Origin of the sequence: Nocardia rhamnosiphila NBRC 108938, from assembly GCF_000720425.1 — a bacterium.
Taxonomy (GTDB): Bacteria; Actinomycetota; Actinomycetes; order Mycobacteriales; family Mycobacteriaceae; genus Nocardia; species Nocardia rhamnosiphila.
Genome location: NZ_JOAJ01000010.1, coordinates 283,180 through 330,921, shown reverse-complemented (window position 1 = coordinate 330,921; position 47,742 = coordinate 283,180). Strand labels below are relative to the sequence as shown.

Annotated in this window: 41 protein-coding genes (1 of these 41 only partly in view); 22 read left to right on the top strand and 19 right to left on the bottom strand. The window is 69.1% G+C overall.

Annotated features, from left to right (window positions below):
• Nucleotides 1-223: 223 nt before the first annotated feature.
• A complete protein-coding gene (locus IG75_RS0131030; protein ID WP_030524903.1) occupies nt 224-730 on the bottom strand; it encodes a hypothetical protein in 507 nt (168 codons plus the stop codon).
• A gap of 212 nt (nt 731-942) precedes the next feature.
• Between IG75_RS0131030 and IG75_RS0131025 the strand changes: the two genes are divergently transcribed.
• From IG75_RS0131025 to IG75_RS0131015, 3 genes are all read left to right on the top strand, one after another.
• A complete protein-coding gene (locus tag IG75_RS0131025) occupies nt 943-1,455 on the top strand; it encodes an EXLDI protein (RefSeq protein ID WP_030524902.1) in 513 nt (170 codons plus the stop codon).
• 121 nt (nt 1,456-1,576) lie between these two features.
• On the top strand, nt 1,577-2,539 hold the full coding sequence (locus IG75_RS0131020) for a daunorubicin resistance protein DrrA family ABC transporter ATP-binding protein (protein ID WP_030524901.1): 963 nt from the start codon (nt 1,577-1,579) through the stop codon (nt 2,537-2,539).
• Nucleotides 2,536-3,345, top strand: a complete 810-nt coding sequence (locus tag IG75_RS0131015) for an ABC transporter permease (protein ID WP_030524900.1) — start codon at nt 2,536-2,538, stop codon at nt 3,343-3,345. The genes IG75_RS0131020 and IG75_RS0131015 overlap by 4 nt, the downstream gene beginning before the upstream one ends.
• Nucleotides 3,346-3,394: 49 nt before the next feature.
• Here the strand turns inward: IG75_RS0131015 and IG75_RS0131010 are convergent, their stop codons facing one another.
• Nucleotides 3,395-4,054, bottom strand: a complete 660-nt coding sequence (locus tag IG75_RS0131010) for a YqgE/AlgH family protein (protein ID WP_030524899.1) — start codon at nt 4,052-4,054, stop codon at nt 3,395-3,397.
• Between the two features lie 127 nt (nt 4,055-4,181).
• Between IG75_RS0131010 and IG75_RS0131005 the strand changes: the two genes are divergently transcribed.
• Nucleotides 4,182-4,943, top strand: a complete 762-nt coding sequence (locus tag IG75_RS0131005) for a lysophospholipid acyltransferase family protein (RefSeq protein WP_030524898.1) — start codon at nt 4,182-4,184, stop codon at nt 4,941-4,943.
• Nucleotides 4,944-4,983: 40 nt separating this feature from the next.
• Here the strand turns inward: IG75_RS0131005 and IG75_RS0131000 are convergent, their stop codons facing one another.
• On the bottom strand, nt 4,984-5,295 hold the full coding sequence (locus IG75_RS0131000) for a GNAT family N-acetyltransferase (protein ID WP_030524897.1): 312 nt from the start codon (nt 5,293-5,295) through the stop codon (nt 4,984-4,986).
• Nucleotides 5,296-5,348: 53 nt separating this feature from the next.
• Entirely contained in the window at nt 5,349-6,446 is a 1,098-nt protein-coding gene (locus IG75_RS0130995; protein ID WP_030524896.1) for a zinc-binding dehydrogenase, read from the bottom strand.
• A 267-nt stretch (nt 6,447-6,713) separates the two neighbouring features.
• On the opposite strand from IG75_RS0130995, the gene IG75_RS0130990 reads away from it, so the two are divergent.
• On the top strand, nt 6,714-7,169 hold the full coding sequence (locus tag IG75_RS0130990) for a nitroreductase family deazaflavin-dependent oxidoreductase (protein ID WP_030524895.1): 456 nt from the start codon (nt 6,714-6,716) through the stop codon (nt 7,167-7,169).
• A 22-nt stretch (nt 7,170-7,191) separates the two neighbouring features.
• Here the strand turns inward: IG75_RS0130990 and aroQ are convergent, their stop codons facing one another.
• The gene (aroQ, locus tag IG75_RS0130985) at nt 7,192-7,656 is read right to left on the bottom strand and encodes a type II 3-dehydroquinate dehydratase (protein ID WP_030524894.1); all 465 of its coding nucleotides are present in this window, start codon (nt 7,654-7,656) and stop codon (nt 7,192-7,194) included.
• A 388-nt stretch (nt 7,657-8,044) separates the two neighbouring features.
• On the opposite strand from aroQ, the gene IG75_RS0130980 reads away from it, so the two are divergent.
• A complete protein-coding gene (locus tag IG75_RS0130980; protein ID WP_081877247.1) occupies nt 8,045-9,640 on the top strand; it encodes an NTF2-like N-terminal transpeptidase domain-containing protein in 1,596 nt (531 codons plus the stop codon).
• Nucleotides 9,641-9,655: 15 nt separating this feature from the next.
• Here the strand turns inward: IG75_RS0130980 and IG75_RS0130975 are convergent, their stop codons facing one another.
• The 3 genes from IG75_RS0130975 to IG75_RS0130965 all read right to left on the bottom strand — a co-directional run bounded on the left by IG75_RS0130975 (nt 9,656) and on the right by IG75_RS0130965 (nt 12,842).
• The gene (locus IG75_RS0130975; protein ID WP_030524892.1) at nt 9,656-10,024 is read right to left on the bottom strand and encodes a DUF3054 domain-containing protein; all 369 of its coding nucleotides are present in this window, start codon (nt 10,022-10,024) and stop codon (nt 9,656-9,658) included.
• 54 nt (nt 10,025-10,078) lie between these two features.
• Nucleotides 10,079-11,182, bottom strand: coding sequence for a lysylphosphatidylglycerol synthase transmembrane domain-containing protein (locus tag IG75_RS0130970; RefSeq protein ID WP_030524891.1), 1,104 nt, complete (start codon nt 11,180-11,182; stop codon nt 10,079-10,081).
• Nucleotides 11,183-11,363: 181 nt separating this feature from the next.
• A complete protein-coding gene (locus IG75_RS0130965) occupies nt 11,364-12,842 on the bottom strand; it encodes an adenylate/guanylate cyclase domain-containing protein (protein WP_030524890.1) in 1,479 nt (492 codons plus the stop codon).
• A 168-nt stretch (nt 12,843-13,010) separates the two neighbouring features.
• On the opposite strand from IG75_RS0130965, the gene IG75_RS0130960 reads away from it, so the two are divergent.
• Both IG75_RS0130960 and IG75_RS0130955 read left to right on the top strand, forming a co-directional pair.
• Nucleotides 13,011-14,327: an AI-2E family transporter gene (locus IG75_RS0130960; RefSeq protein ID WP_051715178.1), complete on the top strand. Its 1,317-nt coding sequence runs from the start codon at nt 13,011-13,013 to the stop codon at nt 14,325-14,327.
• Between the two features lie 122 nt (nt 14,328-14,449).
• Nucleotides 14,450-15,100, top strand: a complete 651-nt coding sequence (locus IG75_RS0130955; protein ID WP_030524888.1) for a DUF1707 SHOCT-like domain-containing protein — start codon at nt 14,450-14,452, stop codon at nt 15,098-15,100.
• A gap of 18 nt (nt 15,101-15,118) precedes the next feature.
• Here IG75_RS0130955 and IG75_RS0130950 read toward each other — a convergent pair whose 3' ends face one another.
• The 3 genes from IG75_RS0130950 to trmB are packed head-to-tail and all read right to left on the bottom strand — an operon-like array spanning nt 15,119 to nt 20,337.
• A complete protein-coding gene (locus IG75_RS0130950) occupies nt 15,119-18,790 on the bottom strand; it encodes an MMPL family transporter (protein ID WP_030524887.1) in 3,672 nt (1,223 codons plus the stop codon).
• Complete coding sequence (locus IG75_RS0130945) at nt 18,791-19,519, bottom strand: NYN domain-containing protein (protein ID WP_030524886.1); 729 nt, start codon at nt 19,517-19,519, stop codon at nt 18,791-18,793. It lies immediately after the preceding gene.
• A complete protein-coding gene (gene trmB, locus IG75_RS0130940; protein WP_030524885.1) occupies nt 19,519-20,337 on the bottom strand; it encodes a tRNA (guanosine(46)-N7)-methyltransferase TrmB in 819 nt (272 codons plus the stop codon). Before trmB ends, IG75_RS0130945 begins: the two co-directional genes overlap by 1 nt.
• 124 nt (nt 20,338-20,461) lie before the next feature.
• On the opposite strand from trmB, the gene IG75_RS0130935 reads away from it, so the two are divergent.
• The 5 genes from IG75_RS0130935 (at nt 20,462) to IG75_RS0130915 (ending at nt 26,304) form a co-directional block, all read left to right on the top strand.
• The gene (locus IG75_RS0130935; protein ID WP_030524884.1) at nt 20,462-21,586 is read left to right on the top strand and encodes a hypothetical protein; all 1,125 of its coding nucleotides are present in this window, start codon (nt 20,462-20,464) and stop codon (nt 21,584-21,586) included.
• Nucleotides 21,573-23,123, top strand: a complete 1,551-nt coding sequence (locus IG75_RS0130930) for a hypothetical protein (RefSeq protein WP_030524883.1) — start codon at nt 21,573-21,575, stop codon at nt 23,121-23,123. The genes IG75_RS0130935 and IG75_RS0130930 overlap by 14 nt, the downstream gene beginning before the upstream one ends.
• Before the next feature lie 242 nt (nt 23,124-23,365).
• A complete protein-coding gene (locus IG75_RS0130925; RefSeq protein ID WP_030524882.1) occupies nt 23,366-25,198 on the top strand; it encodes a phosphoenolpyruvate carboxykinase (GTP) in 1,833 nt (610 codons plus the stop codon).
• A gap of 273 nt (nt 25,199-25,471) precedes the next feature.
• Nucleotides 25,472-25,654, top strand: coding sequence for a hypothetical protein (locus IG75_RS0130920; protein ID WP_030524881.1), 183 nt, complete (start codon nt 25,472-25,474; stop codon nt 25,652-25,654).
• Between the two features lie 335 nt (nt 25,655-25,989).
• Complete coding sequence (locus IG75_RS0130915; RefSeq protein ID WP_030524880.1) at nt 25,990-26,304, top strand: hypothetical protein; 315 nt, start codon at nt 25,990-25,992, stop codon at nt 26,302-26,304.
• Between the two features lie 3 nt (nt 26,305-26,307).
• On the opposite strand, the gene IG75_RS0130910 is transcribed toward IG75_RS0130915, so the two are convergent.
• Nucleotides 26,308-27,108 (bottom strand): class I SAM-dependent methyltransferase, encoded by an 801-nt coding sequence (locus IG75_RS0130910; RefSeq protein WP_030524879.1) that lies wholly within the window; start codon nt 27,106-27,108, stop codon nt 26,308-26,310.
• 247 nt (nt 27,109-27,355) lie between these two features.
• Here IG75_RS0130910 and IG75_RS0130905 point away from each other — a divergent pair, with 247 nt between their 5' ends.
• Nucleotides 27,356-28,564 carry a glycosyltransferase family 4 protein gene (locus IG75_RS0130905; RefSeq protein WP_030524878.1) on the top strand — a complete coding sequence of 403 codons (1,209 nt, stop codon included), beginning with the start codon at nt 27,356-27,358 and terminating at the stop codon, nt 28,562-28,564.
• Nucleotides 28,565-28,678: 114 nt separating this feature from the next.
• On the opposite strand, the gene IG75_RS0130900 is transcribed toward IG75_RS0130905, so the two are convergent.
• Nucleotides 28,679-30,469, bottom strand: coding sequence for an MmpA family trehalose lipid delivery protein (locus IG75_RS0130900; protein WP_036515591.1), 1,791 nt, complete (start codon nt 30,467-30,469; stop codon nt 28,679-28,681).
• 137 nt (nt 30,470-30,606) lie between these two features.
• Between IG75_RS0130900 and IG75_RS0130895 the strand changes: the two genes are divergently transcribed.
• A complete protein-coding gene (locus tag IG75_RS0130895) occupies nt 30,607-31,800 on the top strand; it encodes a polysaccharide biosynthesis protein (RefSeq protein ID WP_245713372.1) in 1,194 nt (397 codons plus the stop codon).
• Here IG75_RS0130895 and IG75_RS0130890 read toward each other — a convergent pair.
• The 4 genes from IG75_RS0130890 to IG75_RS0130875 form a co-directional block, all read right to left on the bottom strand.
• Nucleotides 31,760-35,974 carry an alpha-(1->3)-arabinofuranosyltransferase gene (locus tag IG75_RS0130890; protein WP_245713370.1) on the bottom strand — a complete coding sequence of 1,405 codons (4,215 nt, stop codon included), beginning with the start codon at nt 35,972-35,974 and terminating at the stop codon, nt 31,760-31,762. The two genes, IG75_RS0130895 and IG75_RS0130890, sit on opposite strands and share 41 nt — an antisense overlap.
• A 131-nt stretch (nt 35,975-36,105) precedes the next feature.
• Complete coding sequence (locus IG75_RS38605; RefSeq protein ID WP_081877246.1) at nt 36,106-36,276, bottom strand: DUF2613 domain-containing protein; 171 nt, start codon at nt 36,274-36,276, stop codon at nt 36,106-36,108.
• Nucleotides 36,277-36,442: 166 nt separating this feature from the next.
• Complete coding sequence (locus IG75_RS0130880; protein WP_030524874.1) at nt 36,443-37,543, bottom strand: isochorismate synthase; 1,101 nt, start codon at nt 37,541-37,543, stop codon at nt 36,443-36,445.
• Nucleotides 37,544-37,573: 30 nt separating this feature from the next.
• Complete coding sequence (locus IG75_RS0130875; RefSeq protein ID WP_036515589.1) at nt 37,574-38,086, bottom strand: universal stress protein; 513 nt, start codon at nt 38,084-38,086, stop codon at nt 37,574-37,576.
• Nucleotides 38,087-38,190: 104 nt separating this feature from the next.
• On the opposite strand from IG75_RS0130875, the gene IG75_RS0130870 reads away from it, so the two are divergent.
• From IG75_RS0130870 to IG75_RS0130860, 3 genes are all read left to right on the top strand, one after another.
• On the top strand, nt 38,191-39,366 hold the full coding sequence (locus IG75_RS0130870; RefSeq protein WP_030524872.1) for a glycoside hydrolase family 3 N-terminal domain-containing protein: 1,176 nt from the start codon (nt 38,191-38,193) through the stop codon (nt 39,364-39,366).
• 160 nt (nt 39,367-39,526) lie between these two features.
• Nucleotides 39,527-40,159 carry a TetR/AcrR family transcriptional regulator gene (locus IG75_RS0130865; RefSeq protein WP_036515587.1) on the top strand — a complete coding sequence of 211 codons (633 nt, stop codon included), beginning with the start codon at nt 39,527-39,529 and terminating at the stop codon, nt 40,157-40,159.
• Nucleotides 40,160-40,222: 63 nt separating this feature from the next.
• Nucleotides 40,223-41,467, top strand: coding sequence for a DUF5685 family protein (locus tag IG75_RS0130860; RefSeq protein ID WP_245713369.1), 1,245 nt, complete (start codon nt 40,223-40,225; stop codon nt 41,465-41,467).
• A 9-nt stretch (nt 41,468-41,476) separates the two neighbouring features.
• Here IG75_RS0130860 and IG75_RS0130855 read toward each other — a convergent pair whose 3' ends face one another.
• The gene (locus IG75_RS0130855) at nt 41,477-42,562 is read right to left on the bottom strand and encodes an acyltransferase family protein (RefSeq protein ID WP_168165650.1); all 1,086 of its coding nucleotides are present in this window, start codon (nt 42,560-42,562) and stop codon (nt 41,477-41,479) included.
• 352 nt (nt 42,563-42,914) lie between these two features.
• On the opposite strand from IG75_RS0130855, the gene pgfA reads away from it, so the two are divergent.
• Both pgfA and IG75_RS37615 read left to right on the top strand, forming a co-directional pair.
• Nucleotides 42,915-44,090, top strand: coding sequence for a cell envelope lipid trafficking protein PgfA (gene pgfA / locus IG75_RS0130850; RefSeq protein ID WP_030524868.1), 1,176 nt, complete (start codon nt 42,915-42,917; stop codon nt 44,088-44,090).
• Nucleotides 44,091-44,364: 274 nt separating this feature from the next.
• Nucleotides 44,365-44,589 (top strand): hypothetical protein, encoded by a 225-nt coding sequence (locus IG75_RS37615; protein WP_030524867.1) that lies wholly within the window; start codon nt 44,365-44,367, stop codon nt 44,587-44,589.
• Here the strand turns inward: IG75_RS37615 and IG75_RS0130840 are convergent.
• Nucleotides 44,579-45,223 carry a class I SAM-dependent methyltransferase gene (locus IG75_RS0130840; protein WP_174561216.1) on the bottom strand — a complete coding sequence of 215 codons (645 nt, stop codon included), beginning with the start codon at nt 45,221-45,223 and terminating at the stop codon, nt 44,579-44,581. The genes IG75_RS37615 and IG75_RS0130840 overlap by 11 nt on opposite strands.
• 663 nt (nt 45,224-45,886) lie before the next feature.
• Here IG75_RS0130840 and IG75_RS0130835 point away from each other — a divergent pair.
• Together IG75_RS0130835 and IG75_RS39390 are read left to right on the top strand one after the other, a co-directional pair.
• Complete coding sequence (locus IG75_RS0130835) at nt 45,887-46,876, top strand: DUF6414 family protein (RefSeq protein WP_030524865.1); 990 nt, start codon at nt 45,887-45,889, stop codon at nt 46,874-46,876.
• Nucleotides 46,877-47,197: 321 nt separating this feature from the next.
• Nucleotides 47,198-47,742, top strand: partial view of a hypothetical protein gene (locus IG75_RS39390; RefSeq protein WP_156059262.1) — the 5' portion only. The gene runs 364 nt beyond the window's last position; only the first 545 of its 909 coding nucleotides appear in the window; its start codon is at nt 47,198-47,200; its stop codon lies beyond the right edge, outside the window.

Below are 47,742 nucleotides of genomic sequence, written 5' to 3'. Positions count from 1 at the left end.
GGCCGGGGACGTCGGCGAGGGCCACTTGGGGGGCGAGGGTGGCGGGGATCGCGGCGAGGGCTCCGGCCAGCACGGTGGCGGCGGCGATTCTCTTCACGAATCCGAAGGTGCGGGCGATGGTCATGATGTGCTCCGTTCTGTTCCGGCCTTGCTGTAACGATTCACCAGGTAATGCGCCGTCATGTAACGGCAACGTAATGGCGTAGCCATCGGTACTGCCCGCTCAGGGGAGGGGCGGCAGGCCGGGAAGCGCGAACGGCAGCTGCGGCAGGCCCGGCAGGTGAATCGCCGGCAGCAGGCTCGGTGCCGGCGCGGGGATGTAGGGGTTGGGCGTGTTCCAGGCGGCCGGGCTCGGGGAGCCGCCGCCGTGATCCGCCCGATCCCAATCCGCCGGCTGGTCGTAGCCGCTGTTGTCGTTGTGCGAATCGCGGTCGGGGTACTGGTTGCCGCCGCTGTTGAGGTGATCTTCGTATCCGTCGTAGTTCTGCCGGTTGTGATCGACGTAGCCGTACTGGCCGTTGTCGTCCCAGCCGAAATCCCCGTTGCCGTTCCAGCTGTCGCTATCGCCGAAGCTGTCGCCGGAATCGTGGGAATCGCTGATCTGGGTCGCCTGGCCGGCATCGGCGAGGGCGGAGCCGGCGGTGACGGCCAGCGGTGTGAGGGCGATGACCGCGATCGCGGCGATTCGCGCGGCGAGGCGGCGGGTGCGCTGTGCGGGGTTGGTGTTCATCGGAGGGTCCTCACTCGGTCGCGCCCCGGCGTGGGATCTGGGGCGGTCGCACTCGCTGGAGCGCTTTATCGGAACATCACCTACCGTACCGCTAAATAACGGCACGTTCAATAGATAGCCGTCAATTGGGGTGATCGGCCCCACTCTGGGGGGTGTGAACCGCGGGCGCGCCTGCTGTTGCGTGTACGTATATGTCTACGTATAGTTGGCTCATGCCGAACAAGACCATCTACGTCGCCGACGACGACCTGCCGCTGTTCCAGCGCGCGCAGGAGTTGGTCGGCGGCAATCTGTCCGGCGCGGTGGTCACCGCGCTCAAACGCTTCATCGAATTGGAGGAGGGCAAGGTCGAGGGGTACGAGGAAATCGTGCTCCGGGTCGGCCACAACGGTGTCCGGCAGGTGCGCTTCCAGGGTGCCCTGCTCGGTGAACACCGGGACGTGGGGGATGAGCGGATGGAGCACATCCGGGTGTTCCGCGGCCGCAAAGGGAAATACGCGCTGCACGAGCAGTATTCGAATTGGTCGGACTATCCCGAATCGGCGAACTGGGTGCGCGACCTGAAGAACTGGCGCCGCATGCTCGGTATCGAGCACGACTGGGGCGACTACGTTTTCACGGTTGTGGACACTCTGGAGGAATTACGGGACAAGATTCCGGACCAGCTCTACCGGCGGATCTCCGGGATCGCCGATCGTCCACCCGTGGAAGAACTCGATATCTGATCCGTTCCGGCCGCACGCGGCCGTGACCGCGTATTGAAAACACCGCACCGCGACCAGGGGAGCGGTGTCGATGAAACATGCTCACATTCGCATTAAATTATTGATTTTCGAAAGGAAGACCATGAACAACGGACGCAGCCCGGCCATCCGCGCGGCCGGTCTCCGCAAGTCCTACGGAGACAAGGTGGTGCTCGACGGTGTCGACATCGCCGTCCCCGAGGGCACCATCTACTCCCTGCTCGGCCCCAACGGCGCCGGTAAGACCACCACCGTGCAGATCCTGAGCACCCTGATCGCCGCCGACGACGGCGATATCCGGGTCGGCGGACACGACCCGGCCACCGATCCGAACGCTGTGCGTTCGGCGATCGGTGTCACCGGGCAGTTCGTCGCGGTGGACGAACTGCTCACCGGGCGGGAAAACCTCCAGCTCATGGGGGACCTGCACCATATCCCGCGCAAGCGTGGCCGCGAACTCGCCCAGGAACTGCTGGAACGCTTCGATCTGGTGGAGGCGGGCGACAAGTCCGCCGGCACCTACTCCGGGGGTATGACCCGCCGCCTGGACCTGGCCATGACCCTGGTCGGTGATCCGCGCATCATCTTCCTGGACGAGCCCACCACCGGCCTCGACCCGCGCAGCCGCCGCACCATGTGGGAGATCATCGGCGGCCTGGTCCAGGATTACGGGGTCACCGTCTTCCTCACCACCCAGTACCTGGAGGAGGCCGACCAGCTGGCCGACCGGATCGCGGTACTCGACCACGGCCGGATCGTGGCCGAGGGCACCTCGGCCGAACTGAAACGGCTGGTCCCCGGCGGACATATCCGGGTGCAGTTCGGCGATACCGACGAACTTCGCGCCGCGGCGGCCGTTTTCGGTGCCACCGCCCGGACCATCGACGACGAGCTGATCCTCGCCGTGCCCGGCGACGGCGGTCTCGGTTCGCTGCGCTCGGTACTCGACCGTATCGACGCCAACCGACTTCATGCCGAGGGCCTGTCCGTGCACACCCCCAACCTGGACGACGTCTTCCTCACCCTCACCGGAACCCCCACCGCAGAAAAGGAACCCGTGCGATGACCACCCTCACCCACGCGCCGCGTACGGCCGCACCGCTGGCCGATTCCTGGACCATGCTGCGGCGCAACCTGCTTCAGGCGCGGCGCTATCCGAGCATGACGATCTCGGTCACGATCATGCCGATCGTTCTGCTGGCGATCTTCAACTATGTCTTCGGCGGTGCGCTGGAGGGCGGTCTCGGCTCCGGCCCCGACGGCGGCAGCGTCGACTACATCGACTACCTGGCCCCCGGAATGCTGTTGCTGCTGCCGGCCTATCTGACCGCCTCGGTGGCGGTATCGGTGTGCACCGACGTCACCAAGGGCATCGTCAACCGCTTCCGCACCATGGCGATCTCGCAGTCCTCGCTGCTCACCGGACATGTGCTGGGAGTCCAGGTACAGGCGTTGCTGGCCTTGGCCGCGATGCTGGGTGCGTCGCTGCTGATGGGGTTCCGCCCGTCGGCCACGCCGCTGGAATGGGTCGTCGCGATCGGCTTCCTGCTGCTGATCGTCTTCGCGCTGACCTGGCTCTCGGTGGCGTTCGGACTGATCGCACCGAACCCGGAGAGCGCCAGCAATCTGCCGTTCCCGATCATGATGCTGCCGTTCCTCGGCTCCGGTCTGGTGCCCACCGACACCATGCCGACAGTGATGCGCTGGTTCGCCGAGTATCAGCCGTTCACCCCGTTCACCGAGACGATACGAGGCCTGCTGATGGGCAGCGCCATCGGGAACAACGCGCTGGTCTCGCTGGGCTGGTGCCTGGTGATCGGCCTGGGCGGTTTCCTCTGGTCGACCACGGTGTTCCGGCGCCAGGGCCGCTGACGCCCGCCGTGCCGATCCCCGCCGGTTCGCCGGCGGGGATCTCGGCGCGCTAGTTGCGTTCGACCTCGATCGGATGGGTGGCCAGCAGCGACAGCGGCAGCGGCTGCCGGCGCAGCACCTGCGCCCACATATCGGTGCGCCGCCCGGCGATCGGATCACTGGGCAGGGCGGATACGACGATCCAGTCGTCGTTGGCCAGCTCACTGTCCAATTGGCCGAAGGTCCAGCCCGCGTACCCGGCGAATATCCGGACACCCTCGACCAGCGGGCCGATCCGGTCCGGTTCGGCGTCCAGATCGACCAGCACCACCCGGCCGTCCACCCGGCGCAGCCCCGGCACCCCGTCGATGGACGCGCCCACCCGCAAGGTGCCCAGGCACAGCGCGGCATCCCGTTTGACGGGCCCGCCCACGAACAGAGTGTGCGGCCGGGCCGACAGCTCCGCCCACTGTGGCAGCACATCGTGCACCGGGGTGTCGCTGGGCCGGTTCAGCACCACCCCGAGCGTGCCCGCGTCGTTGTGCTCGATGATGTAGACCACCGTGCGGCGGAACGTGGGTTCGGCCAGGTCGGTCGAGGAAACGAGTAGGGTCCCGGCCCGCACCGTCTGCTCACCCTGCCGGTTACCGCGACGACCAGGTTCGGGCTCGTGCCCGTCACCGCGGCCGCCCCGGGTCTTGCGATCATCGGGGTCATCTGCCTGCGCCACCTGGCCATCATCGCAGTTATTGCCCGACTGTGCCGCTCTGATCAACGGTTCACTTCGCGCGAAATTCGCTCGGGAGTCGTTTCCGCGCCATCTGGACATACCGCGACAGCCTCGTAGAGTCAGCCGTATGCGTCCCCCCGAGGTGCTCCTGGACAACAGCGACGACGTGTACGCCTTCTACCGCGAACACCGGCAGAACCGCCTACAGGCGATGGGCGCCTATGCCCTGCTCGGGCGGCGCTACCGGCCGCGGGTCGGCTACGCGGCCGGGGCGCGTGAGGCGATCGGCGCCCTCATCCGCTCCCGGACCCCGCTGCTGATCGCGGTGAACCACCTGTCCCGGCTGGATCCCTACACCCTCGCGGCCGCGGCCTGGCGCAGTGAACTACGGCCGATCATCGGCCGCACCCGGGTGCTGGCCAAGGACGAGCTGTTCGAGGAGGCCAAATTACGCCGCCGTATCGACATGATGGGCGGTATCCCGGTGTTCCGCGGGAGCGACCACGGGCTGCGGGCGGTGAACGCGGCGGGGCAGCAGATGATGGATATCTGCGCCGAACGCCTGGCCCATGGGGACAGCCTGGCGATCTTTCCGGAGGGCACCTGCAACGATATCGACCCGGCACAGGTGCAGGCGGTCGGAACGGGTATCGGGCATATCGCCTTCCGGACCACCAGACTCGGCGCCCGGCCGGCACTGGTCGGTCTCGGCCTGAGTTACGGCCCGCGCGCCGACCCGGCGATCGAGCCGACCAAGGAGCAGGCGAAAGCGGCGAGCTTCTACTTCGGAATGCCGCGAACCGAACTGCCGACCCGGCCCGCGGAGATCGCCCGGCTGGTACGCACCGATCTGCAGCAGGCCCTCGACGGCGCCGTGGCCGCCTACTGAGAGCCCGTCCGCGGGCCCTGCCGCAGTAGCGGCAGGGCCCCTACTGCGGCAGCCCCAGGCGGTCGCGGGCCCAGTGCGGCACCAGCGACAGGTATTGCGGTCTGGTCTCGATGAAATTCTGAACCACCCTGCACATGGGCAACACACCCAGGCCTTCGGCGTGGGTGGCGTGCAAGGCGGACTCGATGAGGATCCGGGCGTAATCCCGGCCGTCGAATCGCGGATCGACCTCGGTGTGCACGAATGCGCGCTCGCCGACGGTGTCCTGATATTCGGTATATCCCGCGACCTCGCCCTCGACCGTGATCTCGAAGCGTTCCAGTGCGGTGTTGTTGCGGACCTCCGTCGGCATGGCTCGACGTTACTCGTTCGGCGGTGAATTTTCGCATCGATACGCGCGGCGGGTCAGTCGATTTCGATGATCGCCCGTCCGACGATCTCGCCGCGGGCCAGTGCGCTGTAGGCCTCGTCGGCCCGGTCCAGCGAGTAGCGGCGGGTGATGACGTCCTGCGGTCGGACCGTATCGGCCGCGACCATCCGCAGCAGCGCGGGCATATCGGTGCGCGCCTTCGCGCCGTAGGAGCCGCGGATCTGCAGTTTGCGGCGTACCAGGCGGGCCAGGTCCACGGCGCCGGTGGTGCCGGCGGGCGCGATGCCCACCACCACCGCGCGGCCGCCGTCGTCCAGTACGTCCAGGGCCGTCGCGAACGTCGCGGCGCTGCCCAGCGCCTCGAACGCCACGTCCACACCGTGCCCTTCGGTCAGCTCCCGGACCCGGGCCGCGGCGTCCTCGGTGCGGGAGTTGATCGTATGGGTGGCACCGAGTTTCGCGACCGCGGCCAGTTTGTCGTCGCTGATATCGATCGCGATGATCCGGGCGACCCCGGCCGCCGCCGCGAACTGCACGATCGACGATCCCACGCCACCGGCCGCGATCACCGCGATCCGGTCGCCGAGCGCGAGTTCGGCGGTGTGCACGGCGCCGAGCGCGGTGAAGGAGCTACAACCCAGGATCGATACGGCCTCGAGTCCGACTTCCGCGGGTACTGCGAAGACATCGGAGGCGGGCACCACGCAGTATTCGGCGAGCCCGCCCATCGAGTACATGGCCAGCGGGGTTCCGTCGGCGCGGGCGAGGCGGGTCGTGCCGTCGTAGAGGGTGCCGTTGAGCCGGTTGTGGGCGAAGAATTTCTCGCACAGGTCCTCGGCGCCGCGGACACAGTGGCGGCAGTCGCCGCAGGGCATGATGAAGCTGCAGACCACCTTGTCGCCGACCGCGATCGTTTCCACGTCTTCGCCGAGTTGTTCGACCACGCCGGATACCTCGTGGCCGAGTACCGCGGGCACGGGAAATTTCACCTCGGAGCGCAGGACGTGCAGGTCGGTGTGGCAGACCCCGCAGGCGGTGACCCGCAACAGGACCTCGCCGCGCCGGGGGACCGGCACCGGGATGTCCTCGATCACCAGTCGGGGTTCGGTTCCGTGGAAAACTGCGGCCCGCACGCCACTCTCCTCCGTCGTTCGTTCCGGCACACGCGCCCGGTGTCCGCGTGGGAACAGCCGAGCCCGACCACCGTCTCAGAAAAAGGCGCTGCCGGGAGCCGGTTCGGCCGTCCGGCCGGTTATTGCCGCCCGAACCGTCGCACTTGCGCAGTCTGGCGCGTCTTCTACCTGCGTCTTCCAATAAACGAGAGCACTGCTCTTGACATGGGTGCCGGAAGGTGCGATTGTTGTTCGCAACAGAGAGCACCGCTCACAAAGGAGAAAACGATGACCGCCGCGACCCGCTACCTCGCCCCCACCGGTTTCGACCCGATCTTCAACCGGCTCGCCAACCTGCTGCCCAAGCTCGGGATCAGCGTCGCCGGCTCCCGGTTGCTGGCGGTGCGCGGGCGCAAGTCGGGGGAGTGGCGGACCACCATGGTCAACCTGATGACCGCCGCCGACGGACAGCGTTATCTCGTGGCCCCGCGTGGCCACACGCAGTGGGTGCGCAATCTGCGGGCCGCCGGTACCGGTGAGCTGCGGCTGGGCCGGCGGACCGAGGCATTCACCGGAATCGAGGTCGCCGACGCGGACAAGGTGCCGCTGCTGCGGCTCTACCTCGAGCGCTGGGGTTGGGAGGTCGGCCGCTTTTTCGAGGGCATCACCAAGGACTCCACCGACGCCGAACTCGCCGAAATCGCCCCGGGCTTCCCGGTTTTCCGGATCGAGAGCGCGAGTTGAGGCAGCGGCCGGCAACCGAGGGTCAGGACCGCCGGGTCAGCAGGTATTCGATCGCGGCGGCATAGCCCTGGATACCCATCCCGGCCACGACCGCGTCGGCGATGGGGGAGATGTAGGAGTGCCGGCGGAACTCCTCGCGGGCGTGCACATTGCTGATGTGCACCTCGACGATCGGCACCTCCGGAACGACCAGCGCATCGCGCAGCGCCACCGAGGTGTGGGTCAGGCCGCCGGGATTTATCACGATCGCCGACACCGTACCGCGCGCCTCGTGGATCCGGTCGATCAGCGCGCCCTCGGAATTCGACTGGAAATGGGCTATCTCCCACCCGTGCGCCGCCGCGGCCCGACGACACAATTCGATCACATCGTCGAGGGTCTCCGACCCGTATATCTCGGGTTGCCGAGTGCCGAGCATATTCAGGTTGGGCCCGTTGAGGACCAGAATCGGGCTGCTCGAGGTTTGCGGGACGGCGGCATCGGACATGACAGCAACCCTACCGACACCTCCCGCGCGGGCGGATGATTCTGAGCTACCGTAACGGGGTATCTCTTCGATGAATGCGGACTCGCGGGGTAACGGCGCACCGCTTCTGATCGATCGGTAGCGTAGCGTCGCCGGGTGTTCTCGGGCGCCCCGATAATTGATCATGGTCCGCTGTGCGACGAGTTGGGCTCGGCCGCAACCGCACACGGTGGGGCACGGTAGGGTTTCGGGTTTGCGATCACTCGCAAGCAGGCATTTTTCAGGTACGGTGGTCTTGTTACCGGTGTGACAAGAGTGAAGAGTGGGCGACATGGACGTGAGGGGATCCCGCCGCTTTCGCTTCCGGGGCGCAATAGCCCTTACGGGGGTGGCGGCTCTGGCAATTGCGATGGGATCGTGCGGGTCCGGGGCCGAGGCGGCCGGACCCGAAGCGGTCGTAGACCAATTCACCGAACGACTCGACGAGCACGACTACGCCGCCGCGGCGGAGTTGACCTCCTACCCCTCGGCGGCTTCGGCAACCCTTCAGCAAATGTTCGAGGGGCTCGAATCGGGCACCGTCGACTACGAGAAGGCGCAATTCATCGGACTCGATGCCGAATCCGGCATCTTCAGTCTCGATGTGCAGTGGAGCTTCGGCGAGCAGAAGAACTGGTCCTATGGGCTGGAGGGCACCGTCCGCAAACTCGCGAACGGCTGGCGGATCTCCTGGGATCCGGCGGTGGTCATGCCCGAGCTCAGCCAGAACCGCACCGTGCGGCTGGTGCGTACCACCCCGGACCCGCCGCCGAAGGTCGTCGACAATATCGGTAAACCGTTGATGACCCAGCAGATCATCAATGTCGTCGAACTCGATCCGTCGCGGATGCCGGATCCGGTCGCCTCCACCGACGCGCTGGCCCGTGCCATCGAACCGGTGGCGCCCCTGATCACCGGCGCCTCACTCCGTGACGACCTGGCCGCCGCCGGCGGAAAACCGATCACGGCGGTCAGCCTGCGCGAGGGCGATTTCGCGATCCTGGAACCGCGGATGGCGCCGATCCCGGGCGTGGTGATGAAGCAGGAGCCGCGGCTCATCGTCTCCGATCGCCGGATCTTCTCGCCCATTCTCGACGCCATGAAGAAGGTCTGGGAACAGAGCCAGGACCAGCATTCCGGCTGGGGCGTGCAACTGTTCGAGAACGGCCGCTTCGTCAAACAGCTGGCGGGCAACCAGGGTCCGGCCGGTCCGGATATCCCGGGCACCATGGACCAGCGGTTGCAGCGTGCGGCAGAGGACGCGGTGGTCAGCGTGGGTTCACCCGCCTCCATCGTGGTCACCCAGCCCTCCACCGGAGCCGTGGTGGCGGCGGCGCAGAACAACTACTCGAGCGCACAGGGTCCGGTCGCGTTCACCGGGCTGTACCCGGTGGGCGGCGCCATCGAGTTGTTCAAGAAGGCGGCCGGGGCGGCCAAGGGCAAAGCACCCGGGGACGTCACCGACCAGGAGATGATCGAGGCGGCCGCCATGCTCGGTGTCGGCGTGGACTTCCGGGTCCCCGGGCTCGAGGAAGTGACCGGGCGCCCGGCGGGGGCGGGCGGCGCGGAACCGGTTCGCCAGGGCGGTGGAACGGACGCGCTGCTGGTCAGTCCGTTCGGCATGGCGATCGCGGCGGCGGCCATCACCAACGGCGCGACCCGCCCGCCGATGCTCGAACGGGGCCGGCCCAGCGAAACCGACGCGCCCATGGGGCCGCTGCCGGGGCCTGTCGACGCGGCCCTGCGCGCGGCGATGCGCGACGGGATGAACGCGCCGCAGATGGCGCGGCTGCGCGGATTCCGTGACGTCACCGGGTTCTCGGCCAAGGCCGGGGACGACGGCTGGCTGATCGCGAGTATGGGTGATCTGTCGTTCGCCATCCATATCGCCGATGTCGACAGCGGCGATATGGTCGTCCGGATGGGCGAGCGGATGTTGCAGGCGCTGGCCAAGCCGGACGAATGAGCGGCGGCCGGGGGATCACCTGATCGCCGCGACGGCCCCGCGCCAGCCCAGCAGGAAGAACGCCAGCACCAGCGCCGCCACCACGATGAAACTGAAGGCGGTGCCCTGACCGGCGACCACCCGCAGCAGCATGCCGATCACCAGGGTGCACAACCAGATCACCACACCGGCGGGCCACAGGCGCGAGCCGTCGAGCGGTTCGGTACCGGTCCGGCGACGCTCCAGCAGCACCGTCACGACCCAGCCCACGGCCAGCCCGGCCACGAAGGGCCACGCCGTGTGCAGCAGACCGGTGAGCACGGCCTCGTCGTGACTGCGGCGGCCGATGGCGCAGAACACCACCACCAGGACGAAGTCGGCACCGATCGCAGCGATCCATTTCACTCCGAGCAGCCTAGTCGCGGCGTCGGCGCCGCGGCCACGGTGTGCGCTGCCGGCTCAGGCGTTGCGCTGGGAGAATTCCTTCTCGTACTCGTCGTCCTCGGCATTGCGGGTGCGGAACAGGAACGCGAAGACGATCCAGCCGATGATCGCGATCAGCACGAAACTCACCAGCCGGTACACGAACGCGGCGGCCACCGCCTGCGCCGCGGGCAGCCCGGCGGCCGCGGTGAGACCGTAGATCAGGGTCGCGTCCACGTAGACGATCCCACCCGGCGCGAACGGAATCGAACCGACGGCCTTACCCGCCGCGAACGCGATCAGCAGTCCGGCCCACCGGGGGTCGCCGCCGATGGCATAGCAGGCAGCGCCCAGGCAGGCGATATCGGCGAGCCGGTGGATCACCGCCCACCAGGTGACCCACGCGCCGTCCCGGGTGCCCAGTTTCACCGATTCGACCTGGTCGAGCATTTCCCGGACCTTGTCGATACCGGTATCCGAAGACCGTTTGCGTGCCCGGTTCACCAGCAGCAGCGCGCGGTGCAGCAGCTTCTCGAGGGTGCCCGGATGGCGCGAGGCGTAGTTTCCCGCCCAGACCAGCGCTACCACCGCGGCCACCGAGACGAGCAGATTCACCGGGCCCACCCGGCCACCCGCGAGCACGGTGCCGAGCACGCCGATCAGGGCCAGACCGGCCGCGGAGACCACACCGGAGAAGACCAGCTGCCACGACGCGACCACCGGGCTGGCGCCCCAGCGCCGGGTCTGCCGATAGGTGAACGCCGTGGAGAACACCTGGCCGGCGGGCAGGGTCACCGACATGGCGGTGGCGCCGTAGACGACCGCCACCGACCGATGCTGGCTCACCTCCACGCCGCCCGCGCGCAGCAGTTGTTTCTGGACGTGGCCGAACCCGGTCATGGACAGCATTTGCGCCGCGATACACAGCGCGACCCAGCCCCAATGGATTTCGGTGAGTTTGCGCCACGACTCGTGTAATCGCGGCCACAGATAAAATGCTTCGCCTATCAGCAGGAGAAGCACGATCGAAACGGCCAGCCATTTGAGCCAGCGGAATTTGCGGCGGCGATTCTCGGTATGTTCCGGTGCCCCGGCCCCGGGCACAGCAGTGGTGCCCGCTGCATCACCGTTGGCCGTCACGGGCCCAGCCTAATGGACACCCCCCACCGAAGTCCGCTGCCTGGTCCGATACCGCCGCGAGCGCCGCGATCGGCTCGGGTTGGTGTAGTGGACGGTTTGGCTCGGCCTGGTGACCCGCACGGCCGGAGCGAACGCGGAGGTACGCAGGGAGCGCATGGCCGGAGCGAACGCGGAGGTACGCCTAGTCCACGGTTTCGCTCGGCCAGGACAGTCGCGTCTTGCGGCGGCGGCCGCGCAGTTGTACCTCTTCGCCGGCCGTCCAGTGCCGCTGCTCGCCGTCCTCGGCGAAATACAACGCCGAACCGGAGGCGAGTACCCGGCCGGGGTGGTCCTTGGCGAGTTCGGTGAGCCGGGACGCCTCATTCACCGGATCGCCGATAACGGTGTATTCGAAGCGGTTGGCGGCACCGATATTCCCCGCGACCGCCAGGCCCGCGGAAACTCCGATACCGATATCCAGTCCGGCGACCGCGCGCAATGCCTCGCGCAGATCGCGGGCGGCGGCCAGCGCGGCCGTCGGTGCGTCCGGGCGGTCCAGCGGCGCGCCGAAAATCGCGAGCGCGGCGTCGCCGACGAATTTGTTGACGAACCCGTGGTGGCGGTCGATCACATCCACCACCACCCGGAAGAATTCGTTGAGCAGGCTCACCACTTCGGTGGGCGGGTGTTCCGCGGCGGTCGCGGTGGAGCCGACCATGTCCACGAACAGGACTGCCACGAATCGGGTTTCCCCACCGAGTTCGGTGCCGTAGTCCAGTGCGCGCTGGGCCACCTCGGCGCCCACATGCTGGCCGAACAGTTCCTGTAGCCGCTGCCGGGTGGCCGCCTCCTCCATCATCCGGTTGAAACCGACCTGTAGCAGCCCGATCTCGCTCCCGTCGAAGACCTCCACCTGCACATCGCGGGCACCGTTCTGCACCTGGTCGATGGCCTGGCTGAGCTGGCGGACCGGGTCGGAGATGCTGGACGCGGTGAGCATGGACAGGGCCAGCGCCTGCATGATCACCACTCCGCACAGCAGCAGGATCGATACCGCCAGCGACTGCGCGGAGAACTTCACATCCGAGGAGATCTGGGTGACACACAGCAGCACGATGGCGATGGTCGGGGCGAAGGTGCCCAGGCCCCAGGTCATCGCCATCCGGGTACCGACGCCGGGAGTCAGGGTGTGGTCGAAACGCCCGGCGGTGAGTGCCTCGGCCGCCACCGGGCGCAGAATCCGTTCACCGAGCATGTAGGTGAAACCGAACACGATGGTCGCGGCCATACATTCGGTGATGATCACGGTGCCGGCCAGGGCCGGGGTCTCGGAGATGATCGCCGCGCCCAGTACCCCGCCGCCGAGGATCCACAGGGCCAGATGCAGAATCGCCTGCCGCAGCGGCGCGTGCAGGGCGGCCATCTGTTCCTGCCGGCTGGGCGGACCGCCGCGCACCTGCCAGCGCATCACCGGCCGGAGCATCAGGGCCGAGGCCGCCACACTGAGGAACCCGCCGGTGAGGAAGACGATGGCCGGGACCAGCAGTCCCACCTGCCGGGTACCGGGTTCCTCCCCTTCGGGGACCGGCAGCCCGTACTGGATGAACGCCCACACCAATACGGCGCCGAAAGCATTCGCGAGCAGCATCGAGGTGAGGTACAGGGGCCAGCGCGTATGCATGGTCTGTTTGACCGCTTCCAATGGCGCTGACACGCGTACCAATCTAGCGCCCGGTGCCGACCGCCCAGTGTTCCCGGGTTGTGCCGGTACGCGCACCGCCGCCTCCGCTCCGGCCGTGCGCGGCCTGTTGGTGGGCTTCGCCCGGCTGCCCTCACTAGGCTCGGCAGAGTGACCGAGCCGAAACCATCTGCCGCAGACGCCGTTCACCCCATCGTCCGGCAGACCGCCGAATGGGCCTGGCGGCTGCTGGTGATCTTCGCCCTGGTCGCGGTGCTGGCGGCGGCGGTGCGGCGACTCGACACAGTGGTGATCCCGCTGGCCATCGCCATGCTGGCGGCCGCGCTGCTGGCGCCGCTGGTGGACTGGATGCAGCGCCGCGGGGTGCCGCGCGGGCTCGGGGTTTTCGTCGCGCTGGTCGGTTCGCTCGGACTGGTCGCCGGCGTGGTGACCTTCGTGGTGGAGCAGTTCGTGGTGGGTGTGCCGCAGCTGTCCGACGAGTTCACCAACAGCATCCACAAGGTCCAGGACTGGGCCATCAACGGTCCGATGCACCTGAGCGACGACCAGATCCGTAATGCCGGTGATGCCACCGTCCGGGCCATCCAGTCCAATCAGGACACGCTGACCAGCGGCGCGCTGACCACCGCGACCATGATCGGCCACATCCTGACCGGCACCTTCCTCACCCTGTTCATCCTCATCTTCCTGCTCTACAGCGGTGACCAGATCTGGCGTTTCGTCACCCGTGTCGTGCCGGCCGAGCATCGGGAACGGGTGCGCACCGCCGGGGAACTCGGGTTCGGTTCGCTGGTGGGTTTCGTGCGGGCCACCGTCGTGGTCGCCGCGGTGGACGCGATCGGGATCGGCGCCGGGCTGGCCCTACTCGGTGTGCCGCTCGCGCTGCCGCTGGGTTCGCTGGTGTTCATCAGCGCGTTCATCCCGATCATCGGTGCGTTCCTGGCCGGTTTCGTGGCGGTGTTCATCGCACTGGTGACCAAGGGTTTCGTGACCGCGCTCATCGTGCTCGGCATCATCGTCGCGGTGATGCAGCTGGAGGGGCATGTGCTGCAACCGTTGTTGCTCGGGCGTGCCGTACGGATCCATCCGCTGGCGGTGGTACTCGCGATCGCCGCGGGTGTGGTGCTGGGCGGTATCGCGGGCGGTCTGCTCGCGGTACCGCTGGTCGCGGTGCTCAACACCGCGATCCGCTCCCTGCTCGCCGCGGACCCCGAGGAGCTGCTCGGCGAACCGGCACCCGATCGTAAAGGGATCTATGTGGCCGAGCCGGATTCACCGGAGGACGGCGAGCATGCCGTGAGCGGCCCCCAGGTACTGGGACGCTTCGATATCGGGGCCCTGCTCGCCGAAGCGCAACGCCGGCTACCGCTGGCCCGGACCGCCGATCCACAGCCACGCCGCGACGGTGCGGACCCCGAGCCGAGCATCTCCGCCACCCGGCGGGAAACCGGAGATGAGCAGGGCTGACGTGGTGCCCGCCACCCCCGCATCCGGGAATGCCCTGATGCGGGATCCGGGCTGTGCTGGGTAATCTCGGTCCTATGAACGGCCCCGATCCGGTATTCGACGGTGCGGGTTCCGGTGGCCAGGTGGGCCACCGGGACCTGCGTGTATCCGACGCCGAACGGGAACATGTCGGGCAGCTCCTGCAGCGCGCGGTGGGTCTGGGCATGCTCTCCCTGGGTGAGTTCACCGAGCGGATGGACACCGCGCTGGCCGCCAAGACCCGCGGCGAGTTGAACTCGGTGCTCGTCGACCTGCCCGGGGTCCGGTTGATCGGCGAACCCACCACCGAGCGGACCGGTCACGGCAAGCCGGTACCGCTACCCCGACCCGGGGACGCCGCTCGCGCGGGGTTGTCGGGGATGGTGCAGGGCGGGGTCATCCGGCCGCGTATGTCGGGGTTGAACCGCCGGGGCAACTGGCAGGTCGCCCCGATGTTGCGGGTCAACAGCTGGCTGTCCGGGGTGACTCTGGATTTCACCCAGGCGATCATGACCACTCAGGTGGTGGAGATCCAGGTCGACGATTACGCCAGTTCTCTCACCCTGGTGGTGCCGCAGGAGGCCACGGTCGACCTGGACGGCCTCGAACTGGTCGGGTCCAGCGTGAACAACAAAGTGCGCAGCGGTCCGCCGATCGGACCGCTGCATCTGCTGGTACACGGCCGGGTCCGGTTCGGCTCGGTCACCGCCAAACAACCCTTCGCTGCCCATTGGCGCCGGTTGCTCGGACATTGAGCCGTCTGCCCGGCCGCGTCAGTCCTGCTCGCGGCGGCGCAGCAGTTCGTTCACACTGACCGAACGGCCCTCGTTCTGCTGGTGGCGGCCCGAGTCGTCGGCCGGCATCCCGGCCTGCTGGCGCCGCGCGGACCGCAGTCCCGCCATCCACGATTCGATGCTGTTGCGTTCGCGCGGGTCCGTGTTCTGCTGCGGGCCGACCCCGCCGGCGGACTGCTGCGCCAGGCTGTCGGGCCGCGATCCGGTGGGGGCCGGACGTTCGGCGGGCCGGGTCGGCGGTTCCGGCGCGGGGTAGAGACCGGGTACCGCCGGGGGCTGAGCGCCCGGCACCCGGCGCGGGAGCTCGGGCAGGCCCGAGGCGGGTCCGGCCGGGCCCGGGCTGCCGGGTTCGGGAGTCCGGGGAATCGGCCGCGGCTGCGAACCCTGGTCCTGCCTCAGGCGCGCGTCCGCGGGGCCCGGCTGTCCGTCCGGTCCGGGGCGGCGCGGCGGTGCGGGCGGTCGCGCCGGCCCCTGGCCGGGTGCCGGGCGATTTCCGTCGCCTGCCCATCCGCCCGGCTGTCCGGGACCGGGACGGCCGGGCGGCCGGCCCTCGGGCGCCGCGGGACGCGGCGGTGCGGGCGGGCGGGCCGCGCCGCCGGGCTGTCCGGGGAGCCGCGGTGAACTGTCCGGTCGTGGGCGGCCCGCGCCGCCGGTGGTCCGGGTCTGCTGCGGGGTGGGCGGTGCCGGGGGGGCGTCGGCGGGGCTCGGGTAGACGGTGCGGCCACCGGCGTCCTGGGCCTCGCCGTCGTCGGTTGGTTCGGAGGCGAACAGACCGCGCAGGTTCGGGGTGGCGAAACCGGGCCGGGGTGAGCCGGCCGGACCACCCGGACCGGGCGGGGTGCGCTGCGCGTTCGACGGCGGCGTGGGCTGTTCCGGGCCCGGCTGATTCGGCTGCGGGCGGCCCGGCCCGGGCTGACCGCCCGGGGGCCGGCCGGGGAGCGGCCGGAAGTCGTTGCGCGGGCCGGGAGTACGGCCCGGCTCGGCGGCGGGGCCACCCGGACCGCGGCCGGGTTCGGGAGCCCGGCTCGGGAGCCGGCCCGGGACCGGGCCGGACGATGGTGTCGGGCCGGGCTCCGCGCCCGGATGCAGCGGGTTCCGGTTCGGCGTCGCCGGGCTCTCCGCGGGCGGCTGCGCCGCGGGCCGTGGTCCGCGGCCGGATTCCTCGGCGGTGCCGCGGCCGGGTTCGGCCGGGCCGTCGGCGGGCGGATTGGCGCGCGGCCGGGTCGGGTCCGGCGGGGTGGGCATCTGCTGTTTGGGTGCCGCCGGGGCGGCGGGCGGCTTTTTGCCCTCGGCCTTGCGCGGCCCCTTGGGCACCGCCTGCATATGCGCGGTGGGCGCGGCGGCCTCGATCTCCTCGCGGGTGCGTTTGAGCACCGGGGTCTTGCGCTGCTTCTCGGCGCCGAGCGCCGGCATCTGCATGGTGACCGGATCGGTGACCGGGGTGGTCTTGACCAGGTCGACCACATCGCCGCCGCCGGGGCGCTCATCGGCCAGGATCGGTTCGCCCAGGCCGATCTTCTGCTGGATCCGCTTCATCCAGGCGGGGGCCCACCAGCAGTCGTCGCCGAGCAACTTCATGGTCGCCGGTACGAGCAGCATGCGCAGGATGGTGGCGTCGATGATGAGCGCCGCGATCATGCCGTAGGCGATGTACTGCATCATCACCAGATCGGAGAAGGCGAACGCACCGGTCACCACCAGCAGGATCAACGCCGCGGCGGTGATGATCCGTCCGGTGTGCGCGGTGCCGATCCGCACCGCCTCGGTGGTCGAGGCACCCATTGCCCGGGCCTCGACCATGCGCGAGAGCAGGAACACCTCGTAGTCGGTCGACAGGCCGTAGATGATCGCGATGATCAGCACCAGCACCGGCGACATGATCGGCTGCGGCGTGAAGTTCAGCAGCCCGGCACCGTGACCGTCGACGAAGATCCAGGTCAGGATGCCGAGGGTGGAGCCGAGGCCGAGCGCGCTCATCAGCGCGGCCTTGATGGGCAGCACCAGGGAGCCGAAGGTGAGGAACATCAGCACCGTGGTGACCAGCAGCACCATGGCGATCATCAGCGGCATCCGGTCCAGCAGCGCGTCGATACTGTCGCCCTGCAGGGTCGGCTGGCCGCCGACGTACATGGTCACGCCGTCGGGTACTTCGATCGCCCGCAGATACTCCACGGTCGGCCGGTAGTCCTCGGAATCGAGGAGGGTCGCGCTGCTGCGGAAGACCCCGGAATGGGTGGTGGACTCCGACGGCACCGAAAAACCGGACTCGTCGGCCAGGCCCGGCGCCTTGTCGGCCTCGCGTACCACCTTCGCGATGGCCCGGGTGTCCTCGCCGACGAACACCAGCTGGATGGGATCGGACTGGCGCAGCGGGAAGGTCTTGTCGAAATCCTCCTGCGCGACACGGGTGTCGTTGTCCGGCGGCAGGTAGCGTTCGCTCATACCGCCGAAGGCCAGGTTCTTCACCGGGATGATCAGCAGCAGGAGCAGCACACAGATCGGAATGGCGATCTTGAGCGGATGCTGCATGACCCAGGTGGTGGCCCGGCCCCAGAAACTGGCCTCCACCTCCTCGGCGGATTTGGTCTTGCGGATCTGCTTGAAGCTGAGCATGTCCACCCGTTTGCCCAGAACACTCAGCATGGCGGGCAGCAGGGTGATCGAGGCCAGGGCGGCCAGCGCGACGGTCGCGATGGTGCCGTAGGCCATGGATTTCAGGAAGCCCTGCGGGAACAGCAGCAGGCCGCCGAGGCTCGCGATGATCATGGTCGCGGAGAAGACGACCGTACGTCCGGCGGTGACCACCGAGCGGCGGACCGCGGCGCGGGTGTCGTAACCCTCGGCCAATTCCTCACGGAACCGGCTGACGATGAACAGGCCGTAGTCGATGGCCAGACCCAGGCCGATCATGGAGACCACCGCGCCGACGAACGTGTTCACCTCGGTGACCTTCGTCAGCATCATGATGATGCCGTTGGCGCTGATGATGGTCAGGCCGCCGATGATCAGCGGCAGCGCCGCCGCCACCACGCCGCCGAAGATGAAGAACAGCAGGATGCCCACGGCGGGGATGGCCAGGATCTCCATCCGGTGCTGATCGTGGGCCATGGTGTCGTTGAGAGTGCCCGCTACCGGTTGCAGGCCCGCGACCTGCACATTCACGCCCTCGATATCGAAGACGTCTTTGACCGCGCGATAGTTGCGGACCATATCGGTGTCGTTGTCGCCGACGATCGCGATGGAGGCGAAGGTCTTCGTCTTGTCCTGGGAGCCGAATACCGCGGGCTGGGCTTCGCCGGTCTCGGTCTTCCAGTAGGCGCCGTTCACCTTGGCGATCTGGTCCGGATGTTCCCGGGGCAGCCGGTTCAGGCTGTCGACGATCTTGTCCCGGAAGGCCGGATCGCTGTCGACGGTCTGACCCTCGGGCGCGGTGTAGAGCACCAGCACATCGGCATTGTGGTCGCGGCCGAACGCCTCGTCGGACAGTTCGGCGGCCTTCACCGATTCGGAATTCGGATCGAACAGACCGCTGGAGCTCAGATGGTCGGCCAGGCCGAGACCGTAGGCCCCCAGGCCCAGCATCCCGGCGACGACAACTCCGATGACGGCGAATCGCAACCGATAGACCAGATCGCCCCAGCGGGTGAACACTTAAGCGACTCCTTGTGCGGGGCGAGAGGTGAGCAGCGCCGACAGCGGCCGGAACGGCTGCAGCCAGGCACCCTCGTCGGGCAGCGAGTCGAGGCTCACCCGCGGCAGCGGTTCACGGAAAACTCCCGGGATGTCCTCGAGGTCGACGAATTCGAGAGTATCGGATGTTACTGCCCAACTCGCGTGCTCGCGGAAGCCGAGCACCTGAACCGGGATGCCGTCGGAGGCGAGTTGCTCCAGTGGCTCCCGGAAGGCCTGCCCGTCGGCCGAGGCCACGATGATCCCGGCCAGCCCGGCGCCCCGGGTGCGCTGGGCGATATGGCCGAGCATGTCCGAATCGACATCGGAATCCTCGTCGATCTTCGGTTTGGCGAAAACGGCGTAACCGACATTACGTAGCGCCTCGACCCACGGCCGGACCACATCCGCGGTGCCGGGGGCGATATTGGTGAATACGGTCGCCTCGGGCTCCAGCCGGTTCTTCTCGCCGACGGAGAGTTCGGCGGTGCGGGCCAGCAGCCACCGGCCGAGCGCGTCGAAGCGAGGCCGATACGCGGCGGTGGGCCGCCCACCCAGGATGGCGCCCAGTCCCATATCCAGGTTCGGCGCGTCCCAGACCAGCAGGACCCGCCGCAGACCGTCCGTATCCGGCCCTACCGACTCGTCGCCGGATTCGTGCAGACTTCCGGCAACCTCGTCGCCGGCCGGGGCCATCTCACTGACGCTCATCATTCGATCTTGCCCCATATGAACTCGTTGATCGCACTACCAGCGGTGTGTGCCTTGCTCTCGAATTTGGTGACCGGTCGCTCGAAACCGATCGGCGCGGTGTCGCGGTGCGCGGTACCGGCTCCCCCCACGGTTCCGTTCAACCCGATGAGCAGGGGTTCGGTCGCGCCGACCTCGGCGATGTGCTCGGCGTACCCGGCGTGGTCGGTCGCCACGTGCAGGATCCCGCCGGGCCGTAGCCGATCGGCGACGAGCGCGAGAGTGGCCGGTTGCAGCAGCCGGCGCTTGTGGTGGCGTGCCTTGGGCCACGGGTCCGGGAAGAATACGCGCACACCGGTCAGCGATCCGGGAGCAATCATGTTCTCCAGCACGTCCACGGCATCACCGCGCAGCAGCCGGATATTGCCGATCTCCTCGCGTTCGATCCGCTGGACGAGCTGGGCCAGGCCGGGCTGGTAGACCTCGATACCGATCAGGTTCAGATGTGGTTCGGCCAGCGCCATGGCGGCGGTCGCCGTCCCGGTACCGCACCCGATCTCGATGACCAGGGGTGCCGAGCGGCCGAACCACGCCTCGGCGTCGAGCGGTTCGTCGGCGACCTCCCGGCCGAGCACCGGCCAGCTGCGATCCCAGGATTTCTGCTGGTTGGGGGTGAGTGCGCCGCGCCGGGACCGGAAGCTGGTGACCCGGGGGTAGAGCCGGGAACCGGCATGCCGTCGCCGCCGGTCTCCGGTATCGCCGGAGTTTTCCGAGAGGGCGACCGGAACGGACTCGGAGCTGGGGTGCACAGCGTCGTTCACAGCCCTATTGTCCAGCATGGCCGGTTCCGGGCCGCAACGGACCGGTAGGGGGCTACCCGTTGGTAGGACGGACGCACCCGCACCCGGGGCGTAGCGGCCCCGGTTCTGACACAATGCGCACCGGAAGAAGGGGGTGTGGCGCATGTCGGCAGTCGAGGAATCGGACAGGTATCTGCGGGAGGCCGGGGCCGGGGATCCGCTGGACCGGCTGATCTCCACGCTCCGGATGGGTGATGGGGCCGACGCGGGTATCGCGAACGGTATCGAGGTGGCGATGCAGCGCTGGCGGACCCTGCCGCGCGCGCAGGTCGCCGGGCGCGCCCGGTCGGGTCGCACCACCGTGGCCCGGGCACTGGGACTGCAGCAGGCGGTCGAGACCGCGCCCGTCGACGAACCGGGCTTCCCCGATCCGGTGCTCGACGCCGATATCGTCGTCTACGTCCTGGCCAGCACCCCCTCTCCGGGTGATCGGCGATTGCTCGGGTCGCTGCGCCCGGAACGCACGATTCTGGTGGTGAACAAGGCCGACGCGATCGGCACCGGCTGGGCGGACGCGGTGGGCGCGGCCCGGCAGTTCGGCCGGGAGTTCCGGCTGCCCGCGTTCCCGATGGTGGGTTCGCTGGCCGCGCGGACCGTTTCCGGGGCCTTCCAGGAAACCGATCTGGCGCTGCTGCGCCGGCTGGCGCAGTCCGGTATCGCGGCGGCCCTGTCCGCCGAGGCCTTCGTCTCGCCGGCGGTGGGCCCCGATACCGCCGAACGCACGGAACTGCTCGAACGCTGGGATCTGTACGGGCTGGCCTGTGTACTGGCCGCCCTGGAACGCGACCCGGATCTCGCCCCGCAGACCGTGCTGCAGATCCTGCACACCGTCAGCGGGGTCGACCCGGTGGCCCAGCTGCTCGGTCAGCGCTATCGGCAGGCGATAGCACGGCGGGCGGGGGTGCTGATCGATGAACTGACCCGGCTGGCGGCGCGTGCCGTACCGCACGGGAACAGCCGGGCGCGGGCACTGATCACCGAATACCTGGACACCGACGAGGCCAAGTGGCTGGCGCTGTGCGGCGGGCTGGTCGCCCCGGAGGTCGCCCATCTGGCCGCGGGCTATCCCCGCCCCGAACCCGAGGACGCCGACGACGCGCTGGCCCGCGCCATCCGGTGGCGGGCGGTGGTGGCCGGGGATATGGCGCCGGGCGCGCGCCGCGCGGCGATCCGGGTTCACAACGGATACGTCCGGATGTGGGAGCGGATGAGCAGTGTCGGACTCTGACCCGGGCCCGGCGGCGGGGCCGCCCGGTTTCGCGGCGGCCACGGATATCGCGGCGGTGCATACGCTGCCCGACGTCGTGGCCGAGGTGGTGGCGCGCTGGAATCCGCAGGGTATGGCGTTGTTGCGCACGATGCCGGTCGCCGGCGGCGCGGCCGAGGTCCGGCTCATCGGCGCCGACGACGCGAACACCGCGCTGCTGCGCACCGAACTGACCCGGATCGAGCCCCGGATCGAACTCGGCGCGCCCACGACCGATCCGTGGGTGAGCGCCGCCCCGGGCAGTGTGGTGCTGCTGATCCTCGACGCCGGTGTGGTGATCGGCGCGGCGGAGCTGGATACGGTGCGCCGGCTGTGCGCCGAGGGGGCCCGGGTACTGCTGGTGCTGAACGGCACCGACGCGCACAAGGACTGGCAGCTGGTCCGCGACCGCAGCGCCGAACTACTGGCCGCCGCGGAGCTGGACTGCGAGATCGTGCCGGTATCGGCCCGGTTGGCCCGGGCCGCGCGGGCCGGGGCCGATTCGACGCTGCTCGATCGTTCCGGGCTGGCCGCGCTGCACACCCGCCTGGTCGCGCTCACCACCGATACCGCGACCGCGGGCGCTCGCCGCGCGGCGGCCCTCGCCCAGGTGGTCGCCGGAACCCGGCAACGCATCATGCAGGAGGAAGCGCAGCTCCGGTCGGGTACCGAGGTGGAGCTGCTGCGGGCGGAGCGGGCCCGGCTGCTCGCCGATCGCGACGGCGGGCGCGCGGTGGCGGTGTCCACTTTGCGGGCCCAGATCAACCTGGCCCGGGTGGATCTGCTCACCCTGGTCGGCTCCCGGGTCCGGGCACTGCACGCGGAGGCCCGGGCCGAACTGGACAGCATGGATCGCGCGGGCCGGCGCGACTTCCCGGAGCGGCTACGGCAGGCGGTCGGGCAGCTGACCGGGACGGTGGATCTGGATATCGCCGCCCGGCTGGCCGAACTACGGGCGCGGGCGGCCGCCGCGCACCCGGCGAGCCTCCCTCCCGCGGCGGGGCCCCCCGCACCGCGGTACGAGCCCGCGCCCATGCTCGGTCCGGATCCGCAACCCCGGCGCGGGGGTGTCGAAGATCACCTGATGATCGTGCTGGGCGCTTCGGCCGGGGTGGGTCTGGGACGGCTGATGGTGTCGCCGCTCGCGCTGGTACCGGCATTGGACGCCGCGAGCGTGCCGGTGACCCTGTTGCTCGGGGCGGGCGCGGCCGCGTGGGTGGTGCGGGCGCGCCGCCAGCTCGCCGACCGCGATCATCTGCGACACTGGGTCGCCGACGCGGTGGCGAATGTGAAAGCCCAGCTCGAGCAGCGAGCGGTGACCGCGCTGGTGGAGACGGAATCCGACCTTTCCGACGAAATGGTGCGGGCCGCGGCGGCCGGCATGGTCGAGGTGGACCGGCGGGTCGCCGAGCTGGAGGCGGCATTGCGCCGGGCCACCACCGGACAGCCCGGCCGACTCGCCGCGTGTGCCCGTGACCGGCAGATACTGGACCAGTGGGCCCCTATGGCCGGAAAATAGTTTGTCCACCCCTATTGATCGGCAACCCGCTTCCATAGGGGGCGCAATACCGCGTTAACCTCTAGACAGGAACCTGGGCGTCCGCTTCGCGCCTCAGTACACTGCCTCGATCCGGCGGTGCACAGAATGGACCGTTGCGGAAGCCTTACCCGCCAATGGTGGCGCTAGGTGTTTTCGCGCTGGTCACGGGCCCAAGGGCCAGGGCGGAAGCATTCTTCGCCGCCCATTTCAGGAGAGTTTTCATGACCTCAGCGACCATTCCCGGTCTTCGTGGATCCGACGGCACCGCGCCGACCGAACACAGCGAACTGCTCGCCTGGGTTCAGGAGGTCGCCGAACTGACTCAGCCGGATCGAGTCGTCTGGGCGGACGGTTCCGACGCCGAATGGGATCGGCTCACCACCCAGCTCGTCGAGGCGGGCACCTTCCGCAAGCTCGACGAGAAGAAGAAGCCGAACTCGTTCCTGGCCTTATCCGATCCTTCCGACGTGGCCCGGGTCGAATCGCGCACCTACATCTGTTCGAAGTCCGCGGCCGACGCCGGCCCCACGAACAACTGGGTCGATCCCGCGGAGATGCGGGCCACCATGACCGAGCTCTACCGGGGCTCGATGAAGGGCCGCACCATGTACGTGGTGCCGTTCTGCATGGGCCCACTCGGTGCCGAGGACCCCAAGCTGGGTGTCGAGATCACCGACTCGGAATACGTCGTGGTGTCCATGCGGGTGATGACCCGGATGGGCCGGGCGGCGCTGGAGCTGCTGGGCACGGATCGGCCCTTCGTGAAAGCACTGCATTCGGTGGGCGCGCCGCTGGCCGAGGGCCAGTCCGATGTCCCGTGGCCGTGCAACGACACGAAATACATCACCCATTTCCCCGAGGACCGGGAGATCTGGAGCTACGGCTCCGGCTACGGCGGCAACGCGCTGCTGGGCAAGAAGTGCTACTCGCTGCGGATCGCCTCGGCCATGGCCCACGACGAGGGCTGGCTGGCCGAGCACATGCTGATCCTCAAGCTGATCTCCCCGGAGAACAAGGCCTACTACATCGCGGCGGCGTTCCCGAGCGCCTGCGGTAAGACCAACCTCGCCATGATCCAGCCGACCGTGCCGGGCTGGCGCGCGGAGACCCTGGGCGACGATATCGCCTGGATGCGGTTCGGCAAGGACGGCCGCCTCTACGCGGTGAACCCCGAGTTCGGTTTCTTCGGTGTCGCGCCCGGCACCAACCGTTCGTCCAACCCCAACGCCATGGAGACGCTGGAGGCGGGCAACACCGTCTACACCAATGTCGCCCGCACCGACGACAACGATGTGTGGTGGGAGGGCCTCGAGGGTGAGCCCGATCATCTGATCGACTGGAAGGGCAACGACTGGTACCTGCGGGATACCGAGACGCTGGCCGCGCACCCCAACTCCCGGTACTGCACTCCCATGTCGCAGTGCCCGACCCTGGCGCCCGAATGGGACGACCCCCAGGGTGTGCCGATCTCGGCGATCCTGTTCGGCGGCCGGCGCAAGACCACGGTGCCGCTGGTGACCGAATCCTTCGATTGGCAGCACGGTGTGTTCATGGGCGCCACGCTGTCGTCGGAGCAGACCGCGGCGGCCGAGGGCAAGGTCGGTACCGTCCGCCGGGACCCGATGGCCATGCTGCCGTTCCTCGGCTACCACGTGGGCGACTACCTGGGGCACTGGATCAATCTCGGCAAGAACGCCGACGCGGCCAAACTGCCCAAGATCTTCTACGTGAACTGGTTCCGGCGCGGTGACGACGGCCGTTTCCTGTGGCCGGGCTTCGGCGAGAACTCCCGGGTGCTGGAGTGGATCGTCGGCCGCATCGAGGGTTCCGCAGAGGCCGAGAGCACCGCGATCGGTCATGTGCCGACCGCCGCGCAGATGGATCTGGCCGGCCTGGACGTGGAAGCCGCGGATGTCGACGCGGCGCTCGCGGTGAACGTGGACGAATGGCGGGCCGAGATCCCGCTCATCGAGGAGTGGTTCGAGTTCGTCGGCGACAAGCTGCCCTCCGGTGTGCGCGACGAGTTCGAGGCACTCAAACAGCGCGTGCAGTGAGCGCGGCGGTCGTCCGGGCCTTGTCCGGGTGACCGTACCGATTCCTCTCCGCGACCCGCGGCGAACACTTGTTCGCCGCGGGTCGCGTCGTATCGCGGGCGGTAACCGGCGCAGGTATGGCGGGGCGGGCCCGGGGACCTCGGGTGCCTTACTCTGGATGTGTCCTGGATCTCAGACCACGCATTCCCCGATTGGACGTCCCGATATCGCCCGATCGGCTCCCGCCGTCGTTATCCGTGGCCGAGCCGATCACCCCTGAGAGGTGGTTGGAACATGGCCGACGAGTTCACGACCCCGGAATGCTTCGACAGTGTGCTGGTCAGTACGCCGCTATGCCGCGCAGTGCGGCGGTTGCGTGCGGTTCTTCCGGTCGGCTGGCGGGTCGACGTGGTCGCGCACGGCGATCCGGCTCACCGCGGCGCACCCGTTGTCCGGGCGCTGCCGGCCACCGATTAGTTCGCTACACGGATTTTCTCGTGCCCGGGATCGGCTGGCGTAGGTCATATTTCGCCTGACCGGCGTTTCTGCGCGGCGGAAATCGGGCGCTGTGGCAAACTTTCGGGTTCCGCGGGTGTTGCGTTGTGCGCGAGGTGAACTCGCGATCTCCGTTCTGCGCGTGGGCCGTCGGTGAGCGGTTGTCGCAGGTAGCCGCAGGCCACGAAATCCGACCTCCTGGTTCGTGTTTCATCGAACGCACTATTGCGTTTTGTTGCTGGAGGGCGCATGATGTTAGCCAGATATCAGCTCGCTCCATTCATCGAACCGAATACCCGCGATTGGGAGAGGCGTTCATGGCGGTGCAAGTGATCGGCCGGGCGTTGATGACCAGCGACCAGACCGACCATCAAGCGAAAAGCGTTGGCAGCGGCGGCTGGGTCGTCTCATTCCTACCGGGACGGACCCTCACCACCGAGCAGGCGATAGCGGCCATTCAGGCCGCCGAAGCCGTGGCAATGGTCGGTGGACTGGCCGATCTCATGGGGCTCACCACTCTCGAAACCGTCGGCCTGGCCATTCAGGAATCACCCTGGACCAGAGCCGAACCGGTGGTGCGCAGCGGCTGGCGCGGCCGGATGGGCCGCAGCCGGGCGCAGGTGGCGCTGTAGTCCTCAGCCTGGTTTGGTCGCGACGACCACGAGATTGCTGACCAGTAGCTCTCGGATGCCGGGTACCCGCACCAGCCACCAGGCCCAGCGGGGGTGGTAACGGGGGAACAGCGCGAAGACGTGCGCCGATGTGCGGTGCGACCAGCGCACTCCGTCTGCCGCCCGGACTGCGAACAGCGAGGTGCCGAAACGGTTCTTCGGCTCCTTGCCGTGCCGGCGCCGATACCGGCGGGCGGCGTACTCCCCGCCGAGATAGTGCCAGGGTCCGGTCTCGTGGCCGCCGAACGGTCCGAGCCACACCGTGTAGGACAGCACGATCATGCCGCCGGGCCGGGTGACCCGGACCATTTCGTCGGCCATCCGCCACGGATCCGGTACGTGCTCGGCGACATTGGACGAGAAACAGATGTCGACCGCGTCGTCCCGGAACGGCAGCGCCATCCCGGAGCCGCGAACCGCGGCCGGTACCGAGATACCGGCAGCGTGCATCTCCGAGGGATCGGGTTCCACCGGGATATAGCGGGCACCGGCTCGGGCGAACTCGTCGGCGAAGTAGCCGGGACCGCCGCCGACATCGAGGACGGTGGCGCCGGCGAGATCGCGGCCGGTGAGGTCGGCGTAGAAATCGGCGAGCAGATGAGCGCTGTCGGTGGCGATACCGCCGTAGAAGCGCGCGGGATCGGTCTGTTCGAAACGGAAACTGTGCAGCAGGCGCAGTGACCGGCGCACCGAGGCGCGACGCGCGAAGCGGAAACGCCTCGGCACCGACCGGGCCGGGGAGCCGGCGGAACCGGGCCGGGGCATGGTATCGGCGTCGCCGCCCGTCTCGGGCGAAATCCGGTCCACAGCTGATTCCTCGGCGTCGAGCACGATGCCGAGTTTCGCACATTGTGAACGATGACAGATTTCGCAGCCGGTAAACCCCGCCGCGAGGTCTTCGATACCGAATGGACACGCAGGTGGGCGACTTGCCGGACACGCTCGAGCGTTAAGGTGTACCGCGATGCCCATGTCCCGTGCGCGGGACCCGAGCCCACCGGAGAACCCCCACGTGCGCGAAGTACTCCTGCTCTGCTGGCGTGATACCGGTCATCCACAGGGCGGCGGTAGCGAGCGGTACCTGGAACAGGTCGGCGCGCACCTCGCCGCCCGCGGTGTGAAGGTGACGCTGCGTACCGCCCGCTACCGGGGTGCGCCCAAACGGGAGCGGATCGACGGTATCGAGATCAGCCGGGGCGGGGGCCGGTTCTCGGTGTATCCGCGCGCGCTGGCCGCCATCGCGCTGGGCCGGTGCGGTATCGGCCCGCTGCGCGGCATCCGCCCCGAGGCCGTGATCGATACACAGAACGGCATCCCTTTCTTCGCCCGGCTGGTCTCCGGTGTGCCCTCGGTGGTGCTGGTCCATCACGGGCACCGGGAGCAGTGGCCGGTGGCCGGTGCGCTCGTCGGCCGGATCGGCTGGTGGATCGAATCGGCGCTCTCGCCCCGGGTGCACCGCGCCGACCAGTACCTCACCGTCTCCCTGCCCTCGGCCGAGGAACTGGCGACGCTCGGCGTCGACCGATCCCGGATCGCGGTGGTCCGTAACGGGGCGGAACCGGTCCCCGCGCACGTGCCGACGGGCAGCGCGGTCGTCCGTTCGACCGAACCCCGCGTGGTGGTGCTGTCGCGGCTCGTCCCGCACAAACAGATCGAGGACGCGCTCACCGCTGTCGCCCGGTTGCGCTCCCGGATCCCCGAGGTGCGGCTGGACGTGATCGGCGGCGGCTGGTGGGCCGACAAACTGCGGGATCAGGCCGCTGCCCTCGGTATCGCCGACGCGGTGACCTTCCACGGCCACGTCGACGAGGGCCGTAAACACGAACTGCTCGCCCGCGCCTGGGTGCACGTCCTGCCCTCCCGTAAAGAGGGCTGGGGGCTGGCGGTCATCGAGGCAGCCCAGCACGGCGTGCCCACTGTCGGTTACCGCTCGTCGCGCGGCCTCACCGATTCCATCGTCGACGGCGTGACCGGGGTGCTGGCCGACGACGTCGATCAGCTGGCTGCCACGGTCGGCGAACTACTGGACGACGCGGCCGCGCGCACGATCATGGGCGAGAAGGCCCGGGCTCGGGCGCGTGAGTTCTCCTGGGAGCACACTGCCTCGGGGGTACACCGGGTATTGGCCGCCGCCGCGGCCGGCCGGCGCGTCAGTGGACTGATCTCACCGGGCGAGGACGTGGTGGCCGAGACGCGCGCCGAGCTTCCGGCCGGCGCCTGAGGGTACGCGCCCTGCCGCATCCGGGCTTCGGGGTACGAGCCCGTGCGGGCGGGTTTCACCCTTCGGTGCCCGCGCGGGTGTGCCTGCCGGCGCCACCGCCCCGGCAACCGGATCTCAGCTCCCGACTCGGCGCACTACGAACCCGGCGGCCCGGACGGCGACCGGTACCACCAGCAGCAGCGCCCACAGGAGGTGCGCGGCCACGACCACTGATCGGTGTCCGGGCACGGGCCGCGGCCGGACGTCCGGGACCCGGTACAGGGCCAGGTCACCGGTGCTGTGGACCGGCGCCAACCGCGCCAGCGTCGCCGCGGAGTTTCCGAGCGGGCCGGGGGAGTCCCGTTCGACCAGCACCCAGCCGACACCGAGCTGTGCCAGTTCCTCCGCCGGACCACCGTCGAGGAGCAGGTTCTCCACGGTCCGGGCCCGGGCGCCCTCACCGGTCACCGTCGCGCCGTGGACGGGTAACGCCCCGGTCTGCAGGACGTCGCGGGGCAGCAGCCGCGGCGCCGGGTCCAGGACCGGAGCCGATCCGGTGTAGGGGAAGCGGCGGAACATACCGCCGGGTAGCACGGCGATATCGCCGGGTCCGTCGACGCGCTCGGCGATCTCGTGCCAGGAGTCCGGGTATTCGATCGCCCGCAACTGCCCGCCGACACCCCAGCCGAGGTCGAGCAGCGGCAGGGCCAGCACCCCGATGAACAGCGCGGCCAGACCCGGCGACCAGCGGGCCGGGTCACCGCGGTCCTCGGCGAGGTCCGGGCGCTCGTCGCCCTGCGGCTTCGCCTTCGCGTCGATGCGCTTGAAGCCCAGGCAGGCGGCGGCCGCGCACAGCGCGTAGCCGGGAGCGGCCAGCGCCACGTACTTCTGGGTGTCGCGCAGCAGTCCCGCACCGGGTACTTCGACGACCAGCCATTCCATCACCGTGAGCCCCGCGGGGGTGGCCGCGAGAGCCGGGGCCAGTATGGCCGCGACAGCCAGTACCAGCAGGATCCGGCGGGTCCGGGTGCGGTCGGGGTCCGCGTCGGGCGCCGCGACCCGCCGGACCCCGAGCAGCACCACCGCGAGCAGCAGGATCGTCGCGACGGCGGCCAGCGGAGTCGTCCGCGATACCGGTACCGCCTCGGCGTTCCAGATACCGCCCAGTCCGGCCAGGCTGCCCACCGTGGCGAGCCAGGGCTCCGCGCGGGCGGCGAAAGCGGTGACGCCCGCGGGGTCGGAGGGTTCGGCCGCGACCCCGGAGACGGCGGTGGCCACCAGCCACGGGGTGCAGGCCAGGAGCGCGAGAGCTGTCACCCCGGGCGCGCGCCGCCATCCGGCCACGGTCACCGCGACCACGGTGGCGAGCAGGGCGCCGGTGGGGGTCAGGCCCGCGGCCGCGAGGCAGCCCGCCAGTACCGACCACTCCCGGACCCGGTCGAACCGGGTCCGGCCGGCGGCGGTGCGCAGCCGTAGTGCGGCCAGGGCCGTCCAGGGCAGCGCGGCGTAGCCCGTGAGCAGGCTCCAGTGCCCCTGGAGGAGCCGCTCGGCGATATAGGGGTTCCAGACGACGAGAGTGGTCGCCACCAGCTGCGCGGTGAGCGGGGCACCGAGCAGCTCCCGGACCAGCACCGCGGCGCCGTAGCCGGCGGCCCAGAGGGCGGCCAGCAGGACGACCTTCACCAGCAACCCGCCGTCGATCAGCGGAGACAGCGCGGCGAGCAGCGCGTCCTGGGGTACGGCCCGCGGGGCCGCGTCGCCCAGACCCAGCGCGGCGTCGGTGGGATAGGAGCGCGGTGTGCTCACGGCGTCGCGGAGCAGCAGGTATCCGGGGCGCAGCAGGGGCGCGGTGATCAGCAGGGTGAGCAGCAGGCTGTAACCGGCCGGGAGCAGACGCGTCCACCGGCCTGTTCGTTGCGCACTCACGGCCAGTCACCCTACGTTCGCCGGCCGCGGCGGGGCGGACCGGTATGGACGCCGGGCCGGGTGGGACACTTGCGCACGTGCAGTTCGTTCGCCGTCTCCCCGCCGTGGCGGACATGACCCTGGTGACCGCGGGGGCGATGACCGCGAATATCGCGAGCTATCTGCTGCAACTGCTGGCCGGACGCTGGCTCGGCGTGGCCGGGTACAGCGAGTTCGCCAGCCTGCTCGCCGTGCAGCTGCTGTGCGCGGTACCCGCGCTGGCCCTGCAGAACGTGGTCGCACGCGAACTCGTGCACGGGGCCGATATCGCCGCGCTGCGGGCGTTGCGCCGGCGGTGCGCGCTGCTGGTGGCCGTGGCGGTCGTGGTGCTGGTGCCGGTGGTGAGTGCGCTGCTCGAGGTCGGTCTCGCGGCGTCGGCGGCGGCACTGGGATCGGCGCCCGCGCTGGTGGTGCTGGCCGGGGACCAGGGGGTGCTGCAGGGTTCGCGCCGGTTCCGTGGGCTGGCGGTGGTACTCGGTGTCACCGGTATCGCCAAGGTGCTTCCGGCGCTGGTGGTGCTCGCCTGCGGCGGCGGCGCGACCCCGGCGCTGTGGGCGGCGGCCGGCGGTATCGCCGCCGCCGCGGGATACGCCCGGGTGGTGGCGGGCAGCGGCCGGCCGGTGGTTCCGGCGGATGGATCGGTGGGTGGTCCCGCCGCGGTACCGGTCGGGACGCCCGGTGTGGCCGGTGGGTTCGCCGGGGTGTTCGCGGTTCTGCAGGCCGCGCAGGTGCAGGCGGCCCTGATGGCGCTGTCCTCCGCGGATCTCATCGTGGTTCGTATCGTGCTGGACGAACCCGACGCCAGCCGCTACGCGCTGGGCACGATCGCCACCAAGGTCGCGTTCTGGTTACCGCAGGCGGTCGGCGTGGTGCTGTATCCCCGGATGGCGCAGCCGGCCTCGTCCGGTTCGGCCGTGCGCTCGGCGCTCGCCGTTCTCTCCGGCATCGGGGTGGTCGCGGTGCTGGGCGCGGCGCTGGCCGCCCCGCTGGCGCCGATTTTCGCGGGACAGGACTATGCGCCGATCGAGGGCCTGCTGTGGTTGTTCGCGCTGCACGGGGCGATTCTGGCGGTATTGCAGGGCGCGTTGCTGTCGGCCATCGCGGTGCAGCGGACGGCGCTGGCGGGGATCGCGTGGGCGGGTCTGGTCCTCGAGGTGGTGCTCGTGCTCACCCTGGCGAACAGTGTCACCGGACTGATCGCCACGGTCGCCTCCGTGGCCACCGTGACCACGACTCTCGTCGCGGTACTGGTCATCCGGATGGCTGGTCGCCGGGTTCCGGCTCCCGCCTGATCCCGGGCAGCGCCGCCAGCCCGACCGCGACCACCGCGACCAGGGCCGGGAACTGGACCCACAGCGAATCCCCCATATAACCGCCGGGCATCCGCCACGGGCCGGTGGACAGTGCGGCGGCCGAGACCGCCGTGCCCGCTCCGGCGACCACGGCGAGGGCGCGGCGCGGCAGCCGGGGTACGAATCGCACGGCCGCCAGGCCCGCGACGGTGAGGACCGTGCCCGTCACCCCGGCGATCAGGGTCGCGGCGGCGATCAGGGCGAGTGCGGCCGGTATCCGCGGTGACCACACGTCCGGCGTCGCCGCCACCGGCTCGATGCGGGGGCCGCGCGGCACGGCGAGGGCGATGAGGGGGAGCAGCAGCAGGAGGCCGAGGAGCAGCGCGAGCCGGTACCAGCTGTCGATCGGGAACGAGACGGTCACCGGGCCGGTGGTATCGGCGGGCAGCACCCAGCCCTGCTGCCAGCCGTCGACCACGACCGGCCGCAGTTCGCGGCCGTCGGCGCTATGGGCCGACCAGCCTGTATTGGTACTCAGGGGCAGGGTCAGCAGGCGGGTGCCGGTGCTCGGGGCGGGGGCGGTGGGCCGGGTGTTCACCAGGCGCAGCCGGTCGACGAAGAACAGTTCCGTCGGCGCGACCAGTAGGTCGACGTCCCCTACGGGCAGCGAGACCGGTTGTACGACACCCGGGGCGGTGGCCGGGAACGCGGCCGTATCCTGCGGCGCGTCGGGGCACACCTGGGCCGGAACCGGGTCGCCGGAACGCAGTTCGCCCACAGTGGCCGTGACGCTGGTGTGGACCAGGCGGCCGCCCACCGCGATGGTCGGCCCGGCGTCGCAACCGACGGTCACCGTCCGGTCCGCCGGCGCGGGCGGCGGATACTGCGGGCCCAGTACCGCGATTTCGGCGAGACCGGGCGGCTGGGGCTGGTGATAGCCGAGTGCCGTCCGGTCCAGCACGACTTCCCAGCTGCGGATGCTCAACTCGATCCGGTCGGTGACCGTGGGATGCAGGTCGATCCGGGAGACCTCGTGGGGTTCTTCGATCTCCCGGACCTGCGGGCCGTCGCCCAGGTTCACCGTGACCGAGGTGGGCGCGGCGGGCAGCCCGCCCAGCGAAGGCGTCAATTCCAGGCCGGTCACCAGGGTCGGCTCCGGAAGTTCGATGGTCAGCGCGGGTTTGGGCCCCAGGGTGTCGCGGACCGTGTCCTCCGGTGCGGTCCAGCTGGTGCGGGGGTCGCCGTCGGTGGCGGCGAACGCGGAACCGCGCAGATCACCCACATCGGAGGCGCCGCGTGCCACGGGGCGCGCCGGGTCGGTCAGCAGTGCCTCCAGCGCGGGACCCTGCCGCGGGCGGACCATGAGCCGCGGTTCGACGGTGGCCGGTGCCGGAACGGAGAGCGTCCGGCCGAACGGGCCCAGCTCTTCGGGCGCCAGCGCCAGGCCCTTTCCACAGCGGACCCGATCGGGACTGTCGAAACAGGCGCTGCGCCCGGGGAATTCCTGGCCCAGATCCCACCCGGTGACCGTCGCGCCCGGAGGTGGGGGTGGCAGGACGGTCCGGTGCCGGATCTCGACCGGGACGCCGGCGTCGCGCACGGTGTAGTCCTCCAGCCCCAGTTCGCTGATCCCGAACTGGCCGCCGGTACTGCCGCGTTCGGTGCGGATGGCGGTGATCTTCACCCAGTCGGTGGAACCCACCGGCAGCGCGACCGAAACCGGTTCGCCCGGTTCGCTGATCCGGGCCGAGACGCTGCCGTTGTTGGTGCGCACCTCCACCCATTTCACCGGATCGCCGATGGCGGCGGGGGTGGTGGTGAACCGCAGCAGACCGGAGGTGAACGGTTTGTCGAGGTCGAGCCGGATCCATTGGCCCAGAGCGTATTCGCCCGCGTTGCTGATCCAGGCGGTCGCCGGATCGCCGTCCACGGCGGCGGCGGTCGAGTTGCCGGGGGCGGCGCCGCCGATCTGTGTCGCGTCGGCCGCCGAACTCGACGCGGTGATGGTGGCCCCGGTCCAGCCGCCCTGCACCAATTCGGCGCCCGGTACGGCGTAGTCGGGGACCAGGTTGTGGGTGTGGCGCGCGTCGCCGGGGGCGCGCAGCGCGGAGTTGTGGTTGTCCACCCTGCCGAAATCGGTTTCCCGGTTCATCGGGGTATCGGTCACCGTCACCGGGCCCACCGGCAGGCCCGCGGCCGCGGCGTCGGCGGCCAGCAGAGTGGGTTCGTGCGAGGTCGCGGGGTCGCGATGCAGTCTTTCCAGTACCTCCGGCCCGCCCTGGACCACCGGTACCGATTCGAGCGGCACGGTGTACGCGCCGGGGAACCGCTCCGGTGCCCCGGTTCCGCCGCGCACCTCGGCGGGGGTGCCGGGGGCCGGGGCGTCGACCCGATAGATCTCCACCGCGGGATAGTCGGGCCGCAGATCCGCGTCGACCACGAAATCGTCCCGGCCGGAATCGTTTTCCACCGGTTTCCCGAATTCGGCGACCTTGTGCAGCCCCGGGGACCCCTCCACCGCGTTGTGCGCCAGCAGCGGGCGGGTGGAACGGGAGGTATCCGGATCGAGATCGTTGCGCAGGACCAGCACCCCGATGCCCTGTCCGCGCAGTGCGGCGGCCAGGCCGTCGGAGGGCCGGCCGTCGGCGATCAGCCGCTGTATGGAATCCATCGCCCGGATGGTGCCGGGCGGATTCAACGGGACCGCGTCCCGTACCGCCCACGGTGTCTCGGCGAGTGCCTGAAGGGGTTCGTCCCGGGTCAGGCCCCACACCTGGCTGCCGAAGGGGGCGCCGGGGACCACCAGCGCCCGGGTGTCGGCGGCGTTCGCACGCAACCAGTCGGCGGTCTGCTGCCAGTAGGCGGGGACCGCGTCGTAGGCGCCGCGGGGTGCGAGTTTCCCGGTCCAGGCCAGGGAACTGGACAGCGCGAGCGCCGCGAGGACAAGCATGGCGACCGCGACCCGGCGGTCGCGGTGCGGGTTGGTGAACGCCGTCCGCCACACCTGCGGCCGGACCGAGGCCGGCAGCGGTACCCGGGCCAGCAGTTGGGCGATGCCCAGCACCAGCGGCAGCCGGATGAGCGGTTCGAGTTTGTGCACATTGCGTAGCGGTGCGCCGCCGGAGTCGAGGAAGACGCGGATGGGTTCGGCGAACGGCCCGCCCAGCTGTCCCACATAACCCGCGCAGATACCGGTCAGCCCGACGCACAGGATCAGCACCAGCCGCCCGCGGGCCGGCATGGACCGTAGTGCCAGCCCGGCCATCCCGGCCGCGGCGATCAGCCCGGTGGCCAGCACCGCGGCGGGCTGGGTGACCAGGACCGCGCCCGCGATCCGTTCCGGGGAGACGAACGGTGTCCAGCTGTCGGTGCCGCGCAGGACCTCACCCAGTGACGCCCACTGGGTGGTGACCCCGGCGGATTCGATGTAGTCGAGGAACGGCGGGCTCACCCGGCCCAGCAGCAGGAGCGGTACCGCCCACCAGGCCACCGCCAGGACCAGCAGCGGCACCCAGCTCAGCGTGAACCGCCACCATGCGCGGTTGGGCCGGAAACTGGCCCACCACAGCAGCGCGGGCAGGAAGGCGGCCACGGTGGCGATCGCGTTCACCGCTCCCATCAGCGCCAGCGCCATCGCGCTGCCCGCCGGGGACCGCGCGCCGCCGCGGCGATGCCTGCGGTAGGTGGTGCCCAGCGCGGCGGGTGCGAGCAGGACCCACGGCGCCAGCATCATGGGCAGGGTTTCCGAGGAGATCGAGCCGACGGTGGTCAGCACCCGGGGGGACAGGGCGTAGGTGGCGGCCGCGACGACCCGTGATCCGCGGCTGCCGATCCCGAGGGTTTCGCAGAGTTTGACCACGCCCCAGAAACCCGCGAGCAGCAGCAGCGCCCACCAGATCCGCTGGGTGACCCAAGCGGGCAGGTGCAGCACATCACCGAGTGCGAAGAACGCGCCGTGCGGGAAGAAGTAACCGTAGGCCTGGTTCTGGACCTGGCCCATCGGCGCCTGGCTGCTCCACAGATGGGCGGCACGGGCGAGGAAACCGAGCGGATTCTCGGCGAGATCGTATTTGGTGTCGGCGGCGGTGAGGCCGGGGGCCTGCAGGAAGGTCAGCAGGAAAGCGGCGAACGCGGTGCCGAAAAACCAGCGGCGGCCCAGTTCATCGGTGGGCACCGCATCGAAGGTGGAGCGGGGGGCCGCGTCGGCAGGTTCGACGGGATCGGACTGGACGGGCACCGTGGGTCAGACGTTTGCCGTCCCCGCCGACAGGCTCCGGCGGGGACGGGACGAGATCGGGCCGGGTCTCAGCGCTTGCCGTATTCGACGCTGTTCAGCAGCGAGCTGTCCGCGTTACCGCTTCGGTCGACTTCCGGCCGGCTGTCCTGCTGCAGCGCGGCGGTGATGGCGAAAACCGCGATGGCGCCCAGCAGGGCGCCGCCGACCGCACTCGCAACACCGGGAACAGCAAACTTCATCGCAGCACTCCAAACTCCGAAGCAGGCAGATATCTGGGCCAACCTAGCAGGACCGGCCGGGTCCGGGTAGGCACCGTCGGGCGTTTCACCCTAACGGTTGCCGCCGGCCGGGGCCGATCGCGGTCCGTGCCGGCCCGCGACAGCCGTGCCTCCGGACGCCCCCTGCTCACTCGTTGTCGGGTGGTACCGCACAGTCGAGCGCGCCGAGCAGGGTGCGCAGTTTGGCGGTGGTCTCGGCCAGTTCGGCGGCGGGTTCGGAGGCCGCGACGATGCCGCCACCGGCGTGGGCGCGCAACTCGCGGCCGCCCGCGGCCAGTTCCGCGCTGCGGATGGCGACCACCCAGGTCCCGTCGCCGTCGGCGGTGCACCAGCCGACCGCGCCGCCGTAGAACCCACGGTCCTCCTCGTGGGTGGTGAGGTATTCGAGCGCGTCGGCGGTCGGGGTACCGCAGACCGCCGGGGTGGGATGCAGCAGCAGCGCCAGTTCGAGGGCACTGGGCGCCGGCGCCCGCAGCACGCCGTGGATCGGCGTCCCGAGATGCCACACATCGTGGGTGGCGACCAGTTGCGGCCGCTCGGGTACCGACAGACCGATACATACGGGGGACAGTCGTTCGGTGATCCAGTCGACCACGAACGCGTGTTCGGCGTGGTTCTTCGCGCTCGCCGTCAGCAGATCGGCCTGCGCGGAATCGGCCACCCGGTGCGGGAGCCGGGGCAGCGTACCGGCCAGCGGGTACAGCTCGATGGCCGTGCCACGGCGATGGACCAGGAGTTCCGGGCTCGCGCCGATCAGCGTCGCGCCGGTACGGCCGGCGGGGGTGAGATCGACCGCGAAGACATTTGCCCGCGGGTTCCGCGTCAGCAGATACGCGGCGAGCAGCTCGGGGTCCAGGACGGACGCCGCGGTGGCGCGTACGGAGCGGGCGGCCACCACTTTGCGCAGGCGAGGGGCGGGTGCGTTCAGCAGTTCCACCAACCGCGCGACCCGCGCGCGGTGCTCGGCCGGGCTCGGCGTCTGCTCCACCACCTCTACCCGCGGCAGCTCCGGGAGCGCGGCCGGGCGCCACGGGCCCGCGGTGTGCAGCAGTTCGCCGGGCTCGACCAGCGCGGCCGGGTGTCGTGGATCGAACGGTAGCGCCCCGGCGATCGCCGCGGCGGTGCCCTCGCGCAGGGCGGCCGCGGCCTGCCACGGATCGCGGTGCACGATGCGCACACCGCTGCCGCGCACCACGCCGTCGGGGCGTGCCAGCAGGAACCCGGTCATGATCCGACCGTAACCACGCCCGCGGCGCCCCTATTTCGCGGCGTGGTCGTCGTGCCCGGCTTTCCGCGCGCCGGCCGGTTGCACCGGGGGAACCAGGAAAACGGGGCGGTGGCAGTGTTTGAGCACGGCATCGGCCACGCTGCTGTGCACCAGCGCGCGCAGTCCGGTCGCGCCGCGGGTGCCCGCGACGATGATGTCGACATCGAGTTCGTCGGCGACCTCCACGACCGCCTGCCAGGCGCTGGCGGCGTATTCCTGGGTGCGCGCCTCGGCGTTCAGCCCCGCGAGCGCGGCCAGGTGCACGCCTTCGGCATTGATATCGCGGGCGGTGGTGTAGGCGATGTCCTCGAGTTCCTCGTCGGGCACCCATTCCGGTTGGACCATCCCGGAGATCCCCGAGATCCGGGCGGCCTGACGAACCATGGGCTCCCAGGCGGTCAGGACCACCGCGCGGTCCGCGGCGAGGAAACGTCCGGCGTATTCGATCGCGCGTTTGGCGTGTTCGGAACCGTCGTAGGCGATGAGCATCAGATCGCAGGGCATCACTGCTCCTCCGTGACGTACTCCTGACCGGTGTTACCAGATTACCTCTGTCCGGAAGCCGATCCGAAGTGTCGCGGTCGCGCCGCGCGGGCTACCGTCGAACGATGCGGAAGATACCGTTGGTCCTGCTCGCGGTGCTCGCCGCGCTCCTCACCGGCTGTTCCGGCTCCGAGAACGGCGGCTCCGGTCCCGGCACCACCGCGACCCCGGGCGCCGGTACGAGCCCCGCGGGCGCGACGGGTGACGTGGCCGGCCCGACCACTACCGGCGACTGCTCCGCCCGGTACCTGGCGCAGTTCAGCACCCGGGAGAAGCTCGCGCAGCTGCTCACCGTCGGGGTGACCGGTACCGACGACGCGCTCGCCGTGGTGCGCGACCATCAGGTCGGCGGAATCTTCGTCGGCAGCTGGACCGATCTGTCGATGCTCACCGACGGCGGGCTCGCGCAGGTGGCGGCCGCGGCGAAAGTGCCGCTCATGGTGACCACCGACGAGGAGGGCGGCCGGGTGTCGCGCCTCGAGGACCTCATCGGCACCGCGCCCTCGGCCCGGGTCACCGCCCAGACCATGACGCCCGACGAGTTCTACACCGCGACCCTGGACCGTGCGCGGGCCATGCAGGACCTGGGGATCACGGTGGATTTCGCCCCCGATATCGATGTGAGTTCCCAGCCCGACGATTCGGTGATCGGTGACCGCTCGTTCTCCGACGACCCGGCCGTGGTCACCGAATACGCCGACGCCTATATCCGGGCCATGCACGAGGTCGGTCTCGGGACGGTGCTCAAGCATTTCCCGGGCCACGGTTCGAGTACCGGCGATTCCCATCTCGGCGCCGTGCAGGTGCCGCCGCTGTCGGAACTGAGCACCCGCGACCTGGTGCCGTTCCGTGAGCTGATCGATACGGGTTCGGCGGTGATGGTCGGCCATCTCGACGTTCCCGGGCTGACCACCCCGGGCGTCCCGGCCAGTATCAGCCCGGAGGTGATGACGCTGCTGCGCGAGGGTTCCGGGTACGGGGCGGCGCCCTTCGACGGCGTGATCTTCACCGACGATCTCAGCGGTATGGCCGCGATCACCGAACGGCTGTCCATCGAGCAGGCGGTGGAGGCCGCGCTCGTGGCGGGCGTGGACAATGCGCTCTGGATCAGTACCGATGCCGTGGGCCAGGTGCTCGATCAGCTGGAGCAGGCGGTGGCGGCCGGCCGGTTGCCGATGGAGCGGGTGGACGCCTCGGTGCTGCGGATGGCCGACTACAAGCGGGTCCCCCGCACCTGCTGACGGTCCGGGCCGGGCCACGGGTCCGGCCCCGGAATGACGGGCCGGGGTTTCCGGCCGCCTACCGGAAGAACACCGGCGCGCGGGTATCGCGGCCGGTGGTTCCGATCCTGGGGAACTTACTTTGGAGTAATATAATGGGCTCACTGCGGTAGGAGACGTGATGGCGGGCGGTACGAAAAGGCTTCCGAGAGCGGTGCGCGAGCAGCAGATGCTCGATGCCGCGGTCGAGGTCTTCTCGCGCAAGGGCTTCCACGAAACCTCCATGGACGCCATCGCCGCCGAAGCCGAGATCTCCAAGCCGATGCTGTACCTCTACTACGGCTCCAAGGACGAACTGTTCCGCGCCTGTATCCAGCGGGAGGGCCTGCGCTTCCTCGAATCGGTCGCACCCGCCGGCAACCCGCTGCTCAGCCCACACGAGCAATTGCGCACCGCGCTCGAGGGTTTCCTCGGTTTCGTCGATGCCCACCGCAACTCCTGGCAGGTCCTCTATCGCCAGGCGCTCGGGCAGCAGGCCTTCGCCTCGGAGATCGAGAACGCCCGGGAGCGGGTCATCGAGCTGACCGCCAAGCTGCTGGAGTCCAGCGCCAAGCACGCCGAGCCCGGGACCAACTTCGATATCGTCGCCGTCGCGGTGATCGGTGCGGGGGAGGCCATCGCCGATTCCGTCGCCGCCGGCCGCATCGATGTGGCCGAGGCCGTGGATCTGCTCGACGCGCTGGCCTGGCGTGGTTTGGCCGGCCGCAAACCCGGCGCGGCGGACGCCGCGGAGACGGGCGAGATGCCCGAATAGTTCGTATCGCCCGCTCAGTGGCGCTTTCCCGGTTGCGCGGGGCCCGCGCGCTCCGTATTTTCGATGCGCGCAACGGATGTCGCGGAGGACGCATCCGGCCGGGAGGGCACAGTGTTCGGAATGTTGCGGCCGTGCCGGCACGGCGCCGCGAAATACGGGGTGGACCCACAGCTCTGGCAGGCCCATATGTGCGGCCTGTGCCTGGGGCTACGCGACGGGCACGGACAGCTGGCCCGGAGTGCGACCAATACCGACGCGGTGGTGCTCGCGGTGCTGACCGAGGCCCAGGCCGTGGCACCCGCCGCGCGCCGCACCGCGGGACCGTGCCCGTTGCGCGGAATGCGCACCGCACGGGTTCCCGTCGGCGCCTCGGCGCCGGTCCAGCTCGCCGCCGCGGCATCCCTGCTGCTCGGTTCCGCCAAGGTCGCCGACCATATCGACGACGGCGACACCCGCCCCCGGCTGCACCGTCCCATGCGGCGGATCGCGAGCGGCTGGTCGGCGGGCGCGCACGCCCGGGCCGCGGCCATCGGTTTGGATATCGCTCCGCTGGTGGCGGCCATCGAGGCCCAGGCGGGCGCCGAACGCCGGGTCGCCGCCGGGGCCGGTCCGGCGGGTGCGGCGGGTGCGGCCGCCCTCGACGAACTGACCCGCGCCAGCCGTCGCTGCGCCGCGGAGTTCTTCGCCCATACCGCGGTACTGGCCGATCGCCCGGAGAATGTGGCGGCGTTGCGCACCGCGGGAGACGAGTTCGGCCGGATCGCGCATCTGGCCGACGCGCTCACCGACTATCACGCCGACGCCGCCGCGGATCGTTTCAACCCGCTCACCGCCACCGGCACCACGCGGGCCGAGGCCTACGCGCTCGTCCGGGAATCCCATCGTTCGCTGCGGTCGTCGCTGGGGACCGCCGACCTGAGCGGTCTGCCGACGCTGCGCTGGGCGCTACTCGATCCGCTCACCACCGCCCTGCGCCGGCTCGGCCACGCCGTCGCGCCGCCGCCCACCGATGCCACCCGGAAGAACCCGGCCGGTATCCGCCTCATCGACCCGCAGGCGCCCGCGGGCCCGCGGCGGCCGGGGGTCGCCGAGTCGATCCAGCTGATCTGCACCCAGTACTGCACCGGATATGCCTGCTGTGCCGAGCACACCCGGCCGTGCAGCGGCGAACAGAAGGAGTCCTGGGCCGGGCGGGGGTGTACCTGCGACGGTTGCGGTAATTGCTGCGAGTGCGGCGGCTGCTGCAGTGACTGCGGCGGCTGCTGCGGTGACGGTTGCTGCTGTGACGGCTGCGGTTGCGACTGCTGAGCCGGCGGATCAGGCTTTCGCGGCGCGCGGCCGGTCCCGCCGCCGCGCCCACTGCCGGCACGGCTCCTCCACCAGGGCGTGACTCGCCGCGGCGATCGGCAGGGTGAACGCCACCGTCAGTACCAGCACCACCCCGAAATTGCCGTTGAACGGCAGGATGCCGAATACCGGGAAGATCACCGACAGCACGGCGAGGTGCCAGATGAAGATCCCGTAGGACCAGCGGCCCGCCATCGCGACCGGCGCCGCGGTCAGCCAGCGATGCGGTTTATCGGGCGGTCCCAGCACCAGCGGCGCCAGCAGGGCGAACCCGATCACCGCGCCGAGGCCCATCTTCGCGGCGTACTGCCAGGGTTCGGCCCGGGTCAGCCCCGCGACTCCGCCCAGGCGGGTCGCCGATGCCACGAACGCGGCGGCGGCGATCGCCCACATCAACCGCTGGTTGCCCAGCAGCCGCAGGCGTGCTCGCCGCCGGTCGTCGCAGGCCAGCTCGGCGAGCAGCATGCCGCCCGCGAACCAGGGGATATAGGCGGGCAACCAGTTGTCGGCGTGGATGGCATCCGGGGTCGGTACCGGGAGGAAGTTCCAGCCGAGGAAGACCAGCCCGAGCGTCAGGACGGCCGGTACCCGTGCCGCGGCCGCGCGGCCCCGCAATCCGTGCAGCAGCCAGGCCAGCAGCGGCAGCGAGATATAAAAGGCCACCTCGACCGACAGACTCCACATCTGGGTGAGCCCGTCGGTCAGCGTGAGCGGTACGAAAACCTGGAGGAGCAGCAGGTTGGAGATCCACACCTGCAGCCCGGCGGTACCGGCGGCGGCCGGGACCAGGATCAGCACAGCGCACACCACGACCCAGTAGGCGGGAACGATCCGGGCCACCCGGTGACGCAGGTAGTAGCCGAGACCGGGGGCGTCGCCGAGGCCGCGGGCGGCGAGCGCGTGCGGGCGCCACAGCAGGAAACCGGACAGCGCGAAGAACACCGCGACCGCCATATCGAAGCGTTCCAGCAGGCGGCCGAGCGCGGGAATACCGGTGGCACCCGTCTGGAAGGCGACATGGGTGAGCAGTACACCGAGGGCGGCCAGGCCCCGCATCCCCTCGAGCGCGGGAAGAAAGCCCCGCTGACGCCCGACGGGTACCGGCGACGTGCCCGCGGGAGCCGGGCCGGGACCGGGTGCGGCCCGGCGTTCCGCCTGGTCGGCGAGGCGCCAGGGGCCGGTATCGGTGGTCGGGGTGGTCGTCATCGGGTACCAGTCTGCCGGGCCTTCTGTGTTCGTAGGAAGCCGGTATTTCACAATGCGGGTTAGACTCCCCCCGTTTTCGGTCGGATTCCGGCCTCGCCAACCCCTGGGTAACCTCCAGGCTGTTAGTGTCAGGGCTCACGAGTGCCGCGGCGCCCCGCTGTACCCGCGGAACGACCTGTGTTCTACGACGAGGAGAGTTTGCATGGCACTGAGTGCCGGAACCAGAAGGACGGTTGCCTGCGTGCTCGTGGGTCTCGGCGCGCTGCTTATCGTCGCCGCGCTGATGATCCCCACCTACACCGTCAGCAAGATGGCCAAGACTCCTCTCGACCTCGAGATCACCACCGTCGCGGTCAATCAGAAGGACCAGGAGAGCCTGGTCCTGGATTCCTCGTCGCTGACGGCCGAGGGGCGCTCGGCCGAGGTCAACAAGAACGTACCGCTGGTCTCCCAGCGGTTCCTCACCGTCGAGGATCCCTCCGATGCCGACGAGATGACCATCCAGGCCGGTAACACCCTGCGCCGGATCGACAAATCCGGCGACACCGGCGTGCTGACCGCCTACGTCGACCGGGTCACCATCGACCGCGTGACCGGTGAGCCGGTGGCCGCCGACCCCAACGGGTCGATCGCGATCACCACGAACTCCAAGGGCGAGGCGCTCGCGGACCCGGTGCAGCACACGGGCCTGCAGTACCGGTTCCCGATCGGCACCGAGCAGAAGACCTACCCGTACTTCGACGTGCTCGCCCGGACCACCACCGACATGGTGTTCCAGGAAGAGACCGAGATCAACGGCACCAAGGTCTACCACTTCCGGCAGCAGGTCCCGGTGACCAAGCTGGCCGACGTCTCCAAGGCGCCGACCAACAAACTGGAACTGCCCGCCGCCAAGTGGGGCGTCGAGGGCGGCGAGGAACCGGTCACCATGTACCGCTTCTACGGCAACACCCGCGACGTCTGGGTCGAGCCGGAGACCGGCACCATCGTCAAGGGCGGCGAACAGCTCAACATCTTCTACAGCCGCACCGCCGACAAGGTGGAGGTCCCCGCGCTCAAGGCCAATATGGTCTTCGATACCGACACCGTGGAATCCCAGCTCGCCGTGGCCAAGGACAATATCGACAAGCTGTCGCTGTTCGGCCGGGTCCTGCCGATCGTCTTCGGCATCCTCGGCGTCCTCGCGCTGATCGCCGGAATCGCGCTCGGCCTGACCGGCGGTCGCGGCGGACAGCCGGCCCGTCCCACCGGCCCGGCCCGGCGCCCCACCGGTGGCTCGTCGTCCGCCGCATCGGCCGACGCCCCGACCACCACGCTGCCCCGCACGGGTAACGCGGACGCTCCGACGGAGACCATCAAGCTCCCGAAGAACCTCTGAGCGTACGAGCACAGCGAAGGCGCCCCGGACCGAAAGGTCCGGGGCGCCTTCGTTTTCGCCGTTGCCGCACATCCCAGGTGTCGGCCCTTCCGGTAGTTTCGCGGCCGTGCCCGCCGATCCCTCGAACCCGCACGACGCCTACTTCCGTCACGTCCTCAGCCGCCCAGCGGATGCCGCTTCCGAATTGCGTTCCGCGCACCGGATAACATCACCCGTCCGATCGACTGGAGCCAACTGGTCCTGCAACCGGGGTCCGCGAGCCGAGGAGGCATTGATGACAACCGCCGAACGGCTCCGCGCCGAAGGTGAAGCCCGCGGTGAAGCCCGTGGTGCGGCCCGCGCCCGAACCGAGGCCCTGGTCGATCTCCTCGATATCAAGTTCGGGCCGCTTCCCGGGGCAGTGATCGAGAAGGTCGAGGCCGGCAGCCCCGAACAGATCCGCACCTGGTTCCGTTGCTCCGTCACGGCCGACACCCTCGAACAGGTGTTCAACGGATAGGGAGGCTGCCCATAGAGGTGGTCGGCCAGCACAGGAACAACACCGAGTCCTCATCGAGCTCGGCGGTGAACTCGTCGAGACCTCCGACCGGGAACCAGACCGCGGGTTGGCCCGGGGTATACGGGAAAGATGGGTTTGCGGTGGTGTCCGGTGGCTCGGAATCGAACGCCTTCACTGTCACGCCCTGGTTTGCCAGTAGTCGCGCCCAGTACCCACGGCCAGCGCCCAGTTCCACCACTGTCCGCCCTTCGCTGAATGTCTTCACCCAGTCCAGGGTCTCGGGGGAGGGAATCGCGTAGGCGTAGGCGGCCTGGAGGATGGTCCGCACAAACCCCAGTCGAACGCTGCCATTGGCGCTTCCGCCGTTGACCACCCTGCGCTCGCCATCGTTTCCAACGGCAGGGCCGACGATCTCCCAGTACGGATTGCCGAACTCCGTGGAACCGCCGGTCATGAAGTGCACGAACCGCAGATCGAACGCTGCGTCAGCTTCCGGGTTCCCGGTGCCCGACAGCATGGGCGCGGTATCCAGGTACTCGGCGACCTTCGGATACTCCTCCGTCAACCGTGGCCCGTCGTCGAGCAACGCGGCCAGCGCGGTTCGACGTTCAGGCGTCAGCACGAGACCAGTCATACTCTCGATTCTTCCGGGGCACATCACGTTCCGCGAGTGGTTGCCGAATTTCGCCATACAGGATCAAGAGCGGCGGCGCCTGCGCGCCGCCGCCACGCTACGGCGGGACCTGGCTACGCGGGCGGCCCCACCGGCGCGTCGGCGGCACGCCAGCACCACCCGCTTCCGACCCGACATGGTTGGTTTCGATAACCGAGAAGTGTGGGCACGACGAGAGCCGTACCCGACTTGGTCTCCCGCAGCCCGAGCACGAATCGGCCGGCAACGCCCGGGATGACTGGCCGTGGTCCGGTCCCACCGAGTTGCCGAACACATGAATCGACCAGTTCTCGAGGCGGTATGTGCGCGACCTCCGGCCGCGTGGCCCTGCTGACTGGTGGCCTGCATTGTGTTCCCGCGCCCCTCCAGCTTCAAGGCCGCCTACGGCGTCAGCTTCGCTGATGTCATTCGCCACCCTTGACCCCGGAGCCTCTACGCGAGAAGGGCAGGCCTTATCGGGCAGGCGGGTAGCCAGCCCCACCAATGCGCAAACCACCACCCCACAGGGCCACCTCACAGAACCCGTAGCGAAGCACCACAGGACTGCTGTAGCAAAGCTTCTCGGTGAGGCGATGTAGCTGCACGGAGGTGAACACACCCCACCCTCGATGCTAAGGCGGACTCATGGATGTGCTTCGCGAGTATTTGTATGTCGACCTCGACAAGGTCAAGGGGCTAGCAAGTCAGCTCTATGAGGGAATCCCCGAAGCCACGGAGGAATCAAATAAGAAAGTCTCTTCCGGGCAACTGGGTTCACGCAGCTTCGCCTTCGTAGGCGCGGGGCGCGAGTCCGATGTGATGAACCGTAAGGATATCGTCGACGCTCTATTCCCTGCCATGGAGCGCGATTTGGAGGCCGAAGGCTACTTAGAGGACATCTCAACAGTTCTCTCCCTGGCGGAAAACTTCGACTCAGGAGTGGTGAGCAAGGACTACCCTCCAGGAAGTATCGTCCGAATTAGCTCGCCTGGACGACTGGTGGATCCTCGGTACTTTGCGCGAACAATGGCCGGATTTGCCACTGCGGCTAATGGATTGCATCTGCTGAACCCTGACCAGCAGGTGCAGGTGCGTCCTCCCGGTAAGAGGGGCGCCGGACGACCTCGGAACACTACCAAGTCGGAAGACCTGGACGAGTCGATTCCCGACATACCCGATAATGTGGAAATAAGCACACAGACCGTCCGGGGGATGGTCAAGATCATGCGAGGGGTCTATCCCGAAGGCGTGTCGATGCTTCTGAACCCCGCTGGCGTAGAAGGCCCCTCCATTTCAATTCGCTTGCAAGAGGGCCGACAGCATCTCGATGCCGAGCCCGAAACGCTATTCGCGCGATACGGTCTAGGGCTTCAGGAGTGGACCGTAGTCGGCACGATCGGCTATCACGCTCAGGGCCCTGATAGCTCAGTTCCTATCGAATTCACGGAAGCGGACAACGTGATCAATAGGGGGAAACTAACAGCATTTGTGAACAACTTTTTGGAGGGTATGTCGGCCATCGGGCTGGTACAGATGGCGCAGGCTCCAGGGTTCTCCGTCGTTCCGATCGCTGTCTACAGGGTGGTCCCTCGGTCGGTCCGAAACCGAGGTAGCGAGGGGCCTGGTATCACCTAGGCGAAGGGGTCGTTCGGTACGGCTCGATGTCACCTGAGTGTCACAAGTACCGTGAACTCAGGCGGATAGTGCCAGACCGTATCGCCAGGTGACGGGCCTCAACAGACGGGGTCAGAGATCCCGGGATACGGCCTATACCTCCCTCCGGAGCAGAAGGCGGCCGGCCGTTTGTCGAGCCGGGCCGCTTGGGGCTGTTGCGTCGCAGAAGCGTAGCGCTGGGTAGGCGTGGCGACTCCGATTACGCGGACTGCTCTGCGGCTGCCCGAGGATGCGCCCCAAGTCACTTCTGCTAGCGCAGGTCAACACACGAGAGAGACCGCATTGCACAGCAATCCATGGAATCAAGACATACTTCCAGATGACCTAATTGAGGGGCATCTACGACTGCAATTGCTGGAGGCAGACGAAACCAAAGATGAGCCACGCATTCTAAAAATAGCCAAAGAAGCGATTAACGCCCACCTGGACGGTTTTCCAACGCAGCAAGAAAGCGCTCGGCTATGCGTCTTGAATTTACACTCAGGGCTAGTTGATCTCGCACTCGAGATCGCTGAGACAATGTCGCCATTTGAGTGGTGTTGGTATCTGCGAAGGACGCCCCTTGAGCTCGTTGCGGGCAGCGTGAAATCGACTGCCAATTATGTCCGATTGATCGCCGAATCAATAGCATCGCGTAGCACAAGATTGTCACCGAGATTCCATCCCATAGAAGACCAATTCTTTCTGCCGGTGACAAAAGCCGCAGTCGATAGCATGCGCAGATTACTGTATTTATCCGGCTTTATTCATGCATGCCATTCGGCGCTACGCCGCATAGGCAAAGGGGCAACGTTGGATATTGATGAGTTCGGTATCCCACTTCTGAC

Excerpts from the sequence above, each read along its gene's own strand:
- IG75_RS0130860 (WP_245713369.1), top strand. The coding sequence starts at position 40,223 with ATGCGCGCAACGGATGTCGCGGAGGACGCATCCGGCCGGGAGGGCACA.
- IG75_RS0130980 (WP_081877247.1), top strand. The coding sequence starts at position 8,045 with ATGGGATCGTGCGGGTCCGGGGCCGAGGCGGCCGGACCCGAAGCGGTC.
- IG75_RS0130895 (WP_245713372.1), top strand. The coding sequence starts at position 30,607 with ATGACCGCGAATATCGCGAGCTATCTGCTGCAACTGCTGGCCGGACGC.
- IG75_RS0130925 (WP_030524882.1), top strand. The coding sequence starts at position 23,366 with ATGACCTCAGCGACCATTCCCGGTCTTCGTGGATCCGACGGCACCGCG.
- IG75_RS38605 (WP_081877246.1), bottom strand. The coding sequence starts at position 36,276 with ATGAAGTTTGCTGTTCCCGGTGTTGCGAGTGCGGTCGGCGGCGCCCTG.
- IG75_RS0130855 (WP_168165650.1), bottom strand. The coding sequence starts at position 42,562 with ATGCGGGGCCTGGCCGCCCTCGGTGTACTGCTCACCCATGTCGCCTTC.
- IG75_RS0130910 (WP_030524879.1), bottom strand. The coding sequence starts at position 27,108 with ATGCCCCGGCCCGGTTCCGCCGGCTCCCCGGCCCGGTCGGTGCCGAGG.
- IG75_RS0131030 (WP_030524903.1), bottom strand. The coding sequence starts at position 730 with ATGAACACCAACCCCGCACAGCGCACCCGCCGCCTCGCCGCGCGAATC.
- IG75_RS0131025 (WP_030524902.1), top strand. The coding sequence starts at position 943 with ATGCCGAACAAGACCATCTACGTCGCCGACGACGACCTGCCGCTGTTC.
- IG75_RS0130875 (WP_036515589.1), bottom strand. The coding sequence starts at position 38,086 with ATGCCCTGCGATCTGATGCTCATCGCCTACGACGGTTCCGAACACGCC.
- IG75_RS0130945 (WP_030524886.1), bottom strand. The coding sequence starts at position 19,519 with ATGAGCGTCAGTGAGATGGCCCCGGCCGGCGACGAGGTTGCCGGAAGT.
- pgfA (WP_030524868.1), top strand. The coding sequence starts at position 42,915 with ATGGCACTGAGTGCCGGAACCAGAAGGACGGTTGCCTGCGTGCTCGTG.
- IG75_RS0130935 (WP_030524884.1), top strand. The coding sequence starts at position 20,462 with ATGTCGGCAGTCGAGGAATCGGACAGGTATCTGCGGGAGGCCGGGGCC.
- IG75_RS37615 (WP_030524867.1), top strand. The coding sequence starts at position 44,365 with ATGACAACCGCCGAACGGCTCCGCGCCGAAGGTGAAGCCCGCGGTGAA.
- IG75_RS0131015 (WP_030524900.1), top strand. The coding sequence starts at position 2,536 with ATGACCACCCTCACCCACGCGCCGCGTACGGCCGCACCGCTGGCCGAT.
- IG75_RS0130990 (WP_030524895.1), top strand. The coding sequence starts at position 6,714 with ATGACCGCCGCGACCCGCTACCTCGCCCCCACCGGTTTCGACCCGATC.
- IG75_RS0130870 (WP_030524872.1), top strand. The coding sequence starts at position 38,191 with ATGCGGAAGATACCGTTGGTCCTGCTCGCGGTGCTCGCCGCGCTCCTC.
- IG75_RS0131005 (WP_030524898.1), top strand. The coding sequence starts at position 4,182 with ATGCGTCCCCCCGAGGTGCTCCTGGACAACAGCGACGACGTGTACGCC.
- aroQ (WP_030524894.1), bottom strand. The coding sequence starts at position 7,656 with ATGTCCGATGCCGCCGTCCCGCAAACCTCGAGCAGCCCGATTCTGGTC.
- IG75_RS0130965 (WP_030524890.1), bottom strand. The coding sequence starts at position 12,842 with ATGCATACGCGCTGGCCCCTGTACCTCACCTCGATGCTGCTCGCGAAT.
- IG75_RS0130920 (WP_030524881.1), top strand. The coding sequence starts at position 25,472 with ATGGCCGACGAGTTCACGACCCCGGAATGCTTCGACAGTGTGCTGGTC.
- IG75_RS0131000 (WP_030524897.1), bottom strand. The coding sequence starts at position 5,295 with ATGCCGACGGAGGTCCGCAACAACACCGCACTGGAACGCTTCGAGATC.
- IG75_RS0130880 (WP_030524874.1), bottom strand. The coding sequence starts at position 37,543 with ATGACCGGGTTCCTGCTGGCACGCCCCGACGGCGTGGTGCGCGGCAGC.
- IG75_RS0130915 (WP_030524880.1), top strand. The coding sequence starts at position 25,990 with ATGGCGGTGCAAGTGATCGGCCGGGCGTTGATGACCAGCGACCAGACC.
- trmB (WP_030524885.1), bottom strand. The coding sequence starts at position 20,337 with ATGCTGGACAATAGGGCTGTGAACGACGCTGTGCACCCCAGCTCCGAG.
- IG75_RS0131020 (WP_030524901.1), top strand. The coding sequence starts at position 1,577 with ATGAACAACGGACGCAGCCCGGCCATCCGCGCGGCCGGTCTCCGCAAG.
- IG75_RS0130865 (WP_036515587.1), top strand. The coding sequence starts at position 39,527 with ATGGCGGGCGGTACGAAAAGGCTTCCGAGAGCGGTGCGCGAGCAGCAG.
- IG75_RS0130840 (WP_174561216.1), bottom strand. The coding sequence starts at position 45,223 with ATGACTGGTCTCGTGCTGACGCCTGAACGTCGAACCGCGCTGGCCGCG.
- IG75_RS0130835 (WP_030524865.1), top strand. The coding sequence starts at position 45,887 with ATGGATGTGCTTCGCGAGTATTTGTATGTCGACCTCGACAAGGTCAAG.